Origin of the sequence: Aliiroseovarius sp. F20344 (genome assembly GCF_023016155.1) — a bacterium.
GTDB lineage: Bacteria > Pseudomonadota > Alphaproteobacteria > Rhodobacterales > Rhodobacteraceae > Aliiroseovarius.
Genome location: NZ_JALKBG010000003.1, coordinates 54,804 through 109,995, shown reverse-complemented (window position 1 = coordinate 109,995; position 55,192 = coordinate 54,804). Strand labels below are relative to the sequence as shown.

General features: G+C 57.5%; 58 protein-coding genes and 1 riboswitch (2 of these 59 only partly in view). Of the genes, 26 read left to right on the top strand and 32 right to left on the bottom strand.

The features are described 5' to 3' along the window. From MWU55_RS01120 to MWU55_RS01085, 8 genes are all read right to left on the bottom strand, one after another. Positions 1-941 carry the 5' portion of a phosphotransferase gene (locus MWU55_RS01120; protein ID WP_246933860.1) on the bottom strand. It extends 4 nt beyond the left edge of the window, so 941 of the gene's 945 nt are visible here — the first part of the coding sequence; the start codon lies at positions 939-941; its stop codon lies off the left edge, out of view. Continuing rightward, positions 938-2,209 (bottom strand): aminotransferase class III-fold pyridoxal phosphate-dependent enzyme, encoded by a 1,272-nt coding sequence (locus MWU55_RS01115; RefSeq protein WP_246933859.1) that lies wholly within the window; start codon positions 2,207-2,209, stop codon positions 938-940. Before MWU55_RS01115 ends, MWU55_RS01120 begins: the two co-directional genes overlap by 4 nt. 6 nt (positions 2,210-2,215) lie before the next feature. Then, positions 2,216-2,635, bottom strand: a complete 420-nt coding sequence (arfB, locus tag MWU55_RS01110; protein ID WP_246933858.1) for an alternative ribosome rescue aminoacyl-tRNA hydrolase ArfB — start codon at positions 2,633-2,635, stop codon at positions 2,216-2,218. 279 nt (positions 2,636-2,914) lie between these two features. Beyond that, entirely contained in the window at positions 2,915-3,535 is a 621-nt protein-coding gene (locus tag MWU55_RS01105; protein WP_246933857.1) for a queuosine precursor transporter, read from the bottom strand. Between the two features lie 116 nt (positions 3,536-3,651). Further along, positions 3,652-4,590, bottom strand: a complete 939-nt coding sequence (locus MWU55_RS01100; protein WP_246933856.1) for an esterase-like activity of phytase family protein — start codon at positions 4,588-4,590, stop codon at positions 3,652-3,654. Further along, entirely contained in the window at positions 4,563-5,399 is an 837-nt protein-coding gene (mepA, locus tag MWU55_RS01095; RefSeq protein ID WP_246934467.1) for a penicillin-insensitive murein endopeptidase, read from the bottom strand. Before mepA ends, MWU55_RS01100 begins: the two co-directional genes overlap by 28 nt. Positions 5,400-5,459: 60 nt before the next feature. Continuing rightward, positions 5,460-6,824 (bottom strand): MFS transporter, encoded by a 1,365-nt coding sequence (locus MWU55_RS01090; RefSeq protein WP_246933855.1) that lies wholly within the window; start codon positions 6,822-6,824, stop codon positions 5,460-5,462. Positions 6,825-6,880: 56 nt separating this feature from the next. Beyond that, positions 6,881-7,411, bottom strand: a complete 531-nt coding sequence (locus MWU55_RS01085) for a thioesterase family protein (RefSeq protein WP_246933854.1) — start codon at positions 7,409-7,411, stop codon at positions 6,881-6,883. Between the two features lie 127 nt (positions 7,412-7,538). Between MWU55_RS01085 and MWU55_RS01080 the strand changes: the two genes are divergently transcribed. The 3 genes from MWU55_RS01080 to yaaA all read left to right on the top strand — a co-directional run bounded on the left by MWU55_RS01080 (position 7,539) and on the right by yaaA (position 10,693). After that, complete coding sequence (locus MWU55_RS01080) at positions 7,539-7,826, top strand: YggT family protein (protein ID WP_246933853.1); 288 nt, start codon at positions 7,539-7,541, stop codon at positions 7,824-7,826. 61 nt (positions 7,827-7,887) lie between these two features. Next, entirely contained in the window at positions 7,888-9,930 is a 2,043-nt protein-coding gene (recQ, locus tag MWU55_RS01075) for a DNA helicase RecQ (RefSeq protein ID WP_246933852.1), read from the top strand. A 1-nt stretch (position 9,931) separates the two neighbouring features. Then, positions 9,932-10,693, top strand: coding sequence for a peroxide stress protein YaaA (gene yaaA, locus MWU55_RS01070; RefSeq protein WP_246933851.1), 762 nt, complete (start codon positions 9,932-9,934; stop codon positions 10,691-10,693). Here yaaA and MWU55_RS01065 read toward each other — a convergent pair whose 3' ends face one another. Beyond that, positions 10,694-12,895, bottom strand: coding sequence for an ATP-binding protein (locus tag MWU55_RS01065; protein WP_246933850.1), 2,202 nt, complete (start codon positions 12,893-12,895; stop codon positions 10,694-10,696). A gap of 128 nt (positions 12,896-13,023) precedes the next feature. Continuing rightward, positions 13,024-13,758: a cell cycle transcriptional regulator TrcR gene (locus MWU55_RS01060; protein WP_246933849.1), complete on the bottom strand. Its 735-nt coding sequence runs from the start codon at positions 13,756-13,758 to the stop codon at positions 13,024-13,026. Positions 13,759-13,905: 147 nt separating this feature from the next. Between MWU55_RS01060 and MWU55_RS01055 the strand changes: the two genes are divergently transcribed. Further along, positions 13,906-14,547: a ribonuclease T2 gene (locus MWU55_RS01055; protein WP_246933848.1), complete on the top strand. Its 642-nt coding sequence runs from the start codon at positions 13,906-13,908 to the stop codon at positions 14,545-14,547. Between the two features lie 2 nt (positions 14,548-14,549). After that, a complete protein-coding gene (locus MWU55_RS01050) occupies positions 14,550-14,777 on the top strand; it encodes a hypothetical protein (protein ID WP_246933847.1) in 228 nt (75 codons plus the stop codon). A gap of 740 nt (positions 14,778-15,517) precedes the next feature. On the opposite strand, the gene MWU55_RS01045 is transcribed toward MWU55_RS01050, so the two are convergent. Genes MWU55_RS01045 through MWU55_RS01035 form a run of 3 tightly spaced genes read right to left on the bottom strand, consistent with a single transcriptional unit; the run spans position 15,518 to position 17,852 of the window. Continuing rightward, positions 15,518-16,189: a sulfotransferase family 2 domain-containing protein gene (locus tag MWU55_RS01045; protein WP_246933846.1), complete on the bottom strand. Its 672-nt coding sequence runs from the start codon at positions 16,187-16,189 to the stop codon at positions 15,518-15,520. Further along, positions 16,189-17,172, bottom strand: a complete 984-nt coding sequence (locus MWU55_RS01040) for an NAD(P)H-quinone oxidoreductase (protein WP_246933845.1) — start codon at positions 17,170-17,172, stop codon at positions 16,189-16,191. Before MWU55_RS01040 ends, MWU55_RS01045 begins: the two co-directional genes overlap by 1 nt. Continuing rightward, positions 17,169-17,852 carry a COQ9 family protein gene (locus MWU55_RS01035; protein WP_246933844.1) on the bottom strand — a complete coding sequence of 228 codons (684 nt, stop codon included), beginning with the start codon at positions 17,850-17,852 and terminating at the stop codon, positions 17,169-17,171. The genes MWU55_RS01040 and MWU55_RS01035 overlap by 4 nt, the downstream gene beginning before the upstream one ends. 111 nt (positions 17,853-17,963) lie before the next feature. Here MWU55_RS01035 and rpsU point away from each other — a divergent pair, with 111 nt between their 5' ends. Beyond that, positions 17,964-18,170, top strand: coding sequence for a 30S ribosomal protein S21 (gene rpsU / locus MWU55_RS01030; protein WP_007255353.1), 207 nt, complete (start codon positions 17,964-17,966; stop codon positions 18,168-18,170). Positions 18,171-18,260: 90 nt separating this feature from the next. Here rpsU and MWU55_RS01025 read toward each other — a convergent pair whose 3' ends face one another. From MWU55_RS01025 to MWU55_RS01015, 3 genes are read right to left on the bottom strand one after another with little or no spacing between them, the layout of a single operon-like run. Then, complete coding sequence (locus MWU55_RS01025) at positions 18,261-19,175, bottom strand: ornithine cyclodeaminase (RefSeq protein WP_246933843.1); 915 nt, start codon at positions 19,173-19,175, stop codon at positions 18,261-18,263. After that, entirely contained in the window at positions 19,172-19,801 is a 630-nt protein-coding gene (locus MWU55_RS01020) for an HAD family phosphatase (RefSeq protein WP_246933842.1), read from the bottom strand. The genes MWU55_RS01025 and MWU55_RS01020 overlap by 4 nt, the downstream gene beginning before the upstream one ends. Before the next feature lie 54 nt (positions 19,802-19,855). Further along, positions 19,856-20,254 carry a response regulator gene (locus MWU55_RS01015; protein WP_246933841.1) on the bottom strand — a complete coding sequence of 133 codons (399 nt, stop codon included), beginning with the start codon at positions 20,252-20,254 and terminating at the stop codon, positions 19,856-19,858. A gap of 160 nt (positions 20,255-20,414) precedes the next feature. Between MWU55_RS01015 and MWU55_RS01010 the strand changes: the two genes are divergently transcribed. From MWU55_RS01010 to MWU55_RS00995, 4 genes are read left to right on the top strand one after another with little or no spacing between them, the layout of a single operon-like run. Next, positions 20,415-20,786 carry a DUF1636 domain-containing protein gene (locus MWU55_RS01010; protein ID WP_246933840.1) on the top strand — a complete coding sequence of 124 codons (372 nt, stop codon included), beginning with the start codon at positions 20,415-20,417 and terminating at the stop codon, positions 20,784-20,786. Next, positions 20,783-21,724 carry a threonine-phosphate decarboxylase gene (locus MWU55_RS01005; RefSeq protein ID WP_246933839.1) on the top strand — a complete coding sequence of 314 codons (942 nt, stop codon included), beginning with the start codon at positions 20,783-20,785 and terminating at the stop codon, positions 21,722-21,724. The genes MWU55_RS01010 and MWU55_RS01005 overlap by 4 nt, the downstream gene beginning before the upstream one ends. Then, positions 21,721-22,638: an adenosylcobinamide-phosphate synthase CbiB gene (cbiB, locus tag MWU55_RS01000; protein ID WP_246933838.1), complete on the top strand. Its 918-nt coding sequence runs from the start codon at positions 21,721-21,723 to the stop codon at positions 22,636-22,638. Before MWU55_RS01005 ends, cbiB begins: the two co-directional genes overlap by 4 nt. 48 nt (positions 22,639-22,686) lie before the next feature. After that, positions 22,687-23,868, top strand: coding sequence for a lytic murein transglycosylase (locus MWU55_RS00995; protein WP_246933837.1), 1,182 nt, complete (start codon positions 22,687-22,689; stop codon positions 23,866-23,868). 37 nt (positions 23,869-23,905) lie between these two features. Here the strand turns inward: MWU55_RS00995 and MWU55_RS00990 are convergent, their stop codons facing one another. Then, complete coding sequence (locus tag MWU55_RS00990) at positions 23,906-24,373, bottom strand: YbjN domain-containing protein (protein WP_246933836.1); 468 nt, start codon at positions 24,371-24,373, stop codon at positions 23,906-23,908. Positions 24,374-24,442: 69 nt separating this feature from the next. After that, positions 24,443-27,898 carry a chromosome segregation protein SMC gene (gene smc / locus MWU55_RS00985; RefSeq protein WP_246933835.1) on the bottom strand — a complete coding sequence of 1,152 codons (3,456 nt, stop codon included), beginning with the start codon at positions 27,896-27,898 and terminating at the stop codon, positions 24,443-24,445. A gap of 202 nt (positions 27,899-28,100) precedes the next feature. After that, a riboswitch (cobalamin riboswitch) is annotated at positions 28,101-28,301 on the top strand. Positions 28,302-28,331: 30 nt separating this feature from the next. On the opposite strand from smc, the gene cobW reads away from it, so the two are divergent. Both cobW and MWU55_RS00975 read left to right on the top strand, forming a co-directional pair. Beyond that, positions 28,332-29,444, top strand: coding sequence for a cobalamin biosynthesis protein CobW (gene cobW, locus MWU55_RS00980; protein ID WP_246933834.1), 1,113 nt, complete (start codon positions 28,332-28,334; stop codon positions 29,442-29,444). Next, positions 29,441-29,893, top strand: coding sequence for a GNAT family N-acetyltransferase (locus MWU55_RS00975; RefSeq protein WP_246933833.1), 453 nt, complete (start codon positions 29,441-29,443; stop codon positions 29,891-29,893). The genes cobW and MWU55_RS00975 overlap by 4 nt, the downstream gene beginning before the upstream one ends. Before the next feature lie 7 nt (positions 29,894-29,900). Here MWU55_RS00975 and MWU55_RS00970 read toward each other — a convergent pair whose 3' ends face one another. Next, a complete protein-coding gene (locus tag MWU55_RS00970; RefSeq protein ID WP_246933832.1) occupies positions 29,901-30,065 on the bottom strand; it encodes a hypothetical protein in 165 nt (54 codons plus the stop codon). 63 nt (positions 30,066-30,128) lie between these two features. Here MWU55_RS00970 and cobN point away from each other — a divergent pair, with 63 nt between their 5' ends. After that, the gene (gene cobN, locus MWU55_RS00965) at positions 30,129-33,830 is read left to right on the top strand and encodes a cobaltochelatase subunit CobN (RefSeq protein ID WP_246933831.1); all 3,702 of its coding nucleotides are present in this window, start codon (positions 30,129-30,131) and stop codon (positions 33,828-33,830) included. Continuing rightward, positions 33,827-34,432, top strand: coding sequence for a nucleotidyltransferase family protein (locus tag MWU55_RS00960; protein ID WP_246933830.1), 606 nt, complete (start codon positions 33,827-33,829; stop codon positions 34,430-34,432). Before cobN ends, MWU55_RS00960 begins: the two co-directional genes overlap by 4 nt. Here MWU55_RS00960 and MWU55_RS00955 read toward each other — a convergent pair. After that, positions 34,429-34,740 carry a hypothetical protein gene (locus tag MWU55_RS00955; RefSeq protein ID WP_246933829.1) on the bottom strand — a complete coding sequence of 104 codons (312 nt, stop codon included), beginning with the start codon at positions 34,738-34,740 and terminating at the stop codon, positions 34,429-34,431. The two genes, MWU55_RS00960 and MWU55_RS00955, sit on opposite strands and share 4 nt — an antisense overlap. 163 nt (positions 34,741-34,903) lie before the next feature. Between MWU55_RS00955 and MWU55_RS00950 the strand changes: the two genes are divergently transcribed. From MWU55_RS00950 to MWU55_RS00940, 3 genes are all read left to right on the top strand, one after another. Then, positions 34,904-36,109 (top strand): hypothetical protein, encoded by a 1,206-nt coding sequence (locus MWU55_RS00950; RefSeq protein ID WP_246933828.1) that lies wholly within the window; start codon positions 34,904-34,906, stop codon positions 36,107-36,109. Between the two features lie 113 nt (positions 36,110-36,222). Then, positions 36,223-36,831: a cob(I)yrinic acid a,c-diamide adenosyltransferase gene (cobO, locus tag MWU55_RS00945; RefSeq protein WP_246933827.1), complete on the top strand. Its 609-nt coding sequence runs from the start codon at positions 36,223-36,225 to the stop codon at positions 36,829-36,831. A gap of 23 nt (positions 36,832-36,854) precedes the next feature. Next, positions 36,855-37,166, top strand: a complete 312-nt coding sequence (locus tag MWU55_RS00940) for a hypothetical protein (protein ID WP_246933826.1) — start codon at positions 36,855-36,857, stop codon at positions 37,164-37,166. A gap of 26 nt (positions 37,167-37,192) precedes the next feature. Here the strand turns inward: MWU55_RS00940 and MWU55_RS00935 are convergent, their stop codons facing one another. After that, entirely contained in the window at positions 37,193-38,848 is a 1,656-nt protein-coding gene (locus MWU55_RS00935; RefSeq protein ID WP_246933825.1) for a thiamine pyrophosphate-binding protein, read from the bottom strand. 75 nt (positions 38,849-38,923) lie between these two features. On the opposite strand from MWU55_RS00935, the gene MWU55_RS00930 reads away from it, so the two are divergent. After that, a complete protein-coding gene (locus tag MWU55_RS00930; protein WP_246933824.1) occupies positions 38,924-39,463 on the top strand; it encodes an NAD(P)H-dependent oxidoreductase in 540 nt (179 codons plus the stop codon). Here the strand turns inward: MWU55_RS00930 and MWU55_RS00925 are convergent. Continuing rightward, complete coding sequence (locus tag MWU55_RS00925) at positions 39,460-39,864, bottom strand: VOC family protein (protein ID WP_246933823.1); 405 nt, start codon at positions 39,862-39,864, stop codon at positions 39,460-39,462. The genes MWU55_RS00930 and MWU55_RS00925 overlap by 4 nt on opposite strands. A gap of 39 nt (positions 39,865-39,903) precedes the next feature. Between MWU55_RS00925 and MWU55_RS00920 the strand changes: the two genes are divergently transcribed. Continuing rightward, on the top strand, positions 39,904-40,716 hold the full coding sequence (locus tag MWU55_RS00920) for an acyl dehydratase (protein WP_246933822.1): 813 nt from the start codon (positions 39,904-39,906) through the stop codon (positions 40,714-40,716). Here MWU55_RS00920 and MWU55_RS00915 read toward each other — a convergent pair. Beyond that, the gene (locus MWU55_RS00915; RefSeq protein WP_246933821.1) at positions 40,713-41,753 is read right to left on the bottom strand and encodes an FAD-dependent oxidoreductase; all 1,041 of its coding nucleotides are present in this window, start codon (positions 41,751-41,753) and stop codon (positions 40,713-40,715) included. The genes MWU55_RS00920 and MWU55_RS00915 overlap by 4 nt on opposite strands. Positions 41,754-41,808: 55 nt before the next feature. On the opposite strand from MWU55_RS00915, the gene mnmD reads away from it, so the two are divergent. Beyond that, positions 41,809-42,498, top strand: a complete 690-nt coding sequence (gene mnmD, locus MWU55_RS00910) for a tRNA (5-methylaminomethyl-2-thiouridine)(34)-methyltransferase MnmD (RefSeq protein ID WP_246933820.1) — start codon at positions 41,809-41,811, stop codon at positions 42,496-42,498. Between the two features lie 8 nt (positions 42,499-42,506). Further along, positions 42,507-43,370, top strand: coding sequence for a DMT family transporter (locus tag MWU55_RS00905; RefSeq protein WP_246933819.1), 864 nt, complete (start codon positions 42,507-42,509; stop codon positions 43,368-43,370). Here the strand turns inward: MWU55_RS00905 and MWU55_RS00900 are convergent. After that, positions 43,360-45,321 (bottom strand): lytic transglycosylase domain-containing protein, encoded by a 1,962-nt coding sequence (locus MWU55_RS00900; RefSeq protein ID WP_246933818.1) that lies wholly within the window; start codon positions 45,319-45,321, stop codon positions 43,360-43,362. The two genes, MWU55_RS00905 and MWU55_RS00900, sit on opposite strands and share 11 nt — an antisense overlap. Positions 45,322-45,466: 145 nt before the next feature. On the opposite strand from MWU55_RS00900, the gene dapA reads away from it, so the two are divergent. Together dapA and smpB are read left to right on the top strand one after the other, a co-directional pair. Further along, entirely contained in the window at positions 45,467-46,342 is an 876-nt protein-coding gene (gene dapA, locus MWU55_RS00895) for a 4-hydroxy-tetrahydrodipicolinate synthase (protein WP_246933817.1), read from the top strand. A 93-nt stretch (positions 46,343-46,435) separates the two neighbouring features. Then, positions 46,436-46,912, top strand: coding sequence for an SsrA-binding protein SmpB (gene smpB / locus MWU55_RS00890; protein ID WP_246934466.1), 477 nt, complete (start codon positions 46,436-46,438; stop codon positions 46,910-46,912). A gap of 2 nt (positions 46,913-46,914) precedes the next feature. On the opposite strand, the gene MWU55_RS00885 is transcribed toward smpB, so the two are convergent. The 3 genes from MWU55_RS00885 to MWU55_RS00875 are packed head-to-tail and all read right to left on the bottom strand — an operon-like array spanning position 46,915 to position 50,179. Further along, on the bottom strand, positions 46,915-48,675 hold the full coding sequence (locus tag MWU55_RS00885) for a bifunctional molybdopterin-guanine dinucleotide biosynthesis adaptor protein MobB/molybdopterin molybdotransferase MoeA (protein ID WP_246933816.1): 1,761 nt from the start codon (positions 48,673-48,675) through the stop codon (positions 46,915-46,917). Then, entirely contained in the window at positions 48,672-49,292 is a 621-nt protein-coding gene (mobA, locus tag MWU55_RS00880) for a molybdenum cofactor guanylyltransferase MobA (protein WP_246933815.1), read from the bottom strand. Before mobA ends, MWU55_RS00885 begins: the two co-directional genes overlap by 4 nt. Continuing rightward, positions 49,289-50,179, bottom strand: coding sequence for a formate dehydrogenase accessory sulfurtransferase FdhD (locus MWU55_RS00875; RefSeq protein WP_246934464.1), 891 nt, complete (start codon positions 50,177-50,179; stop codon positions 49,289-49,291). Before MWU55_RS00875 ends, mobA begins: the two co-directional genes overlap by 4 nt. 47 nt (positions 50,180-50,226) lie before the next feature. Between MWU55_RS00875 and MWU55_RS00870 the strand changes: the two genes are divergently transcribed. Next, positions 50,227-50,937, top strand: a complete 711-nt coding sequence (locus MWU55_RS00870; RefSeq protein ID WP_246933814.1) for an AzlC family ABC transporter permease — start codon at positions 50,227-50,229, stop codon at positions 50,935-50,937. Beyond that, complete coding sequence (locus MWU55_RS00865) at positions 50,937-51,269, top strand: AzlD domain-containing protein (RefSeq protein ID WP_246933813.1); 333 nt, start codon at positions 50,937-50,939, stop codon at positions 51,267-51,269. The genes MWU55_RS00870 and MWU55_RS00865 overlap by 1 nt, the downstream gene beginning before the upstream one ends. A 30-nt stretch (positions 51,270-51,299) precedes the next feature. Here the strand turns inward: MWU55_RS00865 and MWU55_RS00860 are convergent, their stop codons facing one another. The 3 genes from MWU55_RS00860 to MWU55_RS00850 all read right to left on the bottom strand — a co-directional run bounded on the left by MWU55_RS00860 (position 51,300) and on the right by MWU55_RS00850 (position 52,609). Continuing rightward, on the bottom strand, positions 51,300-51,896 hold the full coding sequence (locus tag MWU55_RS00860; RefSeq protein ID WP_246933812.1) for a hypothetical protein: 597 nt from the start codon (positions 51,894-51,896) through the stop codon (positions 51,300-51,302). A 37-nt stretch (positions 51,897-51,933) separates the two neighbouring features. Next, positions 51,934-52,068, bottom strand: a complete 135-nt coding sequence (locus MWU55_RS00855; RefSeq protein ID WP_246933811.1) for an aa3-type cytochrome c oxidase subunit IV — start codon at positions 52,066-52,068, stop codon at positions 51,934-51,936. A gap of 94 nt (positions 52,069-52,162) precedes the next feature. Continuing rightward, complete coding sequence (locus MWU55_RS00850) at positions 52,163-52,609, bottom strand: DUF6173 family protein (RefSeq protein ID WP_246933810.1); 447 nt, start codon at positions 52,607-52,609, stop codon at positions 52,163-52,165. Between the two features lie 163 nt (positions 52,610-52,772). Here MWU55_RS00850 and MWU55_RS00845 point away from each other — a divergent pair, with 163 nt between their 5' ends. Further along, positions 52,773-53,723 (top strand): NAD(P)-dependent oxidoreductase, encoded by a 951-nt coding sequence (locus MWU55_RS00845; protein ID WP_246933809.1) that lies wholly within the window; start codon positions 52,773-52,775, stop codon positions 53,721-53,723. A gap of 79 nt (positions 53,724-53,802) precedes the next feature. Here the strand turns inward: MWU55_RS00845 and MWU55_RS00840 are convergent, their stop codons facing one another. Together MWU55_RS00840 and MWU55_RS00835 are read right to left on the bottom strand one after the other, a co-directional pair. Then, positions 53,803-54,837, bottom strand: a complete 1,035-nt coding sequence (locus tag MWU55_RS00840; protein ID WP_246934463.1) for an MBL fold metallo-hydrolase — start codon at positions 54,835-54,837, stop codon at positions 53,803-53,805. After that, positions 54,831-55,192, bottom strand: the 3' portion of a protein-coding gene (locus tag MWU55_RS00835; protein WP_246933808.1) for an acyl-CoA dehydrogenase. 1,360 nt of this gene lie beyond the right edge of the window; only the last 362 of its 1,722 coding nucleotides appear in the window; its start codon lies off the right edge, out of view — the gene reads right to left on this strand; the stop codon is at positions 54,831-54,833. Before MWU55_RS00835 ends, MWU55_RS00840 begins: the two co-directional genes overlap by 7 nt.

Below are 55,192 nucleotides of genomic sequence, written 5' to 3'. Positions count from 1 at the left end.
CCCCCAAGAAACCCCCGCGCTGCCGCGACTGCTCTTTGGGTATAGCTAGCAACCTCGGGCCCATTCGGGTCATAGCGCGGAACCGCCCAGCCCATCGACGCAAAGCGGCGCATCATCAGGAACATGGGCAGCAGGTCTTCCGTCTCTTGGCTCAGCGCCCGGTGGTCCCGATACCCCGCCAGCGCCGCCGTCTTGATCGCCTCATACGCGGGCTCGTCAACGTTCTGGGTCATCATCACCGCAAGGTCATATAGCCGAAAGCCAAAGCCTGCGTCGTCGAAGTCGATCAGAGTCAGTAAGTCATTGTTAACAAACACGTTTTCGCGCAAGGCGTCCGCGTGGATCAACCCAAAATCCGCCCCGTTTTCAAGGTAAACCGTCGCCAGATCATGCGCCACAGCCCGCGCCCGCAGCACCATGTTCCGGTCGTCCTCGCTCAGCGCCGGACACTCCCAAAACCGCCCCCAAAACGGGTCGTCCCCCAGCAGTCCCGGGATGTCCCAGCGGTGCCGGGTGAAGCTGTCTGGCAGGGTGATCCCATCCGTCAGATTGTGCAGCTGTGCGAGCTCCGCCCCGACCTTTCGGTACAGCGCGGCCTGCTCCTCCGCCGAGCCTTCCAGCGGCACGCCACCTTCCCCAATCGGCGCGCCTTCGACCCATGTCACCATCGTCGCCAACTGGTCGGAACTCATAGAAAACACAAGGTTTCCATCTGTGGTCGGGATGGGCGCGGGCACCCGCATGCCCTTCTCCGCCAGTGCGCCCATCCAATCGAGTTCCGATCGAATGGCGGCCTCGGATTGATACCCCGGACGGTGCAACCGCAGCGCCGCAGGCTTCCCTGCAACGCGCACTTCATGCACAGCATTCTCGCGGTCCTTGATCATCCGCACATGCTGCGCGCCCCAAGCCTTAAGGGCTTGCTTCAAAACGGTGCTCATGCAGGAACGGCCTTCAGCGCGGCGTCCAATGACTCGGCCAGAAGCTCGGCCTGAGACCGATCAAAGCACATGGGCGGTCGGATCTTGATCCCGTGATAGTACCGCCCCACAAGGTGCAGGAGTACGCCACGGTTCCGCATCTCCTCGACCAGATCCTTGCAGAACCCAGCTGCGCCTTCTGGGTCGCCGTCCCGCGTGAATTCGATCCCCATGAACATGCCTGCGCCCCGCGTGTCGGCGATCATTGGGTGTTTCAGTTCCTTGAGCAGCTCAAGAGCATAGTCGCCCGTGTCGCGTGCGTTCTCGACCAGCATTTCGTCTTCCAAAACCTGCAAAACAGCCATCGCTGCGGCTGCCGAAACCGGGTTTCCGCCGAATGTGTTGAAGTACCCAAATCGCATGCGGAATTCGGTCATGATTTCAGGGCGCGTCACTACTGCTGCCACCGGATGCCCGTTCCCCATCGGCTTGCCCATCGTCACAATGTCCGGAGCCAACCCGATCCGATCGTGACCCCAGAAGTTTCGCCCCGTGCGGCCAAAGCCCGGCTGAACCTCGTCCGCGATGATGATCCCGCCCGCGCGGCGCACCACTTCCACGGTCGGATCAAGGAAACCTTTGGGTAAATCCGGGAAGCCTTCATTCGCGAAGAATGGGTCAAGGATCAACGTGCCAAACCCATGGCCAGCTTTTTCTAACTCATCAATTGCGTGTTGGATGCCGTCCGCGAAGGCTTGCGCTTGTACTTCGGTGCCGCCGCCAAGCGGGTTGAGCGTATCGGGCGAGGGCACCTTTTTCACCCACTCTACCGGCCCTCCAATCGGCGTGCGCTTGGCCGACAGGTGACTGACCAGATCCGTGTTGCCGTGATAGGTGTTGTCCGTGCAAATTATGCCGACCTTGCCGGTCATCGCTCGACCCATGCGGAGCGCGATGTCGTTAGCCTCGGACCCGGTGCAGACCATGATCATCGTGTTTAGATCATGCTCCATTGTCCCGGTCAGACGCTCGGCGTAGTCAAGTATGCCATCGTGCAAATAACGCGTGTGGGTGTTTAGTGTCGCGGCCTGTTTGGATATCGCCTCAACGACTTTGGGGTGTGCGTGGCCAACGTGCGGGACATTGTTATAGCAATCCAGATAGCGGTTTCCATCCACGTCCCACAGCCATGTTCCTTCTCCCCGAACAATATGAACCGGATCGCGATAGAAGGTGGTCATGTTCGGGCCAAGAAGCCGCTTTCGGCGATCAAGCAGGTCAGTTTTCATTGGGGTCTAATCCTCATTCACGCGGCCGCGCAGGGCTTTGACTTGGCCGCGTTTGGTCTTGGTATCCATGCGTCGACGTTGCGAGCCTTTGGTGGGTTTGGTTGGAATGCGCCGTTTGGGTGTGACCAGCGCTTTGCGGATCATTTCTGCCAGCCGGTCGGCCGCGATCTCGCGGTTGCGGGCTTGGCTGCGTGTGTCCTCGACCCGGATAGTGATGGCACCATCCTGAGCCCATTTGCGGCCCGCGATGCGCTTCAGGCGCGTCTTCACGGCTTGTGTCAAATGGGGCGATCGAGCGGCTTCGAACCTCAGTTCAACGGCCGTTGAGACCTTGTTGACGTTCTGCCCTCCGGGACCGGACGAGCGCGAAAAGCTTTCACTCAGCTCCCAGTCTTGCAGGATGATATCGTCGGTCACGCGGATCATGGGTGCACACTATTCCGTTTTGGATCCAAATTGGAAGGGGGGGTGCAAGCAAATGAAAAGGGCCGCCCCATTGGGACGACCCTTTCGAGAGTTAAGGAGGTGGGGCCGGTTAGACTTGGGTCAATTCGGCCTGCACTTCCGCCCGGGGGCTGCCCCGGAAGGTCGCGACCTAGACTGTCCCAGCACCTCGCTCCGTTGTATCTCTTGACATGGACACCTCCTTTCTCGCTGTTTCTATATCTAGGAGCGTGCCACATATTTTGCGTTTGTCAAAACTTTTCACGCAGGATTTGGTGAAAGTTTCGTGACGAGAATGCGGAAAGGCACCAATGCAAGCAGCGCCAGAGCCAGTTTCACCATCCAGTCGGCCACAGCCAAAGACACCCAAAGCGGGGCCATCGGACCTGTGCCAAGAAGGGGCAAAACTTCGCCCGCCCAGCTGACGTCGTTGGCAGGTTCAAGGAAGATCAGTGCACCCGAGAAAGCGATGGTGAAGAAGATCGCGGTGTCGATCGAACTGCCGATCAGGGTCGAGACGACAGGTGCACGCCACCAACGCCCTTCGCGCAGACGATCAAAGATCGCAACGTCAAGAAGCTGTGCTGTCAGGAAAGCGATGCCCGAGCCAAGCGCGATGCGCAGGGTTACCAGCGGGCCGAACTCGCCCATGATCTGTGTGCCGATAAAGCTGCAGATCACGCCGGTCACGAAGCCAGCAAAGACTACTTTGCGCGCGGCGGAAGCGCCGTAAACGCGGTTCATCACATCGGTAACAAGGAAGGCGAGCGGGTAGGTGAAGGCGCCCCAAGTCAGCCATTGGCCGAACAAGAACTGCACCAGAATGTTTGAAGCCACGACGATGGCGGCCATGGCGATTACGCCAGGAAGAAGACGGGTCATAGTGTTGGTCCGTTTTTGCAAGGTTGCGGAGACTTGGCCCCTGATTGTCAGGGACGGAGTGCTCATAACTGGCCTAAGCGGGCAGATCAAGCCTTGTTTGCAACGGGATCGCAGCCTCAGTTCGCGGGTTCCACCTGCGCTTTGCTTTGATCTTCAGCGTGGGTCATCACAACATATTCGACGAACTCAGTGACTTGGAAGAACTTGAAATTGTCATCCGACACCATGGTTAGGCGGATGTTGTCACCGTCATCTTTCCAGACGGCCAACCCTTCCAGATTGTCGTGCAAACCGACCGGCGTGCGCAGCAATTCAACTTCGTTTGTGAAACCATCTGGTCCAATGTCAAACCTGCGAACCCGATTGGTGAAGCCCAGAACACCGCTGAGGTGGCGTTCCAATAGGTAGAACTTTCCATCTGGCCCAATATCTGCGCCAACGGGCAAATAGGGCGCGAAACGCGGGATCGAGAATGGCTTTTCCCAGGTCTTGCTGCCTGCAGGCAGCCGATAAACAGGGAAAGGTGAGCCCTCAACGCCAGTGCGTTCGGGAATGGTATAAAGCGTTCCTGTGTCATCGATGGCCAGTGCCTCGAGCGAGGAGTTGTTTTGTAGTCCCTTAAAGTCGGGGTGCTTTTTCAACGCGCGACCTTTGTTCTTACCGCCTTCAAAACGCATGACGCGGTGTTTGGCTTCAAAGCTGACAAAAAACGCGCCATCCATGTTCGATGCCAACCCCTCGCTGTCGCTGCGCAGACGTGGGAACGGGGCACCCTTGGGAGATTTCAGTGGACCAAGTTGCACGGTGTTCAGGCCCGAGATCACCTCGTCCTCGCGTTCAAAGCTACCTTTGGCGACATAACCGCGATCGGTGATGACAATGAAGTCTTTGCCGTCTTCACTGATCTCAAGGCCCGAGAATCCGCCGAAATTCTCGCCTTTGCCGTGCCAGCGATAGGCCGACACCAGCTGCGCATCCGATACAGGTTGCGCACCAAGATCAAGTGTCAGAAGTGCGGCAAGCGCCGCTACCGCGATGACAAAACGGGTCCGCATTGGCTTGGTAGATCCTTGAGTGTCAGGGGGCCGCGGGGTTTGCGGGGCTTAGACGGTTTCGGGGCGGGTTTGGGGTGCAAGATATCCTGGACCCATTTCTCCGCGTCTTTGCAGCCGTCACCAGCTGGGGGCGGTGATTGATTTGCACAGCCCTTCACACCCTTTGGACAGGCAAGGCGTACATGGAAATGATAATGGTGGCCCCACCAAGGGCGAATTTTCCGCAGCCAACGCCGATCACCTTTCGCATCCTTACACATCTGCACCTTTGCGCCGGGGAAGACGAAGATACGCGCCACGCGCTTGTCTTTCGCTGCCGCCTTGATGATCTCGTGATGCGCACGCGTCCAGTTTTTGTTCACATAAGCGCCCTTTGAACGCCGGGTTGAGATGGATGAAATCCCCTCGCGTTCGGATGCGGACAGATTTAGTCGTTTGGGCGGTAGCATCCAGATGTCAGCATCCAGCCCAATTTGGTGCGAACGGTGCCCGGTCAGCATCGGTCCGCCGCGTGGCTGGCTTAGGTCACCGACGTAAAGACCTTTCCATCCCGGTTGGGCGGCGGCTTTGCGCGAAAGCTTCTTCACAAAGTCAATCAGCTCGGGATGGCCCCAGTTGCGGTTGCGCGATAAGCGCATCGCCTGCCATGTCGGCCCGGTTTCCGGAAGCTTCTCGGCGCCCGCCAAACAGCCCTTGGCATATGACCCAAACGACGCAGAGCGGGTTGCTGTGCCTTTACGGGCAGCTCCAAACAGTTCTTTCGCGGGCTGTTGTGCGACAACAACTGGAGCGCTCGCCCCAAGCATCATCACACCAGTTGTGATTCCGACGACCCACTGTTTGAATGCTATCATGTTCGAAGTGACCTTTTACTGTTCACCATCAGGTTTAACCCAGATCAGAAGAATAAGTCCCAGCAAAAAGAGCCCGATAAGCGGGGACACGCCGAGTCGCGCACTGCCCGTCACCGTGGTGAACCACGCGATCAGGGCAGGGGCCATGAAGGCGGTCGCACGTCCCGATAGTCCGTAAAGCCCAAAGCTTTCGGTGGGCGCATTCGGGTCTGCGTGGCGCACCATCATCGACCTGCTGGCGGATTGAAGCGTGCCGCCCATGCCGCCAATCAGAATGCCGCAACCGAAGAAGATAGCGTCTGGGATGCTTGAACCTGGCGGCAATGCAATGCCAAAGACAGCCTCGCGCGTCATGTTGACGATTAAAACGCAGACAGCAATCAACACCAGAATTGCGCCAATGATCACAGGTTTTGGACCGTGTTTCCCGTCGATACGTCCCCCCAGCCAACTAAAGAGCGCCGCCGCAATCCCGGCGATGATCCCGAATATGCCGATCAGGACAATCGACCAGTTCAGAACAAGGCTCGCGTATACGCCACCAAAGCCATAAAGCCCATTTAGAGCATCGCGATAGAACATCGAACTGCCCAAATATGAGGCCAGACTGCGCTTGTGCCGCAAGCCTTTGATCGTGCGCCCAAGGATTGAGAACGCGCCGGACAGGCTGTGTTTCATGCCCGGTTTAGGCACGTCCTTAACCCAAAGTGCATAAGGGATCATGAAAATGGCGAACCAGAGCGCCACGAAAGGCCCAACGATGCGGGTGCCCTCACGCGCCTCGGCATCCAGAAGCCCCAATCCGGGCTCCAACCCAACCAGTGTTTTTCCGTTCGGCTGTTCCATGAACAGAACCAACATGATGGCCAAGGCAATCAGTCCACCGACATATCCGAATGCAAATCCTGAGCCAGAGATCTCGCCCACCTCATCTTTGTCCGCCAGACTGGGCAGTTGTGAGTTGGTAAAGACCAGAGCGAACTCAGCCCCAATGAAGCCCAGCGCGAACATGAAAATCATTGCCCATAGGTTCGACCCATCAGGCTGCGTCCACCACAAAGATCCAGCGCCGACGACATAAAGCAGTGCAAAAAAGGCAACCCATGGACGCACGCGCCCTGCGGTATCAGCCAAGGCACCCATGATGGGCGCGCCAAACCCCACGATAAGGCCAGCAAGCGCCAACCCCCAAGACCACATGCTTTGCGCTTTGGCATCGGCGGCCTCTTCGGCCAAGCCCTGTGACATGAAATGCTCGGCACCCACTGCGGCAAAGAACGGGCCAAAGACAAAGGTTAGAAGCAATGTGTGATAGGGCTGGCTGGCCCAATCGAACCAATACCATCCCCAAATACGCTTACGTGCCGAGATCTCTGCCATTTCTGCCCCCTGTTTTTTTCGATCAAACAGGGAAACAAGCGTTCGGGCAAGAGAAGTTACTGCTCAGGTGGCCAAGGTCGCGTAGCGTCAGCATCAATCCACGCCTGAACCCATGCGGGCATTCTGGGCGCTGGGCCGGTATGACCGACAGCCTCGACCACTCTGTCTGTGGGCACGATGCCGTTTCGATCCGTCACAGCCGACCTATAGACAATCTGGTTGGCGCACTTGTCTCCAAGCCACATGGTTTGTTCGACATATACAAATTTTTCGTCCCATCCGACCAAGCGGCTGCGCATTTCGAACCGGGCAAAAGTGCGGATGCGCATGCGATAACGTACGCTTGCCCCGGCCATGGTCAGACCCCAACGGTTCTTGATCAACGCGCGACTTAGCCCCGTGCGGCCCGCCAACGGTATCCGGCCCAGATCGTACAGTGTCAGGGTCCGCCCATTGTTCAGCTCGCGCCACAAGTCGATGTCCCAAGGCCAGCAACGATGGTGGCTGACATGGACACCATCGACGGGCAGAGGCTCGGCTTTGGCGTATTTCGCCATCTCTTTGATCATGCGGATGAAGGGGTACATATGCGCTCCTATGGAATGTGTCCGACCTGCCGCGACTTTTGTGGAAGGTCAATCCATACCGTGCGTAACCCTTGCCCTCGGGGCATGGGCGGCCTAGATGAAAAAGACCCAAATTCAAGGAGCCGACATGCAATCCCTGATTCAAATCCTGATGCTGATCATAGATATCGTATGGTTCATCATAATCGCGCATATTGTTATGTCGTGGCTGATCAATTTCCAGGTTCTGAACCTGCGCCAGCCCGTCGTGGCCCAGATTTGGTACGGTCTAAATCGTTTGCTAGAGCCCGCATATTCGCGTATCCGGTCTTTCTTGCCGAACATGGGTGGATTGGATCTTGCCCCGCTGATCGCGTTGATCGTGATTTATGCAATTCGAATTATCCTGATCAATAACGCGGCGACTTTCTACTAACGCCCTTGCCGCCTACGCGCTGGCATGGGAATGTGCTGTCAAAACACCGAGCAGCACATCCATGCCCCGCGATCTTGATCTACTGAAAACCGTTTTTGGTTTCGATGAGTTTCGGCCCGGTCAGGCCGAGATCGTGCAGGCCGTTTGTGCCGGTCAAAACACCCTTGCGATCATGCCGACGGGTGGCGGAAAATCCCTTTGCTTTCAACTTCCTGCGCTGGTGCGCGACGGCGTGACGGTAGTGATATCCCCGTTGATTGCGTTGATGCGTGATCAGGTACGCGGCCTTCAGGCGGCGGGTGTGTCGGCAGGGGCGTTGACCTCGGGCAATACGCAAGAAGAAACCGATGCGGTTTTTGAAGCGATCGAGCGGCAGGAGCTGAAGTTGCTCTATATGGCGCCAGAGCGGTTGGCCTCGGGTGGTACGCTAAACCTGCTGCGCCGGATCGGCACCAGCCTGATTGCCGTGGACGAAGCGCATTGTGTCAGCCAATGGGGCCACGATTTCCGCCCCGATTACCTGCGGATCGGAGAATTGCGGCGCGCGCTGGATGTGCCTTTGGCGGCGTTCACGGCGACCGCAGATGAAGAAACCCGCACCGAGATCATCGAAAAGCTGTTTGATGGCACACCACCGCAGACTTTTTTACAGGGATTTGACCGCCCGAATATCCATTTGGCGTTCACCGCCAAAAACAGCCCGCGCCAGCAAATTCTTTCCTTCGCGGCCGCACGAAAAGGGCAGTCGGGAATTGTCTATTCTGGAACCCGCGCACGGACCGAGACATTGGCGAAGGCGCTGTGCGATGCGGGCCATATGGCGGTGCATTACCATGGGGGCATGGAGGCCGAGGATCGGCGAGAAGTCGAACGCCAGTTTCAGCAAGAAGACGGTTTGATTGTTGTGGCAACAGTGGCATTTGGCATGGGCGTAGACAAACCGGACATTCGTTGGGTCGCGCATTCCGATCTACCCAAATCGATTGAGGCTTATTACCAAGAAATTGGCCGCGCTGGGCGTGACGGAGCCCCGGCTGAAACGCTGACGCTGTTCGGGGCGGACGACATCCGGTTCAGGCGCACTCAGATTGACGAAGGTCTGGCCCCTGCCGAACGACGGTCGGCGGATCACGGGCGGCTGAATGCTTTGCTCGGTCTGGCTGAGGCGCACGGCTGCCGCCGCCAACAGCTTCTGGCTTATTTTGGGGAAGAGGCGGAACCCTGCGGAAATTGCGATCTTTGCACCACCCCGCCTGATTTGTTCGACGGAACTGTCGATGTCATGAAGGCCCTCTCAGCGATTTTGCGCACAGATGAAAGCTTTGGTTCGGGGCATGTGATCGACATTCTGCGGGGCACGATGACAGACCGGGTGCGTGAACGTGGGCATGATGGATTGCCGACCTTTGGTGTGGGGAAGGACCACGACAAACGCCTCTGGCAGGCAATTTTTCGACAGATGCTGGGGCTCGATTTGGTTCGGCCGGACCCGGAACGGCATGGCGCGCTTAGGATCACAGAAAAAGCTCATCCGGTTTTGCGTGGCGAAGCGCAGGTTACGTTGCGACGCGATACTCTGAAAGCGGCACGCAGGCCTGCAGCGAAGATGTTGGTGTCAGAAGAAGACGCGCCGCTTTTGTCCGCCCTAAAAGCCAAACGCCGCGCCTTGGCCGAAGCGGCAAGGGTGCCGGCCTATGTGGTCTTCACCGACAAGACGCTGATCGAGATGGCGGAAACGCGCCCCGCCACATTGGATGATATGGCGCGGATCGGCGGGATCGGCGCGAAGAAACTGGAAAGCTATGGTGCTGCATTTCTCGAGGTTGTCTCGGGTGAGGTTGAACACATGCACCCTGCGCGCCGCAAGCTGGCAGGACGCATAGCGGGTACTTTATTCGATCGTTTGCAGGATGCAGCGACCGCGCTTTTGCGTGGTGAGGACGGCACCGGTAAGTACTTGACCATCGCGCCGGGCACTTTGCGGAAAATTGCGGAACGAAAACCGGTGAGCCTAGGGGATCTTAGCAGGATTTCGGGTATGAATGACGCCAAGGCCGAACGATTTGGCCCGGCCTTTTTTGAGATTTTCAGCGAAGGGGAATGACATGTTGGTTGTGGTATCACCGGCCAAGCGGTTGGATGAAAAGCCTGCAGTAAATGGTGCGGGGACACGTCCAAGATTTTTGGATCAGGCTGGAATTCTTGCGGATACAGCACGTGCGGTTGGGGCGGAAGGGCTTGAGAAACTCATGCATATTTCACCCAAGCTTGGGGCACTGAACGCCGAGAGGTTTGCCGTGTTCGGAAGTGGGCAGGGTGAGAAGCCCGCGATTGAGATGTTCGCTGGTGACACCTATGCGGGATTGGATGCGGCCAGCATGGATGAAGATGCGCTGCGATATGCGGATGATCACCTTTGTTTGCTGTCTGGTCTTTACGGGTTGCTGCGCCCCTGCGATCAGATCGCGCCTCATCGGCTTGAGATGGGGACACGTATCACGAATCCACGTGGCAAGAACCTGTATGAGTTCTGGGGGCCTCGCATTGCCGATGCTTTGAATGAAACTGCCGATCAAACTCAAAGCGAGGTGTTGGTGAACTGCGCGTCGGTCGAATACTTCTCGGCAGTGCAGAAGGACAAGTTGAAGCTTCGCGTCATTACGCCACAATTCTTAGAGATGAAGAATGGCACAGCTAAAGTGGTCAGCTTTTTTGCCAAGAAAGCGCGCGGATCTTTGGCGCGGTATGTCATGCAAAACCGACTGCGTGACCCTGACGCTTTGAAAGATTTCGATGTGGGTGGGTACCAGTATCAGCCCGACACAAGCACGCCCGATCAACCGGTCTTTTTGCGCGACGAAGGGTAACTATACTTCGTCTTGTGGGGATATGGCCTCTTGGGGGCAATTTCTTAGGATTTCTTCAAAAATCGCAGATTTTCGCAGCGGTTTGGTTAGATGCTTATCAAGTCCATGTGATAGGATTTCCTCGGCATCTCCGGGCATCGCGTGCGCGGTCAGGGCAACAATGCGGGTGCGGGGAAGGCCCTGATCCTGCTCAAGAAGTCGAATGCGGCGCGTGGCTTCCTTTCCATCGACCTCGGGCATGGAGATATCCATGAAGATCAGGTCGGGCTTGAAGTCCAGAAATGCCTCAACCGCTTCCAATCCGTTGTTGGCGAAACGCAGATCAATGTTCAGAGATTTGACCAGTTTCGAGAACACGAGCCTGTTTGTTTTATTGTCTTCGGCAGCCAAGATACGCATCAAACGGTTTTGATTTGGGGTGAGGGGCTCTTCAAATTGGGGCGGGTGTGCGTCAGCTTCCATATCTTCCGTTGTTTGTGCATAAGAATTAAGGCTGCTGAGCGTTTCAAAAAGGATATTTCGCAAAACAGGTGTGTGAAGGATATGGGACGCAATGGCGACACAGCTACAATCAGCTTCGCGTTTCTGAGGAGGCGTGAGCAGGATCAGTTCAATGTCCGGATGAGCGGATCTAAGCGCCCGTAACGGGTCTTCATCTGGAGACCCAATTGCGCAAAGTGCTTCGTCCACAAACACCACTTTCGCATCTGCACATTTCTTCAAAAGCTCTGCTGTTCCTGTTGTGGTCTCAACGACAAACCCCAGGGCTTTCAACCGCCTTTCAAGAATGCTTTTGTTCAGCCCGTCCGACAGAGCCAAAATGGCTTTGCCGGGATTGTCGGGAAGCGCGGGTTCGACCACCTGTTCCAGAGCGGGCAGCGCAATGTTGAATCCAAAACAGGACCCAACACCTTCTTTACTTTCCAACCAAATCTCGCCGTCCATCAGCTCGACCAGCTGGCGGGCAATGGACAGACCAAGGCCTGTGCCTTCGTAGCGCCGGTTTTGTTCATCTTCGACCTGATTGAATTCCCCAAAGATATGAGCCTGCATCTGTTTGGGAATGCCGATGCCACTGTCTTCAACCGAGATAAGGACGCGATAATCCTCATTCTTCACGCCGGGTATGCCGATGGCGCGCACCAGAACATGGCCTTCCGATGTGAACTTCACGGCATTGCCAATAAGGTTGGTTAAAATCTGTCTTAGACGTATCGGGTCGCCCATGAAGCCCGACGGCATAAACAGATCGAAGTCGATTGATAGTTGAATGCCTTTCTCTTGCACGGTTGGCTGCAAAATGGTGATGACATCCAAAATCGTCTTTTCCAGATCAAACGGCTCAGGATGAAGCGTGAGTTTCGCTGCTTCGATCTTGGAGTAATCCAGCACGTCGTTAATGATCGTTAAAAGGGCTTCACCCGATTTGCGGATGGTATCTACATACAGGCGTTGTTCTTCGTCTAGATCCCCTTCTGCCATCAGCTCAGCCATAGACACGACACCGTTCATGGGAGTGCGAATTTCGTGACTCATATTGGCAAGGAATGCTGACTTGGCACGGTTCGCCGCCTCAGCGCGAATGCGGGCTTCCTTCAGCTCGGTTTGATAGGTGACGGTTTCCGTTATGTTTAAACCAAGGCAAACCATATCCCCATCACGCGACCGGCGGTCTACCAGCTGGATGTGTGTGCCGTCCCAAAGACGCAGGTTCAAAGGGTCACGTCTGGGTGCGTACCAGCGGTCAAGCATCGTGTCGCGCCACGCCAGTGGACGCAGGTCACCGATGTCAACAATGCCTTCTTCAATCACAATGTTTAATATGTCGACATACTGGATGCCTGGGGCCACACAGCCTAGCCCGTCGAAGGGTTTCAGATAAGCGCTGTTGGCAGCAATCATGCGATCAGTCTGGTCAAAAACAGCAAATCCGTCTTCGATGGTTTCCAGTGAATCCCAAAGTCGCCGTTTCGCGATTACGACTTCCTTGTTTGCTTTTTCAAGATCTGCACGGACTTGGGAGTTCTCCCCTTTGATTTCTTTGACAACTTCGCGGGTCTCAGTAATCTCGTCCGACAGTGACAATGCATGTTGAGACAGCATTCGGTTTGCATCCGAAAGCTCGGCCTGTTTTTGCGCGAGCAGACGCTCAGCGGCCATTCTGGCACGACGTTCCTGTGAAAGGATATCTTCGATTTTCATTCCCGGTTCTCCGGATTCCAAAACTGTCAAATTCAGCATCGGGCATTACGGTGAACAGGAACTTAACGGGAACGGGAAAACTTGAAGCAGAAAGTAAAAACCCCGGCGCGTGGCCGGGGTTTTTCGTATTAGTCTTCGTCGTCTTTGCTGTCCGGCAAGTTAAAGAGGCTATCCGCATCCGGAAGCTCTTCTTCTTTTTCTTCAGGCGTATCCGACAGAGTGAAGGTTTCAAGCCCTTCAATCGCGCTTGGGATCTTCGGTTCAGTATCCATTGCAAGGCTCTGCTCAGTCGAAACCAGCTTGCGACGCTCGTCATCCGACATCACGCCGCCTTCTTTGGCTTGCTTAGCCGCGGCTTTTTGAACCGCTTGGTCTAGCTCGCTCTGCTTACAAAGACCCAAGGCTACCGGATCGATCGGCTCCATGTTCTGAATGTTCCAGTGTGTGCGCTCGCGGATCGACTGAATGGTTGGCTTGGTTGTGCCGACCAGCTTGGCAATCTGAGCGTCGGCCAGTTCCGGGTGGAACTTCACCAACCAAAGGATCGAATTCGGGCGATCCTGACGTTTCGACAGAGGAGTGTAGCGCGGGCCGCGGCGTTTTTCTTCGCCGACAGCGGCGGCATAGACTTTCTGCTTCAACTTATGAAGCGGATTGTTTTCAGCTTTCTCGATCTCGTCCGCATCAAGCTGGTTGTTGGCGACCGGATCAAAGCCTTTCACGCCAGTTGCCACATCACCATCGGCGATGCCTTGGACTTCCAGCTCATGCAGGCCACAGAAATCGGCAATCTGCTTGAAGCTAATTGTTGTGTTATCCACCAGCCAGACGGCGGTGGCTTTTGCCATGATCAGTTTGCTCATCTGAACACTCCTTACAATATCGGCCCGGATACAACTCTCCCGCGCCCTGGCTGGGCTGTCTGGTGCCTTTGGGCCTTCCAGACGGGTTTCCGTTGTCGGGGAACTTGAGGCCTATATAAGGGGAGAAGGCGAAAGAGGGAAGTGCAAATGCGTCAACTGGTATTGGGTGGCATGTTGTGGCTGCTGGCAGCGACGAGCAGCTGGGCAGACGGCGAGCGCGCCGGAGAATTCGACTATTACATCTTGTCGTTAAGTTGGTCGCCAAATTGGTGCGCCACGACCGGAGATAGTCGCGGATCAGAGCAATGCGATCCTTCGCGTGATTTGGGATGGGTCGTTCACGGCTTGTGGCCGCAATACGAACGCGGTTGGCCAAGCTATTGCAAGACTGCAGTGCGCGCACCGACACGCAGCATGACCGCCGCGCAAGCCGACCTTTTCGGAACCAGCGGGGCGGCTTGGTACCAGTGGAAAAAACATGGGTCCTGCGCCGGGCTTGAGGCGGGAGTCTACTACGACCTCATCCGCGACGCTTTTGGTAAAGTGAACCGTCCCGAAGTTTTCCGAAAGCTGGAAGACCCAGTGCGTCTGCCCGCATCTGTGGTAGAAGAAGCATTCCTTCAAGCCAACCCGGAATGGGAGCCTGACATGCTGACCATCACCTGTAAGGGCGACCGTATTCAAGAGGCCCGCTTGTGTCTGACGAAAGACCTTGAACCACGCATCTGCGCCCGTGATGTGCGCAGGGATTGTTCAGCCACAAAGGCTCTTCTGGATCCTGTGAGGTAGGCATGTCCCTGTTTAAACGTTTTTTTTCAGCCTTAACTCCCGACCCCAAAGAGGTCGAAGCCGAAACCCGAAAGTGGTGGGTGACCTGTAAGACCTGCGGCCACAGCAAGAACCTGTGGGAGGTGGGCGGCGTGCGCTACAAGGCGACAGGCACCAAATCCAGCCGGGGGTTTTGTTCGCAATGCGGACTGAAACGTTGGCTGAAGATCCATAAGAAAGACGAGGCCTAGCCCGCGAGGCCAACCCCAAGGAAATAGGGCCAAAGGAGTATGGCAAACAGCCCTTTCCAGAAGCCGAGTTGCAGATATCCGAGTGAAAAGAGCCAGCCGATGAACCATAAGCTCCCAATACACTCTCCGCCTTTTGATTTCGAAGCCATAAGTCTCTCCATATGTTAATGGTATAAACTTAAGGTAGTGTGCACGGGGTGCTTTTCAAGGATAGAAGTAAGGCCAAACCTATAGAGGGCCGACTGTCGGTTCCCAAATTCCATCCAAATGCGATGCTTCGTGATCACCCGGCCATGGTGGCATAGAAACGCAGATGAATTTCAGAGGTTCTTTACCAACATTTCGATACTGAAAAGCTGTCCCAACAGGGATGTCGATTGAAACGCCGGAAACCAACTGAGTGATCTTCTCTTCATCGTCATTTCGACGCCAAATCTCGCCGTGACCTTCTAAAACATACCAAATTTCGCTTACTGTCTCATGAATGGTCGCTGTGTTTATCTGACCGGGGGCACTGTACCATGGATCATGTTTCCAGTGCTCCCATCCATGATAAAGCGAATATCAGCACCCGCTGGTGACTTTGTATCGGCCAATTCTGGAAGGGTGGTAGTTTTCATTTTAGTTCCCTCCAAACAGTGAACACGAGAACAATCCTGCAGTGATGCTCTGTTCAAAATGTGAAATGATCGCGATCGGGCCGTACAGAAGTCAATGTTGTTGCCTTTGGTTAAGCCCTGCTAGCGAGTCAGCTTTGATTTCAGCTTGTAAGCTGCTGCTTTCGATGCCGACTTACCCGCAATCAGAGAGGATTTTTGCACCTGGTAGCCAAACTGTTCAAAATCCTCACGATAACTCACATTGATCACCGACCGGTCGGCTGTGCTCCATTCGACGGGCAAACTAGTTGTGTCGCTCGGACGTTCATGGGGTACAGCTTTCGGTTCGGGTAACCCCATCCGGGAAGCAACATCTTTAAGGATATTGTCGATGCCGTCTTCGAACTTATAAACAACGGTATTGTCCCCAATGTATTCCCATTGTGGCCGCATGTGTCCGTCGAACTCAAACGGGTTATGACGCGCTCGCGACATTGCGCGATCCAGCCATGTGCCGAAGCGCAGGCCGTTATGCTTCAGGCGATTTCGATTTCGCATTCGGTACTCGGACGCCGCACGGGCATAGGGATCACGCACAATCGAAAAGACGAAATCGAAGTAATCTTCTTGATACAGGACTTGAATGTCCTGCCAGCGGAAATGCTGTGGTGTCGTCATGAAACAGCTGTTCACTGACGGGCTTTTCAGTTGAAGCGGACCCAGAGTTTCCATCCAATTCTCAACCGAGCTGCCACCGGTTTTCGGAATGTGGATGAACAGAATGCGTTTCCCGTCATGTTCGATATAGGGCACTAGCTAATCTCCAGAACGATTTTACCAATGTGGGTGCTGGTTTCCATGCGAGTATGCGCCTTGGCTGCATCTTCCAACGCAAAAGTCTGATCCATGACGGGTGCGATACGACCGGCGTCCAGAAGGGGCCAGACCTTCTCAGCCAATTCCTCGGCGATGCGGGCTTTGGCAAGGTCGGATTGCGGGCGCAGGGTCGATCCGGTGACGGTCAGTCGCTTGGCCATGATCATCGCGAAGTTGATCTCGGCCTTGGGGCCGGACAGGAAGGCGATGTGGACCATGCGGCCTTCTACGGCCAGACATTTGATGTTGCGCGCGATATAATCGCCGCCCACCATGTCGAGGATCAGGTTCGCGCCGCCTTCAGGCTTCATCACTTCGACGAAGTCTTCGGTTTTGTAGTTGATGGCCCGTTCCGCGCCCAGATCGGTGCAAACGGCGCATTTCTCGTCCGAGCCAGCGGTTGTGAACACACGCGCGCCAAAGGCGTTGGCCAATTGGATCGCAGTTGTGCCGATGCCAGAGCTGCCGCCATGCACCAAGAACCGCTCGCCCGCTTGCAAACCACCGCGCATGAAGACGTTGGACCAGACAGTGAAGAAGGTTTCGGGCAGGCAGGCGGCCTCTTTCATGGCCATTCCTTCTGGGATGCGCAGGGCGTGAGCCGCTGGGGTCGTTACATATTCTGCATAGCCGCCACCGGGCAGAAGGGCGCAGACCTTGTCGCCCACGGCCCATTGCGTGACGCCATCGCCCACGGCCACAACCTCGCCCGAGGCTTCAAGGCCGGGCAAGGGACTGGCGGTCGGGGGCGGGGCATAGCTGCCTGCGCGTTGCAGCGCGTCGGGACGGTTCACACCAGCGAATGCCACCTTGATCAGGATGTCGCCAGGCCCTGGCGTTGGAATGGGCTGTTCGCAAATCTGCAAAACCTCGGGACCACCGGGTACGGTAATCTGAACTGCGCGCATGGTGTCGGTCATGTGTCGTCCTCGTCTGGGTGCCAGCGGCCGGGATAATTAGGGTTCGGTGCGCCTGGGGCTTTGATTGTGTCGAGGATTTTGCCCGGTCCCGACATGAATGCTTTATAAAGCGCTGTTCCACGGGCTTGCCCTTTGATCTTTTCGATCTGCATCACGTCGTCAATGCGTCGATCCAAAAAAGCCCAAGTGGCTTCGTTATCGTCACTTTCATCGCCCAGCCAAAACAACACGACCGAGGAATAGACGGCCAACAACGTGGCCCGTTTTGTATACCAGTTCAGATCGGTCGAACTGTCGCCAAGCGTCTCCCAGATCAATCCACAGGTCGCCCAAAGCGCTGCCGCCCCGTCACTTGCGTTCTGAGGCATAGCAAAGAAGCTCATACCCTTGCGGACCATTTCTTTATCCGCGACCTCAAGCCGAAAACGCACGCCCGCCGCGATCTTGTCGCGAAATCGCATCTCGGACAGGTCTTCAGAATTCAACCGCTCGACCATCATGGCGTCACCCGCGCGATGATAGGCCAGTGCCAGATCCACCGCCCCTCGCGGATACATTGCGCGTGCATCGGCTTCCGACAGGTCGCAATCCTCGGCCGCGGCCAGAAGGGTTGCATCCGACCACCCATCAAAGGGGACATGGTTCAGGGCGGCCTCAAGCAATTTGTCTTTTTCAATCATAGGACGTTCCTTGCATCTGAGCGCGAACTGGACAAGAGGCTTCGTCGCTGCTATGAGCCAGCTTCCTGCAACTTTTTGCAAACTCTAACTTAGAAAGGTGGTGACAACCACATGCAGGTTTCGGTTCGTGATAACAACGTCGATCAAGCGCTTCGTGCGCTGAAGAAAAAACTTCAGCGTGAAGGTGTCTTCCGTGAGATGAAGCTTAAGCAACATTTCGAGAAGCCCTCCGAGAAAAAAGCGCGCGAGAAGGCGGAAGCGATTCGCCGTCAGCGCAAGCTGGCTCGGAAAAAAGCACAGCGTGAAGGTCTTCTTTAAGATCTGAACAGTGTTAGATGGGCAGGTTGTCAACTGTCCGTCAAAACGACCCCCGTAAGCGCTGCTTCCGGGGGTTTGTTGTTTTAATGGTTAGCGATTTCGCCAAGCATCAAGGATGTACCGGCTTGTCATCAAATCCAGATGTGCGCCGCCACCATTTTTATAAAGTGTGATGTCGTCAGCCTGTCGGGTAAACACACCATCCTTGTGGTCGTAAAGATCCCCCACCACATCGTCGCGGCTGATCACCCCTTGCGCTAGCGGTTCTTTGAATTCGCCAATGTGGTCCAGCACCGTGTCGCGGCTGTCCATGAATAGTCGGGCACGGGTCAGGGCGGTGTCATCAGCCTCGCGCATGTCGGGGCGATAGGCGCCGATCAGGTCGAGGTGCTGGCCCGGACGCAGCCACTCCCCTTTGATTAGAGGATCGGTGGTCATGGTAGCCGAGGTGATGATGTCTGCCTGTGCGAAGCCCTCTTCCAGCGAAGCCACTGCATCGGTCTTGTCGCACTCAGCCGCGAACTTGATAGCGCCTTCAGGGCTACGGTTCCAAATCAGGAAACGGGCGTCGGGGAACATGGCGGCGTATGCCATGCGTAAGTTGCGCCCAACCGTGCCAGCGCCAACGATCAGAACGACTTTACTGTCAGGTCGCGCCACAAGCCGCGCGCCCAAGGCGCTGTCGCCCGCAGTTTTCCACTTGGTCACCAGATGGAAATCAACGATGGCCTCAAGCTGCCCTGTCACGTCATCATACAGATTGACCGCCCCGTGGATCATCGGCTCGCCCCGTCCTGGATTACCGGGCATGATATTGGCCGTCTTTACAGCACTGCCCAACCCATCGATCCAGGCTGATCGGGTCAGCATCGTATCTTCACCACGATAAAGAAACGTGTCCCCAATCTCGGCCTTCGGTTTTGTGTGGCCGTCCAGAAAAGCGTCGGCCAGATCGTGCCAGCTTAGAAGGCTGTCTGCGTCAAATGGAATTAGCTCGGGGGTCACAGGTCGCTCTCCTTGATCAAGTCACGGGCGATAAGTTCATCTGCCCAATTGCGTGCGGTGGTGAAATGGTGGGTTTGCCAGCCGCGCCGGGCGGCTGCATCGATGTTTTCCTGCCGGTCATCTGTGAACAGAAGCGCCGATGGAACGATTCCACAATCCTCTTCAAGCATCTGATAGATCTGCGCGTTGGGCTTCGTGACGCCCATATGACCTGAAATGTAACGCCGGTCGAATTCGGTCAGGAAGCCGTATGCGGCCTCGCCAACTGCGAACGGGTCGATGCCGAAGTTGGACAGGGCAAAAACCGGAGTATTGCGTGCCCTCAACGCGCGCAGGGTTGCAACCGACAGATCGATGGCTGGGCTGGCGAGCTTCAGCCAACGATCATGCCACCAGCGTATTTCATCACGGAATTCTTGGTGTTGTTCAGCTGTATCGTAAATCACCTGCCGGAAGTCTCCACCACGATCGATTAGTTCGTTCATGAAGTGCAGGTCCACGGCCGCGAACATCTCTTCCCGCCGCTTTTTGCCGATCCATTGGTCGTAAAGCTCTTCAGGCTGCCAACGGATCAGGACGTTGCCAATGTCAAATACCACGGCGGAGACGGGAGTATTCTGTGTCATGCCGCGACCTTAGTGCGTTTGTACGGAAACGGAAGCCATAAAGGACCCAGAAGGTCAGTGGGTCTTGCGGTCGTTCCGATTTGGATCGTCTTGCGCGGCACGGGCATGATAATCCACAAGGCTGACAATATCTGCCGGCTTGGAATCTGCGGGCACACAAGCATGCGCGTTGGAGGCCAGCGAAAAGACAGATACATCTGAAAAGAAACTGGTGCCTGTTACAAAGACGATCCGTGCCTTTGGCAGGCGGTAGGCGATGTAGTCCGCCAAAGCAAAAGGACGCCCGCCATCGATATCCGCATCCAGTAGGATGACGTCAAACTCCTGCTCGGACAGCAGGGTCATGGCACATGGCTTCGTTGCTGCATGGGAAACATGCATGCCCTGCCGCACCAGATGTGCAGTCCAGATCTTGGCCAGATCAGGTTTGTCTTCAATAATCAGTGTTCGCATAAGGCTCTCCGCGCTTGCGGTATCGCATGTCTTGCTGGATTCTCCAAATCACACATGTTTGCGCCTATCTGTCGCCCAACACCGCTGCTGTGGCGCAATTTGCGTTGTCTTTCACAGAGTTTTCCGTTTGAACCGTGGGCAGCAAGTGAAGGAGCGCGCAATGACAACTTGGATCACCATCTGTGACACCTGCAAGCAAGAGGATTGGGCCGAGCGGGGGATGGAGCAAACCGATGGTGAAGCTTTGGCCGCGCTGATCGAGGCGCAGGCCGAGGGCACGCCGATCCGCACCCGTCGTGTCTCGTGTTTGATGGGTTGTGACAACAGCTGCAATGTTGCCATTCAGGCCCATGGCAAGCTTTGCTACACACTGGGTCGGTTCGAGGTGTCCAAGGACGCCGCACAAGGGATTGTTGACTATGCCGTGGCCCATGCGGACAGCGAAACGGGGCAGGTGCCTTACCGTGAATGGCCGCAGGCCGTGAAAGGGCATTTCGTCACGCGCCACGCGCCGTTGCCGGAGGACACATGACCCAAGCCCAAGAACGCGACCATGGGGGCGGGCTGGACGCCGCAATCGCCCGTTTTGGCGGCACGCGTGCGGGCTGGCTAGACCTGTCCACGGGCATCAATCCCCTGCCATATCCCGTTGAAGGCTTCTCTCAGGATGCATGGACCGCATTGCCCGACAAAGCGGCTTTTGCGCGTTTGGAAGCCGCCGCACGTGCGTTCTGGAATGTGCCGGAAGAGGCAGCAGTTTTGGTGGCGCCGGGCGCGTCGGCTTTGATTGCACGCATTCCAAATCTGTTCCCTGCAGGTCAGGTTCAGATTGAAGGTCCGACATACAACGAACACGCAGCAGGTTTTCAGGCGCAAGGGTGGACGGTCACAGACCAAGCCGCCCCGGCCCGAGTTGTGGTGCATCCCAACAACCCAGATGGCCGCGTCTGGTCTGATCTGGATCTTGACCGTGTGATGACCGTGATTGATGAAAGCTTTTGTGATGTTCTGCCCGATCAAACCTTGATCAAAGCGGCTTCGAAATCGGGTGTTCTGGTTCTGAAAAGTTTTGGGAAATTCTGGGGTCTTGCGGGGCTACGGCTTGGCTTTGTGATCGGGGACCCATTGCTGGTCTCTAAACTGCGTGATGCCGTTGGCCCGTGGCAGGTTTCGGGGCCCGCTCTGGAACTGGGGGCGCAGGCATTAGAGGACCACGGCTGGGCCGACGCTACCCGAACCCGCTTAACCCAAGACAGCGCGCGTCTGGATGCGCTGATGACAGGGAAGGGGGCAAAGCTGATCGGCGGAACGACGCTCTTCCGGCTCTTTGATGTGGGGGAAGCGCAAGCTTGGCAGGATCGCTTGGCACAAAGCCACGTTTGGTCACGGATTTTCCCATACTCGTCCCGCTGGCTTCGCCTTGGCTTGCCGCATCCCGACCGGTGGTCTCAGCTTGAGGCAGCCCTATGAGCTGCGCTGGCGTACTTGTCCTAGCCCTTCTTCTGGACGCTTTGGTGGGCGAACCAGATTGGGCTTGGAAACGAGCGCCTCATCCCGCTGTCCTAATGGGACGCGCAATTGAGATGCTCGAGCGCAATTTGAATGAAGGTGACAACCGCTTTTTTAACGGAGCGTTGGGGATCATCGTGCTGGCCGCATTGGCTGGCCTTCTGGGAAGCGCAATATCACACCTTCCCCTTGGTGGGCTTTTCGAAATCATCGTGGCTGCAATCTTGCTGGCACAGAAATCCCTGGCGCAACATGTGCAGGCCGTCGCGGATGCGTTGCGCCAGTCGACAGAAGAGGCCCGCGCAGCCGTGGCGATGATTGTCGGACGCGACACCCAAGAAATGGCCGACGACGCCATCGCGCGCGGCGCGATTGAAAGTGCGGCCGAGAACTTCTCGGACGGGGTGGTGGCTCCTGCTTTCTGGTTCCTTATCGCGGGCTTGCCGGGGCTGATGATCTATAAGTTGGTCAACACCGCAGACAGCATGATCGGCTATCGAAATGCGCGGTATGAGCAGTTTGGCAAGTTCGCCGCCCGTCTGGATGATGTGTTGAACTGGATACCTGCGCGCCTGACCGCGCTGATCCTGATCTTGGCCAGCCGCAAATGGTCTGCATGGTCGGTGATCCGCCGTGATGCACCCCTGCACCGTTCGCCAAATGCTGGCTGGCCTGAGGCCGCGATGGCTTCGACCCTTGGTGTCGCGCTCTCCGGTCCACGCGCCTATCACGGTGAGATGAAGGACTTTCAGTGGGTGAATGGCGAAGGCGCGCGTAACATCGGTGCGAAAGAGGTTGATCAGGCGGTGGATGCGCTTTGGTCGGCGTGGTTGGTCTTGCTCGGGATTGTGATCGTGCTGGCGGTTGTCACCTGATGCGATTTCGGTAATCTGCCGCTTCAGCAGATGACCAAAGGTATTCACATGCAAAGAATTCTTTCCGCTGCGGCTGTCGCCGTTTCAATGGCGTTGCCCTTACAGGCTCAAACCGTCGCGTGTGGGGGAAGCTTTTCCGGCTTCGTTGGATCCATGAAGGATGCAGCCATCGCAAAAGGTCATTCCAAAGCTAGCGTAGACAAGTTCTTTGCCTCGGTCCGAAAAGATCAGGCCACGTTGAAGGCGGACCGGTCGCAGGGGATTTTTCAACGCCCCTTCGTGGACTTCTCGCGCCGCTTGATCAGCAAGGATCGCCTTGATCGTGGCCGCGCCATGCTGCGCAAACATGCAGCTGTCTTCGACCGGATGGAGGCTGAATACGGCGTCAGTCGCGGTGTACTGACTGCCTTCTGGGCGTTCGAAACCGACTATGGAGCATTCCAAGGGGACTTCAACACGCTGAATTCTTTGGTCACGCTGTCCCATGACTGCCGCCGTCCTGAACTGTTCCAACCACAGGTTTTTGCAGCGTTGGAGTTGTACGAGGCTGGTGCTTTCAACCCCGCAACCTCCACCGGGGCATGGGCTGGCGAGATTGGCATGGTCCAGATGCTGCCCGGCGATATCATCGAAGCGGGTGTCGATGGCAACGGCGATGGTAAGATCGACCTGCGCAGAACGCCCGCGGATGCGCTTCTGTCTGGGGCCAATATGCTGCGGTTGTTGGGTTGGCGAGCAGGAGAGCCTTGGCTGCAAGAAGTCACACTTCCATCCGATCTGAACTGGGCCGAGACCGGGCTGAATACGACAAGAGCAGTGTCAGATTGGGCCGCGCAGGGCGTGACGCCGCGCAGTGGCAAACTGGGTGCGGGGAACCTGCCAGCTTCGATCATCCTGCCGCAGGGACGCAAAGGACCGGCCTTCATCGCCTATCCAAACTTCCGCGTGTATTTCGAGTGGAACCAGAGCTTTGTCTATGTGACCACTGCCGCCTATTTCGCGACGCGGCTTGAAAGGGCGCTGGTGTTCAACGCAGGCAATCCCGATCCGGCGTTTACTGGTCAGCAGATGAAGGCACTGCAAAAGAAGCTGTCGTCGCGCGGCCATGATGTGGGCAAGATTGATGGAATTCTTGGCGCCAAAACCCGTGCGGCGATCCAAAAGGAACAAATCCGGCTTGGTTTGCCTGCGGATGCGTGGCCAACTGCCAAGCTGTTGAATGCGCTTTAGATAAATTCGCCCCCAGCCTTCGAGTGGGGGCAGTCGCTCATGAAAGTGCGTCTTCGAAGCTTTCGACAACTTCCGTCCAGATGTCAAAAATCTCGTCAAAATCGGTCATGCTGACACCGTCCTGACCGGTGTAGATGTCAAACTCAATCCGTGTGCCGCCGTCCTCTTGTCGATAGGCGCGCCCGTACCTTTCTTGTGCATTCCAATCGTTCAGGTCATCGGACGAGATTTCCAGGTCTTCCGAATACGATGCGTAAAACTGCAGCGAGTTACAGTTTTCGCTGTTGCGGCAGCCGTAGAAGAAAATGACGATTTCATCGCCAGAATAGTCGACCTCAATCATCGGATCGCCTACCGTGTCCTCCTCAAGCTTCGCAGGTGCACCAAGTTCTTCAAAATACTTCAAAACGCTTTCTGGTTCTGACGCTTTGACTTGCTGCGCTGTCGCTGCCTGTCCAGCAAGCAAGGACATGGCTAACGTGCTGGAAAAAAGAACAGATTTCATTGGTTTCTCCAAATATCGCTTTGTTTCGAACCTAGGGGGAAGGTCAGGCATCGGCAAGGCGCTGCCTGCTTAGGCGACCATCGCTTCGGCATTTTTAAGGTCGACGCTGACCAATTGGCTGACACCTTGTTCAGCCATGGTAACGCCGAACAGACGATCCATCCGAGCCATCGTCACAGCGTGGTGCGTGATGATCAGGAACCGCGTGTTTGTACGGCGGGTCATTTCGTCCAAGAGATCGCAGAAACGGGTCACGTTGGCGTCGTCCAATGGCGCGTCAACCTCGTCCAGCACGCAGATCGGAGCGGGGTTTGCCAAGAAGACAGCAAAGATCAGCGCCAGTGCCGTAAGGGTCTGTTCCCCGCCAGACAGAAGGCTGAGGGTCGAGAGTTTCTTGCCCGGAGGCTGACACATGATTTCAAGTCCAGCATCCAGCGGGTCATCGCTTTCGACCAGAACCAGTTTGGCCTCGCCGCCACCGAAGAGGTGTTTGAACAAGGTGCCGAAGCTTTCATTGACCTGCTCAAACGCCGTCAAAAGCCGCTCGCGACCTTCCTTGTTTAGGCTCGAAATCCCTGACCGAAGCGTTTTGATCGCTTCTTCCAAATCGGTCTTTTCGTTCAGAAGATGATCGTGCTCTTCCTGAACTTCCTTGGCGTCCTCTTCGGCGCGCAAGTTCACAGCACCAAGCGAATCCCGCTGCCGTTTCAACCGGTTTACATCGTGTTCGATTTGCTCAGAGGACGGCATTTTGTCCGGGTCGGCACCAAGCCCTTCCAACAACACATCTGGTGTGGTCTCCATTTCCTCTTCGATGCGCTCGGCTGCCAAAGCAACGGTTTCACGGGCTGCATCTGACCGGGCTTCAGCGCGGGCGCGGGCTTCGCGGGCTTCACCAGCAGCCCGTTCGGTATCGCGTTCCGCATTTGCCGCTACACGCTCGGCGGTTTCACCGGTTGCAAGGTTGTCAGCCGCTGCTTTGCGACGGGTTTCAGCCTCGCCAATGGCGTCGGCCAGCTCGTCACGTTTTGCGGCCAGTTCGTCAGGTGCAGCTTGTGCTGCCTTCAACTCGTCTTCGCTTTCGGTTTTGCGTTCGTCCAGTTCAGCTATCCGCTTGCCTGCAGTTTCCAATCGATGCTTCCAGCCCGAAATCTCTTTGGTGATTTCCTGCGAACGGCGGGTGCGTGCTTCGCCCTCGCGGCGCAACTCATCATGGGCCGAGCGTTTGGACATCATTGTCATTCGCGCGGCTTCCACTGCCATTTTGACCTCTTCAACCTGCGTGCGGGCCGCATCAAGATCGCCCAAATCGGCAACGCCACGTTCCGCCTCGGCCAGACGTTGACGTGCGCCCATCGCTTCTTCTTCGTGGCGCTTCACAGCCAGCCCGAGGTTTTCCAACTTACCCTCGGCAATGTTCCGATCCGCTTCTGCGCGGGATAGGGCGCGGTTGGCCTCGGTCACGGCGCGATCCGCATCACGGCGGGCATCACGGGCGCGTTTGTCGGCCTCGGTAGTATCAACCAGTCGCGTTTTCAGCGTGTCATGTGCTGCTCTGGCACCATCGGCGCGGGCGGTTGTTTCTTCCAGATCCTGCTTGAGTTCCTGCAAACGGTTCAGTTGTTCAAGGCGCAGTGCGGCCGTCGAGGATTGATCCTCAGTCCCGGCACGGAAGCCGTCCCAACGCCACAGATCACCTTCCATAGATACCAGCCGCTGGCCGGGTTTCAGGTCAGATTGAAGGCGGACAGCATCTTCGGTCGAGACCAGGCCGATCTGGCTCATCCGGCGGGCCAGAACCTCGGGCACGGTCACATAGTTCGACAAGGACATGACCCCATCGGGCAACGGTTGGGGCTGGCTGTATCCGGGCAGAGACGCCCAGCCAGAGGGCGCGTCGCCCTCAATCTCGGGCGCACGAAGGTCATCCGCCAGCGCTGCACCCAACGCTTTCTCGTAGCCAGATTTCACCCGCAGGCTATCAAGCACCTGCGTTCCCTCAGCCGCATCGCGCTCAACCAGACGAGACAGCGCCTGAACCTCAGCATGAAGGGCGTTAACTTCCCCTTCTGCAGATGAACGTGCTGCGCGGGCGTCTGCTTCTCGCGATTGCGCATCGGCGCGAGCCTCGTCCGCAGCAACAAGGGCGGCTTCGGCGTCTTCGGACGCCTTTGCGGCGGCGGTTTGCGCAGTTCCAGCAGCCGTAAAGTCGGCAGCAGCCTTATCCACGGCCCCCTTGGCATCGTCCATAGCGGACCGTGCGCGTGCGGCTTCGGCTTCGTTTTTCTCAAGCGTCTTTTGGCTGTCATCCAAAAGGCGATGCGCGGATTGGTGGCGCGCAGCGAGCCGCGCGACGTCTTCCGTCAGTTGCGTCAGGTCACCCTCACGCTCCTGCAAGATCGCGGCACTATCACGTGCATCTACGTTCGAGGCTTCCAGCGCGTCGTCATGCCCTTCCGACGCTTTTGCTATTTGTTCCTGTTCCCATTCCAACCGCTCAATGGTTTCGCCTGCGTCCTTGTTCAATCCGCTTTCACGCTCGATATCACGGGACAGCTGGGTGATGCGGCCCGTTAGGGTTTCGATCCGTGCGCGCGCTTGGTTTTCCTGATCGGACAGTTGATCACGCTGCACTTGTAGACGTTGCAGAATGGCGGCTGCGACAGCTTCTTCTTCGCGCAGCGGGGGAAGCCGATCTTCTGCGGTCTGCCGCGCTTTTGTCGCTTCGCGCGATGCGCCCTCGGCGGCGGCGGCGGCTTTCACCCGTTCTGTTAATTGGGTCTCTGCTTCAAGACGGGCGATGTCAGCTTCGCGCCAGCGACGATAAAGCAAAAGTCCTTCGGCAAGGCGCAGGTCGTCACCAATTGTGCGATAGCGAGCCGCTTGGCGTGCTTGCCGCGCCAGTTGACCCAGTTGGGAAGCGAGTTGTTCGATCACATCGTCAACACGGGACAGATTGGTTTCGGTGCCCTTCAGCTTAAGCTCTGCCTCGTGACGACGTTGATAAAGGCCCGAGATGCCAGCAGCCTCTTCCAAAATGCGGCGGCGCGCCTTGGGTTTTGCGTTGATCAATTCGCTGATCTGACCCTGTCGAACAAGTGCAGGCGAATGCGCGCCGGTGGACGCATCAGCAAAGAGCATGCTCACATCACGCGCGCGCACGTCCTTAGTATTCACCTTATAAGCCGATCCAGCATCCCGCGTGATCCGCCGAACGATTTCAAGGTTATCGCTGTCGTTAAAACCCGAAGGTGCCAGTCGTTCGCTGTTGTCCAGAAGCAGCGAAACCTCGGCGAAGTTGCGTGCTGGACGGGTCGAAGCACCGGCAAAGATCACGTCTTCCATACCACCGCCACGCATGGCAGTCGGTCGGTTTTCACCCATGACCCAGCGCAGCGCTTCCAACAGGTTCGACTTGCCGCAGCCGTTTGGCCCAACCACGCCTGTCAGCCCGTCCGCGATCACCAGATCGGTCGGGTCAACAAAGCTTTTAAAGCCATTCAGTCTGATCTTTGAAAACCGCAAGCGGTCTGCCTCATCTTTGATTCTTATCGTTTGGTGATTGTTCGAATGGAAAACGCATGAGTCAACGGCTCACACCGATATATGGGTGAATTGGCGGAGTTATCCACAAGATATTGCTAATTGCCGTGACGAAACAGATTACCACTGCCGTCATTTCCCACTGCAAGGTCGGTTTCGATCTTGACCCTTTGGGCCCTCACACGGCAAAGAAGTCCAGCATGGTTCCCAACGGGACATGAGGGAATGCAACGGAGGCGACCCAATTCGGGGTCTGATGTTGCAGCCGCCCCCGCGACTGTAAGCGGAGAGCGCCCGCCTTACGCCACTGACCCAATGGTCGGGAAGGCGGCGGCGCGCTTCGACCCGCGAAGCCAGGAGACCTGCCATGCGAAACCGAAACCGCCCGTCGGGGAGACGGGAATAGGAGACCAAGATGCAAGCAAAGATACCTGCCACCGTCGTCACCGGCTTTCTGGGCGCGGGCAAAACCACGCTGATCCGCCACATGTTGGACAATGCCAAAGGAAAGCGCATCGCGCTGATCATCAACGAATTTGGTGATCTGGGTGTGGATGGCGACATTCTTAAAGGCTGTGGGGACGAAACCTGCACCGAGGATGACATCATGGAGCTGTCCAACGGTTGCATCTGCTGCACAGTGGCCGAGGATTTCATCCCGACGCTGGAAAAGCTTCTGGATCGTGACACACCGCCAGATCACATCGTGATCGAGACCTCGGGGCTTGCGCTTCCGCAACCCTTGGTGCGCGCGTTCCAGTGGCCCGAGATATCGACCCGCGTGACCGTCGATGGTGTTGTAACCGTTGTGGACGGGAAGGCCGTGTTTGACGGACAGTTCGCGTCAAATCTGGATGCCGTGGAAGCGCAGCGGAAGCTGGACGAGAACCTAGACCACGAAACGCCTCTATCCGAGCTGTTCAAGGATCAGGTGACCTGTGCCGACATGATCGTGGTAAACAAGTCCGACCTGCTGGCGGACGGCGAAGCGGATCAGCTGGTCTCGAAGCTGACCGGGGATAGCCGCGATGGCGTGCAGGTCGTACGCTCGACCATGGGCGCGCTGCCGGTTGAGGTTCTGCTAGGGCAGGGCATGGGTGCCGAAGATGATATGGACGCCCGTCTGTCACTACACGAGAAGGGGCATCATCATCACGATGATCACCATCACGACCATGACGACGATCACCATCACCACGATCACTATGATGACCACCACCATCATCACCACCACGATCACGACCATGATGCGTTTGAAAGCTTTGTGGTCACGCTGGGCGAGGTCGCCGACCCTAAAGCCTTCGCCGAGAAAGTCGCCGACGTGATCCGTGCCAACAACATCCTGCGTCTGAAGGGCTTCGCTGCCGTCGAAGGCAAGCCCATGCGCCTGACGCTGCAGGCGGTTGGGCCCCGCGTGGACACCTATTTCGATCAGCCCTTCGGCACCCAGACCCGCGAAACGCGTCTGGTGGTGATTGGCCAATCCGGGCTGGACCGCGCTGCCATCGAACAGGCGCTGATCGCATGACGATTGAAGTCGTCCCCGGCGATCCGCGCAATCCACAGGCCACGGCGCTGCTCACGCAAAGCCATGCCTTGATGGAGAGCCTGTTTCCGCCCGAGGACAATTTCTTTCTGAACATCGACGACCTGTGCGTGCCCGAGATATCGTTCTACGTGGCCCGCGAGGGCGACGAGGTGCTGGGCACAGGCGCACTGGCCGACAAAGGTGATTATGGCGAGGTGAAGTCGATGTTCGTCTCGCCGGACGCGCGCGGCAAAGGTGTGGGCGAGGCTCTGCTGAGCCAGATCGAAGCCACGGCGCGCTCTAAAGGCCACGCGGCGATGAAGCTGGAAACCGGCAATGTGCTCTATGCGGCGCACCGCCTTTATGAACGGGCCGGGTTTGCCAAATGCGGACCGTTTGGGGATTACCCCGAGGCCAACAGCTCGATCTTCATGGAGAAAACGCTGTGAACGGCGCTTACGCCTTTTTGTCTTTATCAGCGGCGGCTTTCATCCGGGCCAGAAGCGCAGATTTGTCGTCTTTCCGGTTCAGCGGATTCTTTTCGGTTCCACGGGCGTTATGTTCGGAATGGCGGGGCTTGCCCTTGGCAGGTTTCGGCGCGCCGGCAGCTTTATAATCCATGGGGTTCACCTTGATCGGGTCATGTTTGGCCGGTCCATAACATCTTAACGCAAGGGACGCGACATGCATCTTCTGGCAGCCACTCCGGGCAGCATTGATGACGGGAAAGAACCGGTTGATCTGGGGCAGACGCCCTCGGATCTGGTGTTCATTTCGGCCGCAGACACGGAAATTGCAGGTCTAGCCCAAGCGCGGGGCGAGATGGACGGCGCACCGGGTCTGCGTCTTGCCAATATGATGCATCTGGCGCACCCAATGTCGGTCGACCTGCATATCGACAATTGCGCGACGAAGTCTCGGTTGGTTGTAGCGCGGGTTCTGGGCGGCGTCGGCTACTGGAAATACGGCGCCGAGCAATATGCTGCCCATCTGCGTGACGCTGGCGTGCCTTTGGCGCTGCTGCCGGGCGACGACAAGCCCGACGCGGAACTGCGCGCGTTGTCGACGGTATCGGATGAAGACTACGACGCGCTTTGGGCCTATCTGGTCGAGGGCGGGCCAGAGAACTCGGTTGGGTTCCTGAACTACGCTAAGGCGATGATCGAGGGCGGAGACAAGCCCGAAGCCGCGCGCCCCTTGCTGCGCGCGGGTGTCTATTGGCCCGGTGCGGGCGTGGCCGATTTGTCTGCCGCGCAAGAGGCGTGGACCGATGGTGACCCCATCGTGCCCCTCGTCTTCTATCGTGCGCTGGTGCAAGGTGCGGGGCTGAACCCCATCAATCGACTGGTGAAGTCGTTGTTGCGTCAGGACCTGAACCCGTTGCCGGTCTTTGTGGCGTCGCTGAAAGACCCGGTGTCGGTCGCCACGCTTGAAAGTCTATTTGCCGAAGCCGCGCCTGAGGTCATCCTGAACTGTACCTCCTTCGCGGTCGGCTCGCCGCACCAAGGCGACGCGCCCACCCAAAACCCGTTCGAAGCCACGTGGTGTAATTCCGCACCCGTGTTCCAAGTGGTACTGGCAGGCTCCAGCGAAGAGACCTGGGCCGAGGGCCTGACCGGCCTGTCCGCCCGTGACATCGCCATGAACGTAGCCCTGCCCGAAGTAGACGGGCGCATCCTGTCCCGCGCGATCAGCTTCAAAGGCGAGGCGTTCTTTGACGAAGCGACCGAGTGCCCAATCGCCACCTATAAGGCGCTGGGCGATCGGGTGCAGTTCGTGGCCGAACTTGCCGCCAATTGGGCACGTCTGCGTCGTGCTGCAACGGGCGACCGGAAGGTTGCACTGATCATGGCGAACTATCCCAACAAGGATGGTCGGCTTGCCAATGGTGTGGGTTTGGATACGCCCGCCGCCGTGGTTCACGCGTTGGGTCTGCTTGCGGATCAAGGATATCGGGTCCACGACGCACCTGCGGACAGTGGCGCTTTGATGCAGGCTGTGATGGCGGGGCCTACCAACTGGCTGACAGACCGGGCCGCACGTTCAGGCGGTGTCACCCTGCCGATGTCCGACTATCAGATCAACTATGGTCAACTGCCGTGGGAGATGCGTGAGGCGATTGAGAGCCGCTGGGGTAAGCCGGAACAAGACCCGTTCTTCACGCCGGGTGAGGTCGACTGCGGGTCGTTCTCGCTGTCAGTTCTGGAATACGGCAATGTCGTCGTAGGTGTGCAGCCCGCGCGGGGCTATAACATCGACCCGACCGACACCTATCACTCGCCCGACCTTGTCCCGCCGCACAACTATCTGGCCTTCTATTTCTGGCTGCGTCACACGTTTGGGGCGCACGCACTTGTCCACATGGGCAAGCACGGGAACCTTGAGTGGTTGCCGGGCAAGGCCGTGGCCCTGTCCCAGACCTGCTGGCCCGAGGCCGTGATGGGCCCGATGCCACATATCTATCCGTTCATCGTGAACGATCCTGGCGAAGGCACACAGGCCAAGCGCCGCGCACAGGCGGTGATCATCGACCACCTGACCCCGCCCCTGACCCGGGCCGAGACATATGGTCCGCTGCGCGATCTGGAAGCGTTGGTGGACGAATATTACGAGGCCGCCGGTGTTGACCCCCGCCGGATCGAGCATCTGCGTCGTGAAATTTTGACGCTGACGCAAGCCACGGGACTGGACGCCGATGTGGGCATGTCGGGCGAGGATGAAGACAGCGATTTGGCCAAGCTCGACGCCTATCTGTGCGAGCTGAAAGAGGCGCAAATCCGGGATGGCTTGCACGTGTTCGGTGAGTCTCCGACCGGGGATCTGGAGCGCGACCTTGGCATTGCACTGGTGCGTGTTCCGCGCGGGCAGGGCGAGGGCGGCGATGCATCCTTAATCCGGGCTCTGGCTGCGGATTACGGTGTGGATATTGATCCGCTGGATTGCGATATGGCGGCCAAATATGACGGCCCGCGCCACGAAGTTCTTGAAGCGGTCGAGGCTGGCAGCTGGCGCAGCAATGGCGATACGGTCGAGCGTCTGGAACTGTTGGCGCAGATGGCTGTTGGGTGGGATGAGGTGCCAGAGGAGTTTGCGGCAACCCGCCCCGTTCTCGACGCCTATCACGCGCAGGTTTTGCCCTCGGTTCGAGCTTGTGGTCCGGATGAGGGGGACGGGCTTCTCACCGCCCTTGCTGGGCAGTTCGTCGCCCCTGCGCCTTCCGGCGCGCCCACCCGCGGGCGGTTGGACGTATTACCGACAGGGCGGAATTTCTTCTCGGTCGACAGCCGTGCAGTGCCGACGCCAACCGCTTGGGCGTTGGGCTGGAAGTCAGCGAGCCTGTTGATCGACAAGCACCTTCAGACGCATGGTGACTGGCCGCGTTCGATGCTGGTGACCGCTTGGGGTACCGCGAATATGCGCACGGGTGGCGATGACATCGCACAGGCGCTCGCACTGATGGGCGTGAAACCCAAATGGGACAGCGCGAACCGTCGCGTGACCGGGTTCGAGGTGATCCCCTCGTCCGCCTTAGGCCGACCGCGCGTGGACGTGACCCTGCGTGTGTCGGGCTTCTTCCGCGACGCCTTTCCGCAGCTGATCGCCCTAGTCGACAGTGCGGCGCGAGCCGTGCAAGCGCTGGATGAACCCGACGATGTGAACCCCGCCGCCGCGCGTGTGCGGGCGGGCGAGGGCGCGTCGCGAGTATATGGTTCGAAGCCCGGCGCTTACGGCGCAGGGCTTCAGGCGATGATCGACGAGCGGCTTTGGGCCGACAAAGCCGATCTGGCCGAGGCCTATCTGGAATGGGGCGGCTATGCCTATGGCGCGGGGTCGGAAGGCACCCGCGACCGCGAAGGGTTCGAGGCCCGTCTGGGTCAGGTTGACGCCATCGTTCAGAACCAAGACAACCGCGAGCATGACCTTCTGGACAGTGACGATTATTACCAGTTCGAAGGCGGCGCGGCAGCAGCAGTATCAACACTTCAGGGCCGGGATCGTCCGATCTATCACAACGACCACTCACGCCCCGAGCGCCCGGTCATTCGCACGCTGGAAGACGAAATCGGCCGCGTGGTCCGCTCGCGCGTCGTGAACCCGAAATGGATCGATGGCGTGAAGCGCCACGGCTATAAAGGTGCGTTCGAGATTGCGGCGACTGTGGATTACATGTTCGCCTTCGCGGCCACGACAGGCGCGGTGCGCAGTCATCATTTTGACCTCGTTTACAGCGCATTCATCGAGGACGACGCGACCCGTGACTTCATCGAGGAGCACAACGACCCGGCTTTGAAAGAGATCGCCGAACGGCTGCGCGAAGCGATAGAACGGGGCCTGTGGAACCCACGGTCGAACTCAGCGCGGGCGGCGTTGGACGGGATCAAATGACCCATATGCGCTTCGCCGGGCTAGATGATGCCACGCAGCGGCGAGCGCTGGAGCAGATCATGCGCGAAGCACCCCATGTGATGGACGTGTTGAAGGTTGCACGAGACATGGATCTACCGGATTGGTGGCTGGTCTCTGGCGCGATTTACAATACCGTTTGGAACCATCTAACCGGTCGCGATCTGCGCCACGGGATCAAAGATGTGGATCTGTTCTACTTCGATCCCGACACCTCGTGGGACGCTGAGGATCGGGTGATCAAAAGAGGCGAAAAGCTGTTTCACGCAGACCCTCCGGTCGAGATCCGAAATCAGGCGCGTGTGCATCTGTGGTACGAAAAGCACTTCGGTGAAGCTTATCCGCCGCTTGGCTCATCGCGTGAGGGGATCGACCGATTTGCGTGTCGTACCCATTGTGTGGCCGCGCGGCTAGAACCTGATGATCGAATGTCGCTTTACGCGCCGTTCGGGCTGGATGACATCTTCGCCTTTCGCATCACGCCGAACCCAGTTCTGAACAATCGCGCCACGCATGAAGCTAAGTCGAAGCGTCAAAAAACGGAGTGGCCGGAGCTGACGATTGTGCCTTGGCCTGACGCCTAGCTATCGCAGTCAATCTCGGCGCGTTGGATCGCTTGATCGCCTGAAAGTGACCCTTCGACAACCTTGCAGCCAGTTGCTTGCTCAATTGCGACTTGGGACCGGGCGAGAATCACGGGCACGCGCGGCAGGGCTTCAAATCCTGTCCGGTAGACCTCGACCCAGTTTTCGCGTTGATGTACCGAAAAGACCGAGCCTTCGACCTCGACCTTTGTGGTGGCGGTGTCGCGATGCATGAATTGCGGGCTGGGGCTGTCACAGCCAGAGAGAACAAATGTTCCCAGAAAAACAAGGGTATAGGCGGTGCGCATGGGGTGGATCTCCTTTCCTGCCACCGTGCAGAAGCTTGGTTAAGAAAGGGTAAACCCTTCACTGCGACTGTCCGCGACATCTTGTGCATGCAGCTGGGCTTGAAGAACGTTACGATTGCAATTATAAAATATTCAAGAAAACGAATATGAATGGAGAAATCCAATGCAACTTTTACGTCCCGCGGACAAGTATTCGCCGCTTTACTTCCTTGCCTCAGTCGGGGCCGGTGGCCTGTCGGTCACCTTCTTCATGTACCTGATGTTCTGGGTGAAACACCCGGGTCAGCCAGTGCCGGTATTTGAGGACATCTTGGCCGCCTTCACCACCGGATCAATGGGAATGAAAATTGCCATTTCCGTTGCCTGGGCCGGGATCGCAGCCATGGTCTTCCTAAACCTGAAATACCTGATCTGGAACCTTAGAAAGTTTTCGGCTTTCCGTAAGACCGAGGCATATACCAATCTGAAGAATTCCAACGCCGAAACCACGATCCTCGCCATGCCGCTGGCACTCGCGATGAGCGTGAACGGCATGTTTGTTGCTGGGCTGGTCTTTGTGCCGGGCCTGTGGTCGATCGTGGAATACCTTTTCCCGTTCGCCATGGCCGCGTTTCTGGCAATTGGTTTCTTGGCGCTAAGCTATATCGGGGATTTCCTAGGACGCGTTCTGTCCAAAGGTGGGGTATTTGACGTCACCGCCCATAACAGCTTTGCGCAGATGCTACCGTCCTTTGCTCTGGCGATGACTGCAGTTGGCTTTGCTGCCCCCGCCGCGATGAGCGGAAACACCATCGTTGTCGGTGTGTCCCTGGTTGGGTCCACATTCTTCGGCGTGGCCGCGATTGTCTATGCATCGCTAGCGCTGTTCACGGCGTTTAACTCGATGCTGCATCACGGTACGGCCAAGGAAGCGGCGCCCACGCTGATGATCGTGATTCCTTTGATGACCATTTTGGGAATTATGTTCATGCGTCAAAACCACGGCTTGCACGCCACCTTTGATGTACACGGATCAGCAGCGGAAACCATGGTTTTCCTTGCCCGTCTGGTTGCTGTGCAAGTGCTGTTTGGGCTGCTTGGTTTGGTCGTTCTGTCGCGCGTAGGTTACTGGAAAAGCTTTGTTTTCGGAAACGAGACTTCGCCGGGTTCCTATGCTTTGGTCTGCCCGGGCGTTGCCCTTTCCGTGCTGCTGCATTTCTTCCTAAACTCAGGTCTGGTGAAGGCCGGAGTGGTCGACAAGTTCTCGCTGACCTACTGGGTGATTTCCGCCATTGCCATAGCTTTCCAGTTCGCCATGATTGCTCTGGTTGTTCGATTGAACAAACAGCATTTTGGCCGCGACGCAAGCTCGGCCGTACCAGCTGAGTAACACGCCACTCACGGTGGCCAAAATAAGCGGGCGCTTCGATATTCGGGGCGCCCGCACTTGCATCTGCGCAAGAGTGCTTTCACAGTGGGTTATCTTTCAGAAGTGAGACCAGAATGACCGTAGATCCCGATCGCCACGCCACAAAGATGGCAAAAAAGAAAGCCGCGCGTGATAAAATCATGGCGACAAAGACCGATAAGAAGGGTCTGATCATCGTGCACACGGGCAAGGGTAAGGGCAAAAGCTCTGCCGCGTTCGGGATGATTTTCCGCTGTATTGCGGCGGACATGAAATGCGCAGTGGTGCAGTTCATCAAAGGCGGCATGGATTGCGGCGAACGTGATCTGATCAATGCCAAATTCAGCGATATCTGCGAATTCTACACGATGGGTGAGGGCTTTACCTGGGAAACGCAGGACCGCACGCGTGATATCGAAATGGCGCAGGCCGCGTGGGAGAAATCGAAAGAACTGATCCGCGATCCGGCCAACAAGATGGTGCTGCTGGATGAGATCAATATCGCAATTCGTTACGACTATGTCGACATCAACGAGGTCGTGAAGTTTTTGGTCGAAGAAAAGCCTGACATGACCCATGTGGTACTGACCGGACGGAATGCCTCGGACGATCTGATCGAGATTGCCGATCTGGTGACCGAGATGGAGCTGGTGAAGCACCCGTTCCGGTCGGGCATCAAGGCACAAATAGGGGTCGAATTCTGACCCCGGAAACGGGAGTAAAGACGATGCCGAGATTTTATATGGCGTATCACGAGCCGACGGACGTGCCAGACGACAAAAAGGCCGAGATGCAAGCGAACTACAAAGCGTGGATCGCGAAGTATTCGGATGTGTTCGAAATGCCCGAGACGCCGTTTAAAGCGCAATGGACTGTGGACGGTGATGGTCACCGCGAAGGGTTCAAACAGCCGATGATGGGGTTTTGCGTGATCAACGCACCTGATGCGGACACGGCGCTGGCGATTGCCAGTGAAAACAGCTTTATCCAGATGGGCACGATACATCTGGCAGAGCTGATGGAGATTCCGAAGGGCTGAAAAAACCAGCAGCGGGGTGCGGGGGATTAGCCCGCTTCCCCCTGTGCGCGCAACTGATCCAGCGTCAGGCCCGGCGTGGCCACTTGTTCGTCTACGACCAGCTCGATCACAGCCAGTTTGCCTGAAGCTTCAGCACGCCGGAATGCGGCTTCAAAGTCTTCAGTTTTGGTGACCGTTTCCCCATGACCCCCATAAGCGCGGGCCAGATCTGCGAAATCCGGATTCACTAAGGCTGTGCCCGACACCCGCGCCGGATAGGTCTTTTCCTGATGCATACGGATTGTGCCATAGCGCCCATTGTTGACGATGATCGCGATAGGTTTGGCGCCATGCTGAATGGAGGTCGACATCTCGTTCAAAGTCATCTGGAACTCACCATCGCCAAGCCATGCAATGACTGTGCGGTCCGGGTGCTGAAGGCTTGCTGCAACAGCGGCAGGGAAGCCATACCCCATCGACCCCGAGGTCGGGGCCAACTGAGTTCCGTATTCCTTGAACCGGAAATAGCGGTGCAGCCATGTGGCGTAGTTACCTGCGCCGTTCGTCATGACTGTATCTGCGGGCAGATTGTCTGACAGCCAGTGCATGATGCGCTCCAGCTTAATTGGACCGGGGGTTTCGATGGGGGTCTGGAAGCTCTCGTAAGATGCACGCCCCTTGGCGGTCCAATCAGACCACAGATGGTCCGTTGTAGGTGCCTGCTGAGCCAAGGTTGCTATCGCGGTTGCACCTGTCGCCACAAAAGTCTGATCCGCGTGATAAACCCGTCCCAGCTCTTCAGCACAGGGATAGACATGTACGATTTTCTTGCATGTGGCGGAGGGGTCCAGCATCTCGTAGCTGCCGGTCACGATGTCGCCCAGGCGGCTGCCCAGAACGACGAGAGTATCGGCTTCGTCGAACATCGATCTCAAGCCGGGATTGATGCCCAGCCCGAGGTCTCCGACATAGTTGGGATGATAGTTGTCGACGTAGTCCTGTCGCCGGAATGCGGTGGCAACCGGCAGGTCGTTCGCAGCGGCAAAGCTCATAAGCTCTGCGCCCGTCTGAGCGGTCCAGCCTGGCCCACCTGCGATCAAAAGCGGATGCGTGGAGGTCGTGATGGCAGCCATGATGGCTTGTGCATCCGCAGTGCCAACGTGGCCCTGTGTGGTGGGAGCGGCTGGCCGGTCGGGCACGTCAGCCAAGTCACTGAGCATATCTTCGGGCAGCGCAACCACGACCGGACCGGGCCGACCCGTTCGCGCAATATGGAAAGCGCGTGCGAGGTATTCTGGCAAGCGATCCGTCGTTTCAACTTCGCAGGCCCATTTGGCCAAGGGTCCAAAGAACGCACGGTAGTCAACTTCTTGAAACGCTCCGCGGTCACGATGCCCGCGTGCGATCTGCCCCACAAACATCACCATCGGCGTGGCATCCTGCATGGCGACGTGAATGCCAGCGGATGCGTTTGTCGCGCCCGGTCCACGGGTAACGAAACAAACGCCCGGGGCGCCAGTCAGCTTGCCATGCGCTTCGGCCATCATCGCAGCCCCGCCTTCTTGCCGGCAGACGATGTTTTCAATCCTGCTGTCGTATAGACCGTCCAAAGCCGCTAGAAAGCTTTCGCCCGGGACCGAGAAGACGCGCTCCACGCCTTCGGTTTTCAGATGATCTACCAGAATTTGACCGCCGTGACGCATGCTTTGCCCTGTCTATTGCTTGACCTCTTCGACGTAGCGCCCCCTAATCAGGATGACGCGAACACGGAGGCTCATTTGTCCAAACACCAATTGCTTGGCATGTCCGGTTCCCTGCGTAAAGACGCAACGAACCGGTTTCTTCTGCGCAATGCTGCGCGGCTTTATGACAACGCTGATTTTATCGAGGCGGATTTGAACTTGCCGCTTTACGATGGTGATCTTGAAGCGGCAAATGGCGTGCCGGATGCCGTGGTGAGGCTGACGGGCCAGATCGCGGCGGCGGATGCCGTGATCATTTCGACGCCCGAATATAACAAGATGTTGTCTGGTGTTCTGAAAAACGCTCTGGATTGGGTCAGCCGGGTGAAGCCACAGCCTTGGGAAGGCAAACTGGTTGCCGTCATGTCCGCAGCAGCTGGTCGGGCAGGCGGGGAACGTGCGCAGGCGTCGCTGGTCGCGGCCATGACACCGTTTCAGCCCCGCCTTGTGATTGGCCCAGAAGTCGCCATCGCAGGAAGCTCGGGCGAGTTCGACGCAGATGGTCGTTTGAACAACGAGCGCTATGAGGCGAACCTGAAGAAGCTGATGGACAAGCTACGCAAAGCCGCCAGTTAGTCCTGAAGCTTCCGAGAGATTTCAATCAGGTTCCCTTCCGGGTCTCGCAGGTAAAGTGACTCGATGGGAAACACAGCGCCCGTGCGCCGGACGGGTCCTTCTATGATCGGAATGTCGACTTCATGCAGATGGGTTTGCCAATCGCCCAGCGGGTCTTGAGTCAGCAAACACAGATCCGCACTGCCCGGCACGGGCGTTTGCGCCTTTGGTTCAAATTCGTTCCCAGCAACATGCAGATTGATCTTCTGTGACCCAAATTTCAGGGCCCAACGGGTTGATCCATCAGCAGGCTGAAACCGCTCAGACGTCATCCCAAGCACGCCCTGATAAAATGCAATCGTTGAGTCAATGTCCGTTACGGTCAGCACCAGATGATCGAGCGCAGATAGCTTTGGTGACATCTTCTTTTCCCTTCGGACATAAGACGTTACGGTTTGGATATGCAGGACATAACACACGACCCATACATCGTCACCGACCAGTTGGATCCCGCCCGCGCTTCGGCATTTCTTGTCGCTCTGGGCAAGGCAGAGACCCCAAAGGCCGGCGATCCTTTGCCGCCGTTCTTTCACCAGCTCTATTTCTGGGATGCACAGCCGCCAGCCAACATTGGCCGTGATGGTCATCCAAAAGTTGGTGGGTTGATCCCTGACATGGGCTTGCCACGGCGGATGTGGGCGGGGGGAAGACTGTCTTTCACCTCGCCGCTACTTCTAGGGAAAGCCGCAGAAAAGCGCAGCTTCGTCGAGGCAACAGCGTATAAAACGGGCCGCACGGGTCCATTGGGTTTCGTGACTTTGCGTCATGAAATTTGGCAGTCCGGGAAGCTTGCAGTGACCGAGCATCAGGACCTTGTCTATCGTGAAGACCCGGATCCAAATGCGCCTGTACCAGTTCCCGTTCAGGCCCCTGGCGACGAGGAAAACCGCGAAGTTTGGGAAATTAACTCGACGCTTCTGTTCCGCTACTCAGCTCTTACGTTCAACGGGCATCGCATCCACTACGATCTGGATTATTGCCGGGATGTTGAAGGCTATGATGGCCTTGTTGTGCATGGTCCGCTGTTGGCGCAACTGCTGATGCTTAAAGCAACGCGAGAGCTTGGCCCCTTGTCGGAATTCACTTTCCGCGCCATTTCGCCGGTTTTGCACTCGGAAGCTGCGATACTGTGCAGGAAAGGTCATTCGCTGTGGGTGTGTAGACATGATGGGCGGCTTTGTATGGAGGCGACTGCGCGCCGTGCCGAAGTCTAAAGACTGGCTTCGACCCGGAAATCTTCTGGGATCGCGTCCTGCCCATCCAACACTAGATCAGCCATCAACTCGCCCACGCGCGGGCCCATGCCGAAGCCGATTTTGAAGCCACCATTGGCGATGAAGGAACCGGGGCGGCCGGGGTATTCGCCCAGCATCGGCGCGCGGGATTTGGCGCGTGGACGCACCCCGGCCCAGCGTTCGATCACGGGCGCGTCTTTCAAAGCGGGGCACGCTGTTCGGGCGCGGGAGATTACGTCTTCGAGCGCCTCGTCACAGCTTGTGGGATCGTCAAACTCCCGCTCGCTGGTGGACCCGATGGCCACCGTGCCATCTGCGTGCGGGATGATATGTATGGCGTCTGCAAAAAGCTGCGGCATATCGCGTGCGTCATAGTCCAAAAGCGCGCTTTGGCCCTTCACGCCGTTGCCAACGGGTTTGCCCAGTTCTTCAGATAAGGACAGCATACCCTGCCAACCTGTCGCCCAGACCTCGGTGCCCTCAGACTGGCCTTCAGTCACGATTTCGCCACCCTTTGTTTGGATCGCGGCAATAAGAGTGGCCCCGGCGCGGCGGGGGCTCATTCGGGCGGTCAGCGTGTCGTAGATCAGGAAACCTGTCGGGCTGATTGGCGCCCAATCCGGGAAGTCCGAGGCCGGACGCACCTGCCACACGGCCTTGCCTTGCCACAGGGTTTCAGCCTCGACCGCACGGGTCTTGGCAAGGTCCAACAGGCGTTCGTCCGCGATGGGCTGCAACCGACCCGACCGCGCATAGCCGGGGGATTTTCCCGACACGGCCTCGACCTCGGCCCAATAGGTTTCCGCCATGATCAGGCTGTGGAACTGAAAGGCTTTCTTGGCGTTCCAGCGTTCCGGCACATGCGGGGCCAGTGCGCCGACAAGGCCTCCGGATGATCCAGCATCCGGTCCGTTTGGATCTATCACCCGTACCTTTGCGCCGCGCTTTGCGCAGCTCCATGCGACCGACAGGCCAAAAATTCCCGCGCCGTAAACTGTCACATCAGCGATTGCCATTGGGCCGTTCCTTCTTCATGGTCGCGCGGGTTTCATCAGCGTTCTAGGGCAGATCATGACAAAGCGCCAGACAACGACGACCACGGCGAGCATCACGTGGAAAGACAGCGGCGTGCCGGTGGCCGAGCGTTTTGACGACCCGTATTTCTCGCTCGAAGACGGTTTGGCCGAGACGCGGCATGTGTTCATTGTTGGCAACGATCTGGCGACCCGGTTCCGCCCTGGATTTCAGATTGCAGAGCTAGGGTTTGGTACCGGCCTAAACATGCTGGCCGCGTTCATCGCGTGGCGTGCGGCTGGGTCGCCTGATGGGGCTGGGTTCACCTCGTTCGAGGCCTTCCCGATGGAGGCCGCCGACATTGACCGTGCTCTGCAAGCCTTCCCCGAGGCCCATGCTGTTGCAGGCCCCTTCCTGGCCGCGTGGGAACAGGGTGAATTCCGGTTCGATATGGATGGGTTCACGGTCGAGGTGATCGACGGCGACGCTCGCGAAACCCTTGCCGCGTGGGACGGTAAGGCAGACGCATGGTTCCTAGACGGTTTCTCGCCCGCCAAGAATCCTGAACTGTGGGGCGAGGATCTGATGAACGAAGTTGGCATCCACACTGCGCCTAATGGCACGTTTGCGACATATACCGCTGCAGGTTTTGTCCGTCGCGCCCTAGACGCGGCGGGGTTCGACGTGGAACGTGTTCCCGGATACGGGCGCAAGCGGCATATGAGCCGTGGCACATTGCGGCCCTAGAGGACGCAATGGAGCGCAACAATCAAATCGGCATCTGGCTGATGGTGGCCACCACGTTCGTCTTTGCGATGCAGGACGGGATTTCACGCCATTTGGGTGGGGAATACAACGTCTGGATGGTCGTTATGATCCGCTATTGGTTCTTTGCGGCGTTTGTCCTGTGGCTGACCCGCCGAAACGGTGGACTGTCTCAAGCTTTGCGTCCTGCGCGCCCGTGGTTGCAAATCACTCGTGGTGCGCTTTTAGCGCTGGAGATCTGCGTCACGGTCCTGTCATTCACACTGCTGGGATTGGTCGAAAGCCACGCGATCTTTGCGATCTACCCCTTGATGGTCGCAGCCTTATCCGGCCCGGTACTTGGCGAACATGTGGGCTGGCGTCGTTGGGCCGCCATCGGGATTGGCTTCATCGGCATATTGGTCATTTTGCAACCGGGATCGGGGGTGTTTTCACCTTACGCCGTGATCCCACTTCTTGGCGCAGGTATGTTCGCGGTTTACGGGTTGATGACGCGACTAGCGGCAAAAACCGACAGCACACAAACGAGCTTTTTCTGGACCGGTATCATGGGCGCGGTTGTGATGACGGCAATTGGCATCTGGTTCTGGCAGCCGATGTCGCAGGGCGACTGGGCGTGGTTGGCGCTTCTGTGTTGCACGGGCGTGTTGGGCCATTGGCTGCTGATAAAATGCTACGAATTTGCCGAGGCCAGCACCGTACAGCCCTTTGCCTATCTACAATTGGTGTTCGTCAGCTTCATCGGCGTCTTGGTCTTTGGTGAGGCTTTGCACACCAATGTTGTGATCGGTGCTGTGATCGTCGTGTCGGCAGGCATCTTTACTTTGATCCGCAGCCGCCGCTCTACTTCTTAAGCTCTTTCAGCAGGCGCAAAGGTTCGGTCTTCCCGGTCAGCCGCGCGCGATAGACAGGCAAGCTTTCGGTCACACGCATCACGTAGTTGCGTGTTTCGCGAAACGGGATGTGTTCGATCCAATCGATGATGTCGACAGACGACGAGCGTACATTGCCAAACCTCTCGGTCCAACTGCGTGACCTGCCGGGACCCGCGTTGTAGCCCACGGATATCAGCACAGGATTACCATTGAAGTCTTCAATCAATTTGGCCAGATATTCAGACCCCAGCCGCGTGTTATAGGCCGGATCTGCGGTCAGACGCGCTTTGGAGTAGGGCATGTCGAGACGCTTTGCCATGTCAGACGCCGTGCCGGGCATCAATTGCATCAGCCCACGCGCACCCGCACCCGAGACCACAGATGGATCAAATTCGCTTTCGCGGCGTGCAATGGCCAGCTCAAGCGCACGGGGAACTGTGCGATTGCCACGTCCGATGTCTGGTGTTGGGTAATATGAACGGGCAATCGTGTGGCCCTGACGCGCGGCCTGTTTCGCGATCATGACCTGAAGATGAGGTTCGTTCACGCTTTCAGCCCATTTGCCAAGCTGCCCAAGTTCCTCGCGCGCGAGGCTTTCGGCCAAATGGACCGAGAACCGCTCGGCCCAGTAGAGTTCGCCAGCCGCCTGCAACAGGCGGGCGGCTTCCATGACCGATCCTCCCCAAAACCTTGCTTGTTTGTGGTCGGGGAAAGGCTCGGATCCGGTCAAGCGCGGGTCCATTGGGACGCCAGCCTTTTCGGCCGCGAGAAGCCCATAGAAACTTGTCTGGTATTCGGCTCCGAACTCATAGGCTGCCTGAGCGCTGACTTGGTCGCCTTGCGCCTCATAAGCGCGTCCGTTCCAATACCCGGCGCGACCCAGACTGATTGGGGTCTCGACCCCCTGTTGGAAGGCTTGGAAATGGGTGCTGGCGGTCGCGGGATCGTTCAGCTTTCGCAGCGCCAGATAGCCAGCCAACCATTCCAAATCATTCCGGCTGGAACCGTCCGGAATGTGATGCAACGCCGCAAGACGATAAGCCTGTTTGGATTTCCCCTCGCGCATCGACCAGCGTGCCAACACACGACGCCAGCTTCCCCAGCGATCAGGCTCGCCCAAAGACTGAGCTGATTTAGATCGTTCAAGCAGCAAATCCGCGGCGTCCTGATTGCGCCCTTTGGATGCGCGCCACAGGAAGCGTTCATAGGCAAGCCCCGGATCATCAGCAAGGCTGGCCGGAATAGCTTTGATCAACGCATCCACGCCATTTTGTTTGCGCCGCAATCCGATACGCGCCTTGGCCAAAGCTTGTTGGCCAGTAGACAACGACGGTAACAGGCGTGTCGCTTCTTTGGTGGAGCCTTGCCACAACAGCATATCTGCGCGGTCCCAATGGTGGGATTTCAGCGTGTCGCCATAACGGGACAAGAACGCATCGTGCTCGTCCTGATCTAAGGACATGGACACCCAGGCCAGAATGATCTGTGCCCGTGCCTCTTCCGTCTGACCAGTGGCCTTTAGAGCCTCAGCCAACCGCAACGCGCCACGGCCGGTTTGCGGAGGTTGGTTTTTAAAGAATTCCAGCACTTCGGATGGCGTGTGATTGTGCGGGATCGACTTTTCGGACCGTTTGCGCAGAAGTTTCAATCCCGGCCAGTCAGGATGGCGTTCCAAAAAAGCGCGCGTATCTGCAAAACTGCCCTTCGCTTCGCGCAAACGATGCCATTCGACAATGTCAGAAGCCAACGCCCCGCCATTGCGCGCTTGGGCAGTGGCCGTGCCCCATTCATCTGCACGTGCAGATTTAATGGCGGACTGAAACGCCGAAACCGCAGCCGAGTCCTGCGCGAGCGCCCCCGAAAACGTGGGCAAGCTGATGAAAACAGCCAACAAAAGGGCTGGCGTAAAGCGCGAAATGATCCTGTTCATATGCAAAACCTATCTTTGTGGCGCTAACACGCAACACACAAACTTGGCATTTGTGATGAACCCGGCTAGTTTCCGCCGCGTTTGCAGGGCGATTCAGCGTCCGTTCGCAGACATAACTGGAAACACAGACAAAATGGAGCGTGTCATGTTTAAAGGATCTCTTCCTGCCCTGGTTACGCCGTTCAAGAACGGTGCAGTGGATTTCGACGCGCTCAAACACCTTGTAGAGTGGCAGATCGAAGAAGGCTCATCAGGTTTGGTACCTGTGGGTACAACCGGGGAAAGCCCGACTTTGACCCATGAAGAACATGAGGCCGTGATCGAAGCGGTGGTCGAAGCTGCGGCTGGCCGCGTGCCGGTGATTGCCGGTGCCGGGTCGAACAACACTGCCGAATCGCTGCGCTTTATGGAGCACGCCAAGCGTGTAGGGGCCGCAGCTGGTTTGGTGGTGACACCTTACTACAACAAGCCGACCCAGCGCGGTTTGGTTGCCCATTACGAGACATTGGCCAACGCAGTTGATCTGCCCATCGTGATTTACAACATCCCGGGCCGCTCGGTTGTCGATATGACACCTGAAACAATGGGAGCTTTGGCCAAGCACAAAAACATCGTGGGCGTTAAAGACGCGACCGGCGATCTGGCGCGCGTCAGTTTTCAGCGCATGACCTGCGGTGCGGATTTCGTGCAGCTTTCGGGCGAAGACGCGACAGCGCATGGGTTCAACGCGCAGGGTGGTGTTGGCTGTATCTCAGTCACTGCGAATGTGGCCCCGCGCCTATGTGCGGACTTGCAGGCTGCCACGCTGTCAGGTGACTTCGCAAAAGCGCTTGAGATTGCGGATAAGCTGATGCCTTTGCATCAGGCGATCTTCATGGAGCCTGGTTTGTGTGGTGCCAAATATGGCCTGTCTAAACTGGGCCGCTGCAGCACCGAAGTCCGGAGCCCACTGACCGAGATCACGGACGAGACCAAATCCGCCATCGACGCCGCCATGCGTCACGCCGGTTTGATCAACTGATCCAAAGTTAAAAGGGGCCGTGCAATGTCGCGGCCCTTTCTCTTTTTGGGGGTTGGTCTGGACAGTTCGGGGCGCACGTCCTACATCCGGGCCATGGCTAAGACGAAAGAAGATCCCAACTACAAAGTGATCGCCGACAATCGGCGTGCGCGGTATGACTACGCGATCGAGGAAGATATCGAATGCGGTATCGTCTTGATGGGGTCCGAGGTGAAATCTCTGCGTCAGGGCGGCGCGAACATTGCCGAAAGCTATGTGGCCGTAGAAGATGGCGAGCTTTATCTGACCAACAGCTATATCGCACCTTATAAACAGGCCATCACTTGGGGGCATCTGGAGCGGCGCAAGCGCAAGCTTCTGGCGTCAAAGCGCGAGATTTCCAAGATGTGGAATGCAACCAGCCGCAAGGGTATGACCCTTGTGCCGTTGGTCATCTATTTCAATCACAAGGGTTTGGTGAAAGTGAAAGTCGGCATTGCCAAGGGTAAGAAAGCCCATGACAAACGCGCGACCGAAGCCAAGCGTGATTGGGGCCGTCAGAAGCAGCGTTTAATGCGTCACGGCGACTGAGTTTAGGTGATCCCAAAACTTGCGTAGGGTAGGAAGCGAACGGGTGTGCCTGGCGTGATGTCCATTGCCGCGTCAGGAAGCTCCACAAGGCCAGTGGCCCAGCTTAGGCCCGAGATACGGCCAGAGCCTTCTGACTTGAACGCATCCACCTGACCGTCCTTGTTTACACGTGCGCGCAGGTATTCACGGCGACCTGCTTTTTTCGATTTCTTGAAAGCAGCTGGCAGGCTGATTGCGTCGGTCCCCAACCAAGCCCCCCCTGCCAGAACCGAGAATGCTGGTCGTGCAAAGATCAATGTGGTGACAAGGGCCGCGACCGGGTTGCCGGGCAGGCCGAAGACCGGCGTGCCATTCCATTGGGCCAATGCCAGCGGGCGGCCCGGTTTGATGGCAATGCGCCAATGATGTAGCGATCCGGTTTCTTTCAAAAGCGCCGAGACATGGTCTTCGTCACCCGCAGAAGCCCCGCCAGAGGTCAGGATCACATCAGCTTTGGTGGCGGCTGCATCGAAAGCCGCGCGCAGCGCGTCGCGGTCATCGGCAACGTGACCAAGGTTGACTGGCGTGTATCCCCAGCCCTCGGCCAGTGACAATAGCATCGGGCGGTTGGCGTCATAGGTGCGAGCAGGGTCCAGCGTGCTGCCCGGTTCTGCCAGCTCATCACCCGTGGACAACACGCCCACGCGCAAGCGTTTGAAGACTTGCGCTTCAGGCAGACCCAACGCTGACAGAAGCCCCACATCCGGGGCGCGCATTTTATGGCTAGCGGATAGCGCAAGCTTGCCCGCCTCCACATCCTCGCCCGCCGCGCGTGCATTGGCGCCGGGTTTTACGCCTGCCGGGAAACGCAGCGTTTGACCGTCGACTTGTACATCTTCTTGCAAGACCACCGTGTCTACACCTTGGGGCAGCAGCGCGCCGGTCAGGATGCGGATGGCGTGGCCCTTTGCAACTGCACCAGAGAACGGATCGCCCGCGGCCGCGCGTTCCGTCATCAAAGGCAGCTCAATCACGTCACCCTTCGGCAGATCTGCATAAGCAAAAGCGTAACCGTCCACGGCAGAGTTTGCACCGGGTGGATTCGACCGCGCGGCCACGTGTTCCGATGCTAGGATGCGACCGCGAGATTGCGCGGTGGGTACTGCTTCGGTTTCGACGACGGGCGAGAGACGGGATTTCAGCGTGTTCAACGCCTCGTCCACCGGAGTCCAATGCACACCGGGCGGCAAGGCAAAGCAGTCGTTTTTCAATCCGCTGGATTTGCGAGGGGCAATGCCGGTTGTTTCTGCGATGAAACTTGCGATGGACGCCGTGTCATCCAGATCGAAAAGCGGCAGGTCCAGATCGGGCAAAGCCTCGTCGCTGGCCACAGCACGGATCGTTTCGTTGGCGGGGGCTAAAAGCGCTTCGCCGGTCGCTGCGCGGTGGGCTTCGATCTTAGGATGCGGGGCACCTTTGAACCCTTCAACCAGCACAAGGTCACAGGGTTTAAGGCCCCGGATCAGCTCGGCCAATCGGGGTTCGGGATCGTCACGCAATTCGTGCAGGGTGGCAATTCGCGCAGAAGACACCAGCACAACCTCTTGCGCGCCCGCGACGCGGTGCCGATGGGTGTCAGTGCCGGGTTTTTCCAAGTCCACGCCGTGATGGGTGTGCTTAAGCGTCGAAACCCTCAGCCCCTGCACTGTAAAATGCGCCACAAGGCGCTCCATCAACCCGGTCTTGCCGCTGTTCTTCCAACCTGTGACGCCGAAGATTTTCATGGGGCGGTCTCCAGCAAGGTTTGTGCATGCGCAAGGTCGTCGGGTGTGTTCACGTTGAAGAATGGGTCGAACGGAGTGGGCGGGAAACTTGCGACCGCGGCGCCATGCTTGTCAGTCCACAAAACCACCTTGCGCAATCCGCCCTCCAACGCCTCGCGCAGATCATCGCGCAGGCCAACCGGCCACAGCCCGAAAGTGGGCTGTCGCATTGCACCCCGTTGTGGATCGAGCGTGGCAGCCAAAGCAATGTCAACGCCATCACGCTGGGCTGCGATCATCAGACGATCAACCAGATCGCGCGGAAAGAACGGCGTGTCAGCGGCGGCAGAGATGACATGAGTCGCGCCGATTTCTGCCGCCCAATCAAGCCCTGTCAGAACACCTGCCAATGGTCCTGCGAACCCCTCGATACTATCGGACAAAACGGGCAGACCAGTGTCCATAAATCGGGTTGGATCACCATTGGCGTTCAAAGCCATCGCGCCGACTTGTGGGGCGAGCCGATCAATCACATGGGTTAGAAGCGTGCCATCGCCCAAAGGAAGTCGTCCTTTGTCGCCGCCGCCCATGCGTGTGGCTTGCCCACCGGCAAGGATGATGCCTACTGGCCGGGTCATTTCGCGGCGCCTTTCCGGCGGTGCTTGCCGTCTTCCCGCGCCATGTGGGCAGGGTCCACGTCACGGATAAGCCGGTCTTCGCCCGATAGACACGTAAAACGCTGGCCGCGCATCCGTCCGATCAGGGTCAGGCCAATATCCTGTGCAATCTCAACGCCCCATGCCGTGAAGCCAGAGCGCGACACCAACACAGGAATGCCCATCTGCGCGGTTTTGATCACCATTTCCGAGGTCAATCGCCCCGTGGTGTAAAGGATCTTGTCGTCGCCCGAGACACCTTGATCCAGCATCCAACCCGCAACCTTGTCGACTGCATTGTGACGCCCAACATCCTCCATATAAACCAACGGCCGATTGCCTTGACACAGCACTGTGCCGTGGATGGCACCTGCTTCTAGATAAAGCGACGGGGTGCGATTGATTTTCTGCGATAGGGCATAGAGCCAGGATGTTTTAATCGGCGCGGCGGGCAGGGTCAGACCATCAAGCCCCTCCATCATATCGCCAAACACCGTGCCAACCGCGCACCCGGAGGTACGCGTTTTGCGCGCCAGTTTATCCTCGTAATTGGTTTCGGTCGCCGTGCGCACTACGACCGTGTCGATGTCTTCGTCATAATCCACGCCGGTGATTTCGTCAGCTTCTGACAGCATGCCCTGATTGCGTAGAAATCCAAGCGCCAGAAATTCCGGGTAGTCGCCAATGGTCATGGCGGTCACAATCTCGCGCCGGTTCAGGAATATCGTCAAAGGACGCTCTTCGACCACGTTGATGGTCACGGGCGCGCCGGTTTCATCATGTCCTGCCACGGCTCGCGTAAGCCGTGCCGCCCCGGGATCCGGTGCAATTAAATACTCTGACAGATCGTGTTCCGTGGCCAATTGCAACTCCTGTGCGGACACCTTAAGCGTTAGAGGCAATCTAGGATTTCATCATGACAACGTCCAACCCGAAACGACATTTCCTGCGTGGAACGCGTGATGCGCTTCCTTTTCTGCTGGTAATTGTCCCCTTTGCCGCGCTTTTCGGCGTGGTAGCGACCGAAGCAGGCCTGAATGTGGCCGAGGTTATGGGCTTTTCGGTACTTGTGATTGCTGGGGCTGCGCAGTTCACAGCTGTTCAGATGATGACTGAGAATGCGCCAACGGTGATCGTAATTTTAACCGCGTTGGCGGTAAATTTGCGTATGGCGATGTACAGCGCTTCTTTGACGCCCTATCTGGGAAGCGCTCCGATTTGGAAACGCGCGCTTGTGGCTTATTTGATGGTGGATCAGGCCTATGCCCTGTCGCAAATCAAATTCGAGATGGAGCGAGATCTGACTGTGTCCGAGCGGGTAGGGTACTATCTGGGAACCGTCGCACCGCTTGCGCCGTTTTGGTATGGTGCCAGCTATCTTGGCGCGGTCGCTGGTGCGCAGGTGCCGCCAGAGCTTGCGTTGGATTTCGCGCTGCCAATTACCTTTCTAGCCATGATCGCCCCTGCCTTGCGGACGTTTGCGCATGTGGCCTCGGCGGTGACGTCCGTTGTTCTTGCGCTGGTCATGGCATGGATGCCCTACGGAACTGGGCTGTTGGTTGCAGCCTTGGGTGCAATGATCGTCGGAGCACAGGTCGAGCTTTACATGGAACGGAGGGCCGCGTGATGGAAGAGCTGAACCACACCACCGTTTGGTTCGTCATTTTCGCGATGGCGATTGGAAGCTTCCTGATCCGTTTCAGCTTTTTGGGTCTGATCGGAGATCGGCAAATGCCCGAATGGGTGCTGCGCCATCTGCGATATACGCCCGTGGCGGTTCTGCCCGGTTTGGTGGCCCCGCTGATGCTTTGGCCTGCGGCAACGGGGGGCAACCCGGATCCCGCGCGCTTGGCGGCGGCGCTTGTGACACTGGCTGTGGGTTATTTCAGCAAAAACGTGCTGGCGGCGATCCTATCAGGTGCCGCCACGCTTTATGGGCTTCTGTTTTTGTTGGGATAATTCGAAGCGAAAGATCAGGAAACGCGCGGATCAGATGCCGCGCGTTCTGATTTCATTGTCTTTATGCGGATCGTTGTCGCTGAAGCTTTGGCTACGTACACCGGGTAGTTGCCCAAAAGCGTCCATGATCTTTTTCGGATAATACGTTTGCGGAATTGAGTTGAACCCGGGAAGGCTTCGCAAAATCGCGCTGACGGATTGACCGCAATGCGCCTTGGGGACTGCGCCATATTGCTCGGCCGCACGTTTGGCCATTTCGGCAACTTGCGGAGTCACCACAATATCCTGCCGGATCACGTCATAGGTCACCCGAGCGTGGTAATCGATGTAGAAATCCACAGCGCGGTCCGTCATGCCGTAATGGACGTCATGACGCTCGGGCAGATTTGGGTGATTAAACGTACCGGCCGGGTCAAAGATGACCCTTTGTGATCCATTGATCAAAAGCGCCGAATGCGCCCCTGAGCCAGAGGCCTTGGAGATAACTGTAAACAGCGTGATAGTCGGAGGGCCGTCATGCCGATAGGCGGCTTTTGTCACCGCCTGATCACTGGCCCAGATATTGTCCGCGCCACCGCAACCGGCAAGCGCAACAATCAACGACAGCACGGCAAGCAATCGTACCATAAGACCCTCGAACCTAATAAACTGTAAGCGTGCTGGCTTAAGCGCCGACGATCGCCAAGAAGACCAGTACGGCCAGAATGACGATGACGGACCATTTGGTCACGTTCATGAAGCCCGCGTAGGTTTTTTCCTGAGAGCTCGTATCCATGGTGCCATGTACGTGTTCAGCCATTTTGTGAATCCTGTTCTGAATTAGCGTTTTGCCTCAATTAGCGGATTTCCGGGCCTCTGTCACGGCCCGGATTTCCTATATGACGCGCCTGTTCCTATTCTTCTTCTAGCTGAGCCGCCAATCGGAAACCGATGCGATTTGGCTGTGCACTTTCAATCTGTTTCGGAAGGGCACGCAGCATGACGGACAGCTGGCTTACATGCTGTACCAGTTGGGTTTTTGTACCTTCCCCGTCTGACCCGTAATAGGTGATGATGTCGGGGTCAAAAAAACCGATCCCTTCGATCCGCAAGACGCCCGCATCGCCGCCAGCAAAGCCCATGGCGACCTCGTGTTCATTGTCCAGCTGTTCTTCGAAGTTCTTGATATAGAGAATCAGACGTTCATAGGCCCACTGTGCGGGGCTTTTCTGCTCGACCGGAGTTTCAGCCACCTTTGCAGGCAGCTCTTGATCCTCGACCACAACCGGACCGGATTCGCTGCAATCAATAGTGTGCGCGCGCGGTTGGCGGGCTTTGGGTTTTGGGGTGTCGTCGGACATAAGGCACCGTTTTCTCGAATTACATTTCGCCAAGAGTGGCACAGGGAAGTCCCGGCGTCACGTCACGATCTAATGATCTGACCAAATCTTGGAAAATGTCGGTTTCAGGACAGAAAGGCATCATCGCCGCTGAAAGCTTGTTCGGAGGTCAGGGAGGATTGGCATGAAGATCGGATTTGTTGGGCTTGGAAATGTCGGTGGGAAACTTGCGGGAAGCCTGTTGCGCAACGGCAAGGATCTGACGGTTCTGGATTTAGATCCGGATCTTGTTGATGGGTTCGTGTCACGCGGGGCCAAAGCGGCAGACAGCCCGGCAGCCCTGATGCGCGACTGTGATGTGGTGATCACTTGCCTTCCGTCGCCTGCCGCCTGCAATGCTGTTGTTAGCGAGATGCTGGACGAGGTCTGTGAAGGCAAGATCTGGCTTGAGATGTCGACCACCGACGAAGCCGAAGTAAAGCGTCTGGGCGCTGAAGTCATCGCGCGTGGAGGGGCCGCAGTGGATTGTCCGGTTTCAGGTGGGTGCCATCGGGCGGATACGGGCAATATCTCGATCTTTGCAGGATGTGACCGGGCGACGTTCGAGCGGGTGCTACCGATTCTAACTGTGCTGGGTCGCCGGGTTTTGCACACCGGTGAGCTCGGCTCGGCCTCGGTTCTGAAGGTGATGACCAACTATCTGGCGACCGCGAACCTGCTGACCTGTTGCGAGGCGCTGGTCACGATGAAAGCGGCTGGGCTGGACCTCGCGACCACCTATGAGGCGATCAAGATATCCTCTGGCACGTCCTTTGTGCACGAGACCGAAAGTCAGGTGATCCTGAACGGATCGCGCGATATCTCTTTCACCATGGACCTTGTGAAAAAGGACATTGGTCTGTTTCAGGATATCGCGGACAGGGCCAATGTGCCGCTGGAAATCTCACCCTTGATGATCGAAATCTTCAAAAACGGGATCGCGCGTTTTGGCGAGCGGGCGCAGTCAGATGATATCATTCGCCGTTTGGAAGAAGCGACAGGGCTGGACATCACCGCCCCCGGTTTTCCGGCCGAGATGACGGATGATGAGCCCGAAGAGCCGGGATACGAAGTGGTGCCGCGCGGGCGGGGCTAGGGGGCTTTGCCCCCGCGCGAAACCCGTCTGGGTTTCACGCTCCCCCAGGATATTTTTGACAAGGAAAAGCGGGTAGAGGTCAGATGGCTTTCCACAGCCACGCGCCATCCTCGCGTTTGGTGCGGGTGGCGCGGCCTTCGTGCAGAAGGTGATTTAGGTGGCCCACGGCTTCGACCAGCGCCAGCCCGTATTCACCGCCTTTGATCTCGCGTTTGAACAGCGGCGGGAAGCACTCGCCAGCGGTATGCGGCTCTGACAGGAACTCTTCCAGTCGCCGCAGCGCGCTGTGGTGGTTGTCTATCAACTGACGCATCCGCGTGGGCAGGCCCGTGAACGGCAGCTTGTGGCCGGGCAGGACCAGTTGTCCGGGTGTGGCGTAGTGCTTCAGCCGCTCGTTGGCTTCCAGCCAGTCGCCCACCGGGTCTGCATCGGGTTCGGTCGCATAGACGCCAAGGTTGGGGCTGATTGTGGCGAGGAGTTGATCTCCACCAATCACCAACTCTCCATCTGTAGACCAGAGCGTCGCGTGTTCCGGCGCGTGGCCATTGCCGATGCGGACATCCCAATCGCGCCCACCAAAGTGAATGCGGCTACCTTCTTTGATGCGTTTGAAGCCGAGAGGCATGTCCGCGACGATGTCGGCATAATTGAAGGGGCGATCCGTTAGGCGTTTCTCGTACACCTCGCGATCCATCCCTGCTGCGCGCCAATAGGCCAGCGTTTCGTCCACCGGCTCCATCTGTTCGTCCAAGAGCAGCATTCGGGCAAAGAGCCACGCGGTTCGTGTGGTGACAAGTTCCGCGCCGTGATCGCGCTGGAACCAGCCCGCCAGCCCCACATGGTCGGGGTGGTGGTGGGTAACGATGACACGCACCACAGGTTTCCCACCCAAGGGGCCTGCCAGCAGTTTCTCCCAAATGCGGCGGGTCTTGCCGGTGTCAAACCCGGTGTCGACGATGGTCCAACCCTCGGGATCTTCGAACGCGAAGATGTTCACATGATCCAGCGCCATCGGCAGCGGTAAGCGCGCCCAAAGCACGCCTTTTGCGACCTCGATGGCTTCCCCTTCGGCCGGGATGTCCGCGAAGGGGAAGTTCAGCTTGCCGCTCACGATGCCAGATCTTCCGGGCTGAGCGCATAGAGGCCAGCGGCGCCTGCACGAGCTTGAGCGAATTGCGCCACGTGTTCCGGCAGCAGGCGGTTAATGTGGAAACGCGCAAGCTCGGTGCGGGGGCCTTTGCCACCTTCTGCGATCGCCGATTTAAGGTGCATATGCGCGCCCAGCACGCGGGCAAAGCCCATCAAGAAGGGAACGGCACCAGCAAAGCGATCCTGCATGTCGTCCTGTTCGGCCATCCATTCGACGGTTTCGCGCAGGTCTTCTGCAGCGGACCAGACGGCTTCGGACATGTTGGGGAACATGGCGCGCGCGCCTTCGGCTTGCGTTTCGATTTCTTCCAACAAGCGGA

What these genes read in the sequence shown, in the direction of transcription:
- MWU55_RS01015 (WP_246933841.1), bottom strand. Translation starts at nt 20,254, where the DNA reads ATGCGAACACTGATTATTGAAGACAAACCTGATCTGGCCAAGATCTGG.
- MWU55_RS01040 (WP_246933845.1), bottom strand. Translation starts at nt 17,172, where the DNA reads ATGACCGACACCATGCGCGCAGTTCAGATTACCGTACCCGGTGGTCCC.
- arfB (WP_246933858.1), bottom strand. Translation starts at nt 2,635, where the DNA reads ATGATCCGCGTGACCGACGATATCATCCTGCAAGACTGGGAGCTGAGT.
- MWU55_RS01080 (WP_246933853.1), top strand. Translation starts at nt 7,539, where the DNA reads ATGCAATCCCTGATTCAAATCCTGATGCTGATCATAGATATCGTATGG.
- MWU55_RS00940 (WP_246933826.1), top strand. Translation starts at nt 36,855, where the DNA reads ATGCCGAGATTTTATATGGCGTATCACGAGCCGACGGACGTGCCAGAC.
- MWU55_RS00970 (WP_246933832.1), bottom strand. Translation starts at nt 30,065, where the DNA reads ATGGATTATAAAGCTGCCGGCGCGCCGAAACCTGCCAAGGGCAAGCCC.
- dapA (WP_246933817.1), top strand. Translation starts at nt 45,467, where the DNA reads ATGTTTAAAGGATCTCTTCCTGCCCTGGTTACGCCGTTCAAGAACGGT.
- MWU55_RS01020 (WP_246933842.1), bottom strand. Translation starts at nt 19,801, where the DNA reads ATGACACAGAATACTCCCGTCTCCGCCGTGGTATTTGACATTGGCAAC.
- rpsU (WP_007255353.1), top strand. Translation starts at nt 17,964, where the DNA reads ATGCAGGTTTCGGTTCGTGATAACAACGTCGATCAAGCGCTTCGTGCG.
- MWU55_RS00925 (WP_246933823.1), bottom strand. Translation starts at nt 39,864, where the DNA reads ATGTCACCAAAGCTATCTGCGCTCGATCATCTGGTGCTGACCGTAACG.
- MWU55_RS00955 (WP_246933829.1), bottom strand. Translation starts at nt 34,740, where the DNA reads ATGCGCACCGCCTATACCCTTGTTTTTCTGGGAACATTTGTTCTCTCT.
- MWU55_RS00855 (WP_246933811.1), bottom strand. Translation starts at nt 52,068, where the DNA reads ATGGCTGAACACGTACATGGCACCATGGATACGAGCTCTCAGGAAAAA.
- MWU55_RS01035 (WP_246933844.1), bottom strand. Translation starts at nt 17,852, where the DNA reads ATGATTGAAAAAGACAAATTGCTTGAGGCCGCCCTGAACCATGTCCCC.
- cobO (WP_246933827.1), top strand. Translation starts at nt 36,223, where the DNA reads ATGACCGTAGATCCCGATCGCCACGCCACAAAGATGGCAAAAAAGAAA.
- yaaA (WP_246933851.1), top strand. Translation starts at nt 9,932, where the DNA reads ATGTTGGTTGTGGTATCACCGGCCAAGCGGTTGGATGAAAAGCCTGCA.
- MWU55_RS01050 (WP_246933847.1), top strand. Translation starts at nt 14,550, where the DNA reads ATGTCCCTGTTTAAACGTTTTTTTTCAGCCTTAACTCCCGACCCCAAA.
- MWU55_RS00850 (WP_246933810.1), bottom strand. Translation starts at nt 52,609, where the DNA reads ATGTCCGACGACACCCCAAAACCCAAAGCCCGCCAACCGCGCGCGCAC.
- MWU55_RS00860 (WP_246933812.1), bottom strand. Translation starts at nt 51,896, where the DNA reads ATGGTACGATTGCTTGCCGTGCTGTCGTTGATTGTTGCGCTTGCCGGT.
- mobA (WP_246933815.1), bottom strand. Translation starts at nt 49,292, where the DNA reads ATGACCCGGCCAGTAGGCATCATCCTTGCCGGTGGGCAAGCCACACGC.
- MWU55_RS00845 (WP_246933809.1), top strand. Translation starts at nt 52,773, where the DNA reads ATGAAGATCGGATTTGTTGGGCTTGGAAATGTCGGTGGGAAACTTGCG.
- MWU55_RS01085 (WP_246933854.1), bottom strand. Translation starts at nt 7,411, where the DNA reads ATGTACCCCTTCATCCGCATGATCAAAGAGATGGCGAAATACGCCAAA.
- MWU55_RS01010 (WP_246933840.1), top strand. Translation starts at nt 20,415, where the DNA reads ATGACAACTTGGATCACCATCTGTGACACCTGCAAGCAAGAGGATTGG.
- MWU55_RS01090 (WP_246933855.1), bottom strand. Translation starts at nt 6,824, where the DNA reads ATGGCAGAGATCTCGGCACGTAAGCGTATTTGGGGATGGTATTGGTTC.
- MWU55_RS01005 (WP_246933839.1), top strand. Translation starts at nt 20,783, where the DNA reads ATGACCCAAGCCCAAGAACGCGACCATGGGGGCGGGCTGGACGCCGCA.
- MWU55_RS01115 (WP_246933859.1), bottom strand. Translation starts at nt 2,209, where the DNA reads ATGAAAACTGACCTGCTTGATCGCCGAAAGCGGCTTCTTGGCCCGAAC.
- cbiB (WP_246933838.1), top strand. Translation starts at nt 21,721, where the DNA reads ATGAGCTGCGCTGGCGTACTTGTCCTAGCCCTTCTTCTGGACGCTTTG.
- MWU55_RS01060 (WP_246933849.1), bottom strand. Translation starts at nt 13,758, where the DNA reads ATGAGCAAACTGATCATGGCAAAAGCCACCGCCGTCTGGCTGGTGGAT.
- MWU55_RS00975 (WP_246933833.1), top strand. Translation starts at nt 29,441, where the DNA reads ATGACGATTGAAGTCGTCCCCGGCGATCCGCGCAATCCACAGGCCACG.
- smpB (WP_246934466.1), top strand. Translation starts at nt 46,436, where the DNA reads ATGGCTAAGACGAAAGAAGATCCCAACTACAAAGTGATCGCCGACAAT.
- MWU55_RS01105 (WP_246933857.1), bottom strand. Translation starts at nt 3,535, where the DNA reads ATGACCCGTCTTCTTCCTGGCGTAATCGCCATGGCCGCCATCGTCGTG.
- MWU55_RS00950 (WP_246933828.1), top strand. Translation starts at nt 34,904, where the DNA reads ATGCAACTTTTACGTCCCGCGGACAAGTATTCGCCGCTTTACTTCCTT.
- MWU55_RS00870 (WP_246933814.1), top strand. Translation starts at nt 50,227, where the DNA reads ATGACAACGTCCAACCCGAAACGACATTTCCTGCGTGGAACGCGTGAT.
- mepA (WP_246934467.1), bottom strand. Translation starts at nt 5,399, where the DNA reads ATGATGCTTGGGGCGAGCGCTCCAGTTGTTGTCGCACAACAGCCCGCG.
- MWU55_RS00900 (WP_246933818.1), bottom strand. Translation starts at nt 45,321, where the DNA reads ATGAACAGGATCATTTCGCGCTTTACGCCAGCCCTTTTGTTGGCTGTT.
- mnmD (WP_246933820.1), top strand. Translation starts at nt 41,809, where the DNA reads ATGACAAAGCGCCAGACAACGACGACCACGGCGAGCATCACGTGGAAA.
- MWU55_RS00990 (WP_246933836.1), bottom strand. Translation starts at nt 24,373, where the DNA reads ATGAAATCTGTTCTTTTTTCCAGCACGTTAGCCATGTCCTTGCTTGCT.
- MWU55_RS00905 (WP_246933819.1), top strand. Translation starts at nt 42,507, where the DNA reads ATGGAGCGCAACAATCAAATCGGCATCTGGCTGATGGTGGCCACCACG.
- MWU55_RS00865 (WP_246933813.1), top strand. Translation starts at nt 50,937, where the DNA reads ATGGAAGAGCTGAACCACACCACCGTTTGGTTCGTCATTTTCGCGATG.
- recQ (WP_246933852.1), top strand. Translation starts at nt 7,888, where the DNA reads ATGCCCCGCGATCTTGATCTACTGAAAACCGTTTTTGGTTTCGATGAG.
- cobN (WP_246933831.1), top strand. Translation starts at nt 30,129, where the DNA reads ATGCATCTTCTGGCAGCCACTCCGGGCAGCATTGATGACGGGAAAGAA.
- MWU55_RS01100 (WP_246933856.1), bottom strand. Translation starts at nt 4,590, where the DNA reads ATGCGGACCCGTTTTGTCATCGCGGTAGCGGCGCTTGCCGCACTTCTG.
- MWU55_RS00995 (WP_246933837.1), top strand. Translation starts at nt 22,687, where the DNA reads ATGCAAAGAATTCTTTCCGCTGCGGCTGTCGCCGTTTCAATGGCGTTG.
- MWU55_RS00915 (WP_246933821.1), bottom strand. Translation starts at nt 41,753, where the DNA reads ATGGCAATCGCTGATGTGACAGTTTACGGCGCGGGAATTTTTGGCCTG.
- MWU55_RS01065 (WP_246933850.1), bottom strand. Translation starts at nt 12,895, where the DNA reads ATGAAAATCGAAGATATCCTTTCACAGGAACGTCGTGCCAGAATGGCC.
- MWU55_RS00920 (WP_246933822.1), top strand. Translation starts at nt 39,904, where the DNA reads ATGCAGGACATAACACACGACCCATACATCGTCACCGACCAGTTGGAT.
- MWU55_RS00935 (WP_246933825.1), bottom strand. Translation starts at nt 38,848, where the DNA reads ATGCGTCACGGCGGTCAAATTCTGGTAGATCATCTGAAAACCGAAGGC.
- MWU55_RS00960 (WP_246933830.1), top strand. Translation starts at nt 33,827, where the DNA reads ATGACCCATATGCGCTTCGCCGGGCTAGATGATGCCACGCAGCGGCGA.
- MWU55_RS00885 (WP_246933816.1), bottom strand. Translation starts at nt 48,675, where the DNA reads ATGAAAATCTTCGGCGTCACAGGTTGGAAGAACAGCGGCAAGACCGGG.
- MWU55_RS01055 (WP_246933848.1), top strand. Translation starts at nt 13,906, where the DNA reads ATGCGTCAACTGGTATTGGGTGGCATGTTGTGGCTGCTGGCAGCGACG.
- cobW (WP_246933834.1), top strand. Translation starts at nt 28,332, where the DNA reads ATGCAAGCAAAGATACCTGCCACCGTCGTCACCGGCTTTCTGGGCGCG.